Here is a 57,671-nt window from a genome sequence, read left to right as displayed (position 1 = left end):
TCGCCACCGAGGCGCAGGCCGAGGAGTGCTGGGACCTGCCTGAGGTGATCGAGGACAGCGCCGCCTTCATCGATCTCGACGCGATGGTGACCCTGCCTACGAACCGCCGCACCGTTTTCATGTTCGGCTGATCCCGCCTTCCGGACCGGCATATCCGACGCGCCCGCCTGCCAAGGTCGGGCGCGTTGTGCATTGTCGGCTGCTCTTTTTGGCGGGTCTGGGCGAGACTATGGCCGTTGAGTCCAAGTTTTCTGACAGCTGCGCGCGCATTCTGGGCAAAGTAGGGCCGGTGAGGTCCGTTTTTGTCAAAGGGGCCCGGAGCGGCTCGGTCAGGGAGACTGCAATGTCCGAACAACTACTCGAAACCCGATCCTTCGATTATGTGCCCGACGCCGAACGGCATGGCAATGTCCGCTCGCAGGTGCAGCTCTGGTTCATGATCAACGCGCAAATCCTGACGATCTACACGGGAGCGGTCGGCGTGGCCCAAGGGCTGTCTCTGGGCTGGGCGCTGATCGCGATCCTGACCGGATCGCTGGTCGGCACGCTGTTCCAGGCCTTCCACGGGGCGCAGGGCCCGGTGATGGGTCTGCCGCAGATGATCCAGTCGCGTGTGCAGTTCGGCTCGCGTGGCGTTTTGCTTCCGATCCTTGCTGCCACTCTCTCGCCTTTCGGCTTTGCGGTCTTCCTGATCCAGACCTCGTCCTTCGCGGTCAGTGATGTCACGGGGATCGGTTCGCTGACGCTGCTGCAGGTCTTGATCGCGGTGATCGCGGGCGCGATCGCGATTGTCGGCTTCCGGCTGGTGATGAAGGTCGAGAAATTCGCCTCGTGGCTGACGCTTGCCAATTTCGCCTTGCTGACGCTTGCCGTCTTCACCGTGCTGCCTATCGGCGAGCTGTTCGACAAGGGCGGGTTCATCACCCATGCCTTCTTCCTGCAATTCGGCGTCTCGGCGATCTACCAGCTGGCCATCGCACCGCTGGTGTCGGATTACACCCGCTATCTTCCCGCGAGGACCAGCGGTGTCAAAGTGTCGGCCTCGGTCTTCTTCGGGACCACGCTTTCCGCAGTCTGGCTCGAGAGCATCGGTGCCATCGTTACGACCGCCTATCCGGATCTTGATACCATCGCTGCCGTGCGCCAGCTGGGTGACGGTTTCGGCTTCGGGCTCGGGGGCTTTACCATGGTGGTCGCAGCGCTCAGCTGCCTGATCACGATCTCCATCACTGCCTATAGCGGCACGCTTGCACTGATCTCGGGGCTCGAGGCCTTCCGCCCGCTGCGTCCGACCGCAAAGCTGCGCACCGTGTCGATCACCCTCGGTATGATCCTTGCGCTGATCTGCTCGCTCGCCATGTCGCAGGATATGCTCAACACATTTGGCGCCTATCTCGCGATCCTTGGCTATGTGCTGATCCCGTGGACGGCCGTGAACCTGACCGACTACTACCTTGTGCGCAACGGTCGCTATTCGATTACCGATATCATGCGCCCCGATGGCGGAATGTATGGTGCGTGGGGTGGTATCGGCATTGCCAGCTATCTGATCGGGTTCGTGGCGATGATCCCCTTCTTCAGCTCGGCTCTCTATACCGGCCCGCTGGCCGCGAGCATGAGCGGTGTCGATGTCTCCTTCATCGTCGGTCTGCTGGTCTCCTCGGTAGTCTATGCTCTCCTGGCTCGCCGGATCGATCTTGCCGCCGAGATGCAGCTGGTTCGCAACGCCCCGCTCAATACCTTCGACCACGCCTGAGTGGCGGGTCCTGACCGTGCGCCTGTGGAGCGCACGGCCTGCCAGTCGCCAAGGCGGACGCTTGCATAATACGTCTGCCTTGGCACTCTTGGCCAATACAGCCAGCTTATTCGGCATTTTCAGCACAGACAGTTCGGGCATTTGGCGTCAGGGTAGCAGTATCGAAAGAGCCGCGCTCAGGCGGCCGTTACCAGAACAAGGGAGCCGAAGATGTCCGATCATTCCCACGGGACGCAACCACCCTCTGACAAGGCGTTGCGTGTGCGCGCGATGGAGCAGCTGCTCCTCGAGAAGGGGCTCATCAAGGAAGGTGCCGTGGATGCGATCATTGATATCTTCGAGCATCAGCTAGGCCCCAAGAACGGCGCCAAGGTCGTGGCCCGCGCATGGACCGATCCCGCCTATAAACAGCGTCTGATGGAGAACGCCTCCGACGCCATCCTCGAATTCGGCTTTGCGGGTTTTCAGGGCGAATATATGGTCGTGTGCGAGAATACGCCCGGCGTCCACAATGTCGTCGTTTGCACCTTGTGCTCGTGCTACCCGTGGCCGGTGCTCGGCCTGCCGCCGAACTGGTATAAGGCCGCGCCTTACCGCTCGCGCGTTGTGATCGAGCCGCGTGCCGTGCTGGAAGAGTTCGACCTGCATATCCCTGATGAGACCGAAGTCCGCGTCTGGGACAGCAATAACGAACTGCGCTATCTGGTTCTGCCCGAGCGTCCCGCCGGCACCGAAGGCTGGTCGGAAGAACAATTGGCCAAGCTGGTGACCCGCAACTCGATGATCGGAACCGGTGTGGCGATGACCCCCGCAGAGCTGGCCAAATCCGAAAATACCGAGGAGGCCGTGCTATGAACTCGATCCACGATCTGGGCGGGATGCACGGCATGGGACCGATCGTGCTGGATGTCAACGAACCCAAATTCGCCGAAGACTGGGAGGCGCGCACTTGTGGCTTCCACCTGCTGACACTGATGACCGGAATCGCCGTAGCCGATGAAGCGCGCCATTCGATGGAGCGTATCCCCGCGCTGCACTGGCTGGCCTCGCCCTATTACGAGCACTGGCTCGACGGGACCGCGACCTATTTTCTTGAGAAGGGCATCGCTACTTCCGAGGAACTGGCCACCGGCAAAGCTCAGGCGCCGCTTCCCGAATGGGCGGCGAAACTGAAGGCGTTGACGCCCGAAGAAACCGCCAAGATGTTCACCACCAACCACCCTGTGACCGGCGAGGCCGAAACAGAGCCGAAATTTGCGGTGGGCGACAAGGCGATGACGCTGAACATCAACCCCAAAACCCATACCCGCCTGCCGCGCTATACCCGTGGTAAACCCTGCACCATCGTAGCCTACCGAGGCGCCTGCTTTTATGCGGATGCGCGCTCTGTCGGGGATTATGGCGCGGTCGATCACACCTATACGGTGCGGTTCGAGGGCGCTGATCTCTGGGGGCGCGACGCGGGCGCCAAAGACGCGGTCTATATCGATCTCTACGAACAGTATCTGGAGGCCATGTGATGGAAATCGTAAGTATTATCCAAGCGCTTGATCCTTGCCGCACCGACCTGAAATCGTTGGGGGCGCAGGATCTTGGCGCACCCGGTTTCGGTGAGCCATGGCATGCGCAGGTCTTCGGCCTCTCGATGGCACTGGCGCAGGCGGGCGTGTTCAGCTGGGCCACATGGGTCGAGACCTTCTCGACCGAGATCCGTGCCAATCCCCAGACGGGCACCGAGACCTCGGAAGATGCCTATTACCGGCAGTGGTCGGCAGCGCTTGTCACGCTTCTGCGCAAAACCGGTGTCATGACCGACGAGGAACTGGCCGAGACATCGGAACATTGGCGCCGGTCCTATATTGCCACCGAACATGGCAAACCCATCGTCTTCCGCCGCGATCTGCCGGATCTGCCCGATATCGATGGTCATCACCACCATCACCACCACCATCCCGAACCGGTGCCGGTCGCGATCAGCGAAAAGGCCTGATTTTTCCTGAATAGCAGGGAGTGTCCTGCATCGTCACCGCGAAAGATCGCCGTGACATTCTCGAACCTCTGCCGGTTCGGGCAGGGCTTTTGTGTGCCCGCCCGACCGGCCAGCAATGAAAGCCTTCCATGCATTACCAGTCGATCACGGCACTGGCCGAAGACATCAAGACCCGCAAGATCTCGCCCGTCGAGGTAACGGAGCACATGCTGTCGCGGATCGAGACGCTTGATCCGAAACTCGGCGCCTATGTGACCGTGACGGCAGAACGCGCGATGGATCAGGCGCGTCAGGCCGAGGCCGAGATCATGGCGGGCAAATATCGCGGGCCGCTGCATGGCGTGCCGATGAACTACAAGGACATCCTCTATACCGATTTCGCCAAGACGACCGGCGGCACTCGTATCCACAAGGATTTCCAGCCCGATTTCACCGCGACCGTGATCCGCCGTCTGGAAGCGGCGGGCTCGATCACGCTGGGCAAGGTCAAAACCACCGAGCAGGCCTATGCCAACCACCACCCTGATGTGACGCCGCCGCTGAACCCGTGGTCGGCGGGCCACTGGGCGGGCTCGTCCTCTTCGGGCACGGGCGTTTCGGTGGCGGCAGGCATGACCTTTGCCTCATTGGGGTCCGACACCGGCGGCTCGATCCGTTTCCCTTCGGCAGTGAATGGTGTGACTGGGCTCAAGCCCACTTGGGGCCGGACCTCGCGTTATGGCGCCTTCGAGCTTGCGGCCTCGCTTGACCATATCGGACCTCTGGCACGTTCTGCAGCGGATGCGGGGATTGTTCTTCAGGCGATGGCGGGTGCCGATATCAATGATCCGACCACATTGACTGCCCCCGTGCCGGACTATGCTGCCGAAGCGGGCCAGTCGATTGCCGGTCTGCGCATCGGGATCGACCGTGCCTATATTTCCGAAGGGGTCGATCCGGCGAATGTGGCCGCCGTCGAGGCGGCGGCAGAAGTGCTGCAATCGCTGGGCGCGGTGCTGGTGGATGTCAGCGTCAAACACTGGAAAGAGGCCGCGATCTCGTGGCTACCGCTCTGCGCGCCCGAGACCGCCGCCGCCCATGACGATTTCTACCCGCGTCTAAAATCCGACTATGGATCGACGCTGGCTGCGTTGATCGACATGGCCGAAAGCTACAGCACGCGTGATGTGGCGCGCGCCCATCAGGACCGTCTTATCTTCTCGGGCCATCTGGAGGCCATGTTCCGTCAGGTTGATCTGCTGCTTATTCCGGCCACCATCTGGCGGGTGCCGGCACTGGCCAACTGGGCCGATTATGCCGAGGGCGACAATTCGGAATTTATCCGCTTTACAGGGCCTTACGATATGTCCGGCTCGCCATCCATCACCATGCCGGGAGGGTTCGACCAAGATGGTCTGCCGCTCGCGGTGCAGCTTGTCGCGCCGAATCTGGGCGAGGGGGCTCTCGTGCGCGCAGGCAGCGCCTTCCAGAAGCTCACCGACTGGCATCAGAAAATCCCGCCGCTTTCCGCGTGATCCGCGGAGCGCAGCACCAACAGGAGAGAGGGCAGGTTCCATAAAGAGCTCCGCCCGAATGAAAGAGGGAAACATGAAGCTTACCAAAACTGTACAACTCGGGATCGCGGCGTTGGCACTGTCGGCGGGCGCGGCCTTTGCGGAAGCTGACCAGCATCCCCTGAAGGTTGGCACGATCGACGAATTCAAGGATATCTCGCAGTTCTGTGGCACCAAGCCCCTGCGCGTGGCTTATTCGACCGGCTCTTCGGGTGATCCGTGGCGCAAGATTTCCAAGGCGGAATTCGAGCTCGAGGCGGCGAAATGTCCCAATATCAAAGAAGCCCGCTATGTCGATGCACGCGGCTCCGTCGAGCAGCAGATCTCCGATATCACCGGTCTGGCGGCGCAGGGCTTTGACGTGATCGTGGTGCGCCCCGATGGAGGGCAGGCACTGCTGCGGGCGATGAGCCAGGCCATGAAGCGCGGTGCGAAGGTCGTTCCCTTCTATGGCGGCACCTCCTGGCCGGGCACCCCGGGGAAGGATTATGTCGGCATGGTCACGGCCGACCAGAATATCGAAGGCGAGATGGCGGCCAAATGGATCGTCAAGCAGCTCAATGGTGAAGGCAATGTCATCATGCTTGGCGGCGCGCCGGGGGCGGACTCGACCCAGAACACCTTTGACGGCGCGATGAGCGTTTTCAAGGACCATCCGGGTATCAAGATGTTGGAAGATGCGCCCGTCACCACCAATTGGGACCGTGCGCAATACCAGCAGGTCATGACCTCGCTTCTGGCGAAATACCCCAAGATTGACGCCGTGATCTCCGATTACGGGATCGGCTCGATGGGCGCTATCCGTGCCTACGAGATCGCCGGCAAGAAAATCCCGCTCTGGGCGACCCGTGACGGGAACGAGCTGGCCTGCTACTGGAAAGAGCATCACGCCGACAATCCGGACTTCCAGCTCTTCACCACCTCGGCAGGCACCTGGCTGACCCGTCTTGCCCTGCGCAAGGGTGTGGCTGCGGCCAACGATATCGAGAATGACGAGCCGACGATCATCATCGATCCGGTGATCGACGAGACGACCTCGGATGACCCGAAAAAGGCGCCGGTCTGTGATCCCGACTTGCCCATGGGCGCCCATGTCTCCTCCTTCACCATGACGAAAGAGCAGATGCAGGACGTCTTTAAGTAAGCGAAGACAGAAGGACCCTTCCGATGACCAACTATTTTCAACGTAACGAGTTCAGGGCCATTGCGGCCCTGATCCTGCTGCTCATCGTCGGAGGGGTTGCAGCGCCGTCGACCGTGACGCTGACGGCTCTTGCGGGACTGATGCCCTTTGCGGGGATCACCGCAGTGACGGCAGTCGGCCAGCACCTCGTGATCCAGCAGCGCGGCCTAGATATCTCGGTCGCGGGGCTGTTCTCGCTATCGGCCGTGCTGGTGACGGCACTCGATCCGGCAGGAACCAGCGGTATGACCGCGACCGGGCTCGTGCTGCTGGCTCTTGCGGTGGGTGCGGGGATCGGCCTGATCAACGGTCTGACCGTGACCCGCCTCGGCGTGCCGCCTCTGGTGGTAACCATTGCGATGAATTCCATACTGCTTGGCCTTGTGTTGCAGTTCTCCGGCGGCGCGCCGCAGGTGGTTCCGGTGCCGATCGCCGATATCGCGGTCGGGCGGGTTCTCGGCCTGCCCAATGCTTTCCTTGCGGGACTGTTACTTGTGGTGCTGGTAGCCTTTGTGCTGACACGGACCACGCTCGGGCGCCGCTTCAAGGTGGTGGGGCTCAACCCGCGCACCGCCGCCGCCCTCGGTTTCCGTGTCGAGCTGTTCCAGCTGGGCGCCTATGTGGCCGCTGGCGTGCTCTTCGCCGCAGCCGGTGTGATCTTCGCAGGTCTTTCCAACGTGCCGTCCCTGATGGGCGGGGATGCCTATATGCTGGCCTCGGTGGCCGCCTATGTCGTGGGGGGCAATTCGCTGACCGGCGAGCGATCCTCGGTTCTGGCCACGGGGATCGGCGCCTTCTTCCTGACCTATCTGGGTCAGCTCGTCGTGTCGCTGGGGCTTGATACCTCCGTGCAGTATCTCATTCAGGCGCTCATCGTGCTCTTGGGGGTCTGCCTGCCGACCATCGCCCAACGCCTGAAGACCGCGTGAGGTCGTAACATGAAAGATACCCAAATGACCGACATCATGGAGACGCCCGCAGCCGAACCCGTGCTCGTTCTGGATGCCATCAGCAAATCCTTCGGCCCCGTGAAGGCGCTCAAGGGGGTCAGCCTCAAGGCATGGCCCGGCGAGGTCCATGCGATCGTGGGCGAGAATGGCGCGGGAAAATCCACGTTGATCAATTGCGCAGCGGGCGTGCTTGCGCCCAATACCGGCACAGTGACCATTGCAGGCCGTCTGGCCAAGGCCCAGCCCGCCTTCGTGCGAGAGATGGGTCTGTCGGTGGCCTTCCAGCATCCGGCGCTCGCCCCCGATCTGACCGTGCTGGAAAACCTCCGCCTTGCGCGCAAGGATCTGAGCATGGAGGCGGCGCAGGCGCTTCTGGATCGCGTCTCGACCAAGGCTTTGGCGATGGATCTGAAATCGCGCGCGGGCGAGCTGTCTCTGGCGCAGGAACATGTGCTCGAGATCGCGCGTGCGCTTGCGAGCCGCCCCAAGGTTTTCATCTTTGACGAACCGACCGAGCCGTTCCAGGATCCCGAGGTGCGTCATCTCTTCAGGCTCATTGCCGAGCTGAAGGCCGAGGGCACCGCGATCATCTATATCTCGCACCGTCTCAAGGAGGTGATGTCCATCGCCGACCGGCTCTCGGTGCTGCGCGATGGCGATCTGATCGAGACGCGGGTGGCGTCGAAATTCACCCCGCAGGAGATCGTCGATCTGATCGTGGGTCGCCCGCTGGGGCAGGTCTTCCCCGCCAAGGGCAAGATCGGCACGGGACCGAAGCCGCTGGTGGTGGCCGATCTTTCGGGGCACGGCTTCAGCAATGTCTCGCTGGAAATGCGTCCGGGCGAGATCGTGGGTCTGGCCGGTGTCGAAGGGCAGGGGCAACGGGAGTTCCTGCGCGCCCTTGCCGGCGTGAGCCCCGCCACTTCGGGCGATATCCGGGTGGATATGGTCGAACCCAAAGCGGGGGTCGCCAATTTCCGTCGTGCCGGCATCGCCTTTGTGCCCGACGACCGCCATGCCGAAGGTCTGGTCCTGTCGCTGTCGATCAAGGAAAACGAGGGGCTTGGCCAGCTCGAGCGGATCTCTTCGAACGGGGTTCTGTCGGAGACGCGCGAAAAGGCGCTGGCTGGGAAAATCCACGCCGATTTGCGGGTGAAGGCCCCCACAGTCGAGACGCCGGTCTCGGCACTGTCGGGCGGCAACCAGCAGAAGGTTCTGATGGGTCGCGAGATGGCGATGGGCCCCAAGCTGATGCTGGTCGACGAACCGACCAAGGGCGTCGATGTGGGGTCGCGCTCGGATATCTATGGCAAGCTGCGCGAGATGGCCAATCAGGGCGTGGCCGTGATCGTCTGCTCTGCCGACGGGGTCGAGATCGAGGGTCTGTGTGACCGCGTTCTGGTCTTCTCGCGTGGGCGGGTCGTGGCCGAACTGTCGGGCGCGGATGTCAATGATGCCAAGATCACCGAGGCCAATCTCAACGCCACCGGTATCCGCGAGGCTGCCGATGATGTGAGCCGCAAGACCAGAAGCCGCTGGCTCTCCTCGGACCAGCTTCCGGCCGGCATTCTGGTGCTGCTCTCGGTTCTGGTAATGGGCATTACCCAGTGGCAGAGCCCCTATTTCCTTTCGGCCTTCTCGTTGCAATCCATCGCCACGCTGACCGCGATCCTCGCGCTTGCGGGCTTTGCGCAGATGTTCGTGATGATGAAGGGGGGCATCGACCTCTCGGTGGGGCCGGTCGCGGGGCTGGCCGTGGTGCTGGCCTCCTTCCTTGTGACCGACACGCCACCTCTGGGCACTTTTGGCGGGATCCTTGCCATTCTGGCGCTCTGCACCCTGATCGGGCTGGCGCATGGTCTGCTGGTGGAAAAGCTGAAGCTTCCGGCCATCGTTATCACGCTTGCGACCTATACCGGCCTTCAGGGTCTGTCGCTGATCCTGCGGCCCTCACCTGCGGGGATGATCGGGGGGGACTTCATGGATGGGGCACAGGCGCTTGTCGGGCCGCTGCCCGCAGTCTTCGTCGTGATCGTTCTGGCGGCGGTTGCTGCCGAATACCTGCTCTTCCGGCGTCCGGCAGGTCGCGCCTTGCGGGCGGTCGGCTCTAATCCGAAATCCGCCGAAATGATCGGTCTCAAGCGCGCGCGCATCGTCATTCTGGCCTTCGTCACCAGCGGTTTCCTTGCGGGGCTCGCGGGCGTGCTGCTGTCGGCGCAGGTGGGGATCGGTTCACCGACCACGGGTATCAGCTACACGATGATGAGCATTACCGCCGTGGTGCTGGGCGGGGCGCAGATCACCGGCGGGCGCGGATCCTTCCTCTCGACGATGGCGGGCGCGTTCTTCATCCAGACCATCGTTGCGGCGCTGCCCTTCCTCAATCTCGGCGCGGTGTGGCAATATGTGCTCATCGGGGGCGCGACCTTCATCGCGGCGGCCCTGTTCAGCACGGCGAGAAAGCCTGCCAGAGCGCATTGAGCCGCGTTGACGGAACTGGAAAAGCCCGGCAGATCTGCCGGGCTTTTTCTATGGGCGCATAAAAGAAGGGCCGGACGCGCCGACCCTTCCACAATTCATGAAAGACGTGCCGTTTAATGCAGATCCTTGAGAAGGGATTTTGGCGTAAGGCCGAATTCACTCTTGAACGCACGGGAAAAGTGGGAAAAGTCGCTGAAGCCGCATTTCAGGGCGACCTCCGAGACCCGCAGCTCGTGACCCGAGCAGAGCATCTCGTGGGCGCGCTTGAGGCGCTGTGACCAGAGCCAGCGGATAGGGGTGGTATTTTCTGTCGCGAAGATCCGGTTGAGCGTGCGGCGCGAGACACCGAGGACATCGACCAGCCTGTCGCTATCGATGTCACAGTCCTCGAGATTGGCAAGGATCCAGCCCTTTGCTTTGTCCAGCAGGCCGATATGGCGGCTGTTTTCCATCTGCGAGATGCCGTGTTCGCATTCGAAGGCGGCCGTCAGGAGGTCGATCAGTGAATTGGCCACACGCTGTGTGGCCGGGCTGTCGGCGGGAAGATCGAGATCCTGGATCTCCAGCATGATATGCGTCAGCATCTTGCCCAGAGGCGTGTTCCCCGACAATGCGCGCGCGGTCATCGCTTCTGCGTGTGGCATGCGGTTGAGAAGCAGCGAGCGCGGCACCCTGATCCAGTTGCCGCCATAGGTTTCTGCCATGTCGATCTGGAAGGGGCTGTTGGCGTCATACATGATGAAATCGCCGGTCTTCTGGACCGCGTCACGTCCCGACTGAGCAACATGGGCCTGTCCGCGTGTCAGACGCGAGACGAAGAAACTGTCGAGCGGCATCTTTCGCATACAGTTCACGGTGCGTTTGCTGGTCATGCCGCTGGTTTCCAGCTCGCTTACGCCAAGCGAGCCGAGGGGACGCATGCGGATCTTCGCCTCGAAATCTTTTGCATTGCCGCGTGCGCTGTTCTCGGCAGGGCAGAAATGGGCGTGGATCACATCGTTCCAGAAGGCGAAGCGGTCTTTTGCTGGCAGCGCCTGCGCGTTGATGAAGGTCGATGATTTGACATTGGTAGTCAGAGGAATCATTGGCACACTCCGTACATGAATCCGTCATGGGCGATGGCCGCGCTTGCGATCAACAGGCGAGAGAGAAAGCTGATACCACGTTCTGCCGATTGTCTAATTTGCGGGCGAAAACAGGCGGCGCTGGCCATATGGCAGGCAGAATCATAATATTCGCCCTCCGCTCGCCCCGATTTCGGGCGCGTTCTGCCTCTGGAGCGGGCGTCAGGCTTTGGCCGGTTCAGTCAAATTTATTGGCGCAGTCGGCACTGCCGAGATCGTCGCGCGCGGCTAGACTGGTTGGCATTGCCCAAGAAGGATCAGCACTGTCATGGCCCCCAAACTGCCCACTCAGGCGCAGATGCGTGACCTCGCCGCAAACTGCGGTCTCTCGCTTTCCGACGAGGAACTGGAGGATTACCGTAAGGCGATCGGCGACCGGATCACGTCTTACGAGCGGCTCGATGGGATGGCTGACGATATCCCTCAATCCTCATATCCGAGGCTGCAGGGATATCGCCCGCAGGCCGGGGAGAACCCGCATAATGCCTGGTATTGGAAGACCTCGATCAAGGGGGCGCCAAGCGGTAAGCTGAAGGGCAAGACGGTCTCGCTCAAGGACAATATCATGCTGGCCGGTGTGCCCATGATGAACGGGTTCTCGGTGCTTGATGGCTATGTGCCCGAGTTCGACGCGACCGTGGTGACGCGCATTCTTGATGCGGGCGGCGAGATCGCGGGCAAGGCGCATTGTGAATTGCTGTGCATGACGGGCAGTTCTTTCACCAATTCGACCGGCGCCGTGCATAACCCGTGGCGGCAGGGCTATTCGGCGGGCGGCTCGTCCTCCGGTTCCGCGGTGACGGTGGCCACCGGCGAGGTGGACATGTCTGTTGGTTGCGATCAGGGCGGCTCCATCCGTATGCCCTCGTCCTTCTGCGGCATCTACGGCATGAAACCCACCCATGGCCTGGTGCCCTATACCGGCATCATGCCGATCGAGATCCAGATCGACCATGCCGGTCCGATGACCCGCACGGTCGAGGATAACGCGCTGCTGCTGGAGGTTCTGGCAGGCGATGATGGGTTTGACCCGCGCATCAAGACTCCGATCGTGAAAGACTATACCAAGGCGCTGACCGGCGAGGCCAGAGGGCTGAAGATCGGCATTTTGAAAGAGGGCTTCGAGGACCGTCACGCCGACCCGGCGGTCAACGAGAAGGTGCGCGCCGCGGCAAAGCGGTTCGAGGCGCTGGGTGTGGAGGTGGTCGAGATCTCGGTCCCGATGCACCATGATGCGGGCCATATCTTCCAGGCGATCTGCACTGAAGGCACCTATGCCACCATGTTCGAGGGCGACGGTTTTGGCGCTTCGCGAAGCGATCTTTATGCGACCTCGTTGATGGACCGCTATCGCAGCTGGCGGATGCGGGCGGACGAGCTGTCCTCACATGCCAAGATCGGGCTGTTGGCGGGGCGGTATTTCAAGGACCAGACCGGCACGCGTTATTATGGCAAGGGCATGAACCTCTCGCGCCGTCTGCGCGCAGCCTATGATGCGGCGCTCGCCAAGGTCGATTTGCTCCTGATGCCGACGACCGCTGTGACCGCGAAACCTTTCCCGACCCGGGACATGTCCTTTGACGAGGTCATCACCCGCGGGCTGGAAATGGTCGGGATTACCTGCGCCTTCGACATCACGCATCATCCCGCGATGTCCGTGCCTTGTGGTCTGGCCGATGGTCTGCCGGTGGGCATGATGTTGGTCGGGCGGCATTTCGACGAGGATGTGATCTACCGCGCGGCCCATGCGTTCGAGCAGTCAGGCGACTGGAAGACATTCTGAGGGTTCAGGCTTCCCCGTCAGGTCGGGTCTCCATGCCCGCCTGCGACTTGCGGCGCGGTCTTATGATCGCGCCGTTTTTTATTCTGCCTTACTCGGTCAGGCAGGCGGTGCGCACGGCAAGCGCCGTCTTGTTGCGTGCACCGTGTTTGTGCATCGCGTTGGAGATATGCGTGCGCACGGTGGCAAATCCGATCTGCAGGTGTGCGGCGATTTCGCGGTCGGTCAGACCCTGTCCCAACAACTGGCAGATCTCGGTTTCGCGGGGGCTGAGCGCAGGCGGGGGCTCTGCCGGAAGGCGTTCCAATGCTGCCTTGAAATGAGGCGCGAGCCCCGCCAGCAGCATCGTTTCGCGGGAGGCGAAATTCTCGCGGGTGCTCCGCCGCCAGAACCGCAGGTCGCCGAGGTCGTGCCCATCCGCGCCAAAGGCGAAGAGATTGAGCCCCCATTCGAGTTTGTCGCGCTTGAGAAAGTCTTGATAGAAGGCCGTGCGCCGAAGCTCCGTGCGGTCGATGACCTCATCCAGGATGACCGGTCTCGCGGTTTGTCGCATCCGGAAGGTGATCGGGTCATCATATTGGAAAGTCGAAAGATAAAGGGCCTCTATCTCGGGGTCCCCACCCTCGTAGACCAGCTTTCCGAAGCGGGCCTCCGTGTCATCCCAGCTACAGCTCGAGACGGTATCGGCCCGCATCACGACGCGGAGATCGCCCAGAATATTCCGCCGGACCTCTTCACGCGAACGCGCCTGTGCAAGTGTTGCGATCACCGCCGCATAGCTGTTGATTTCGGTGCTGGTAAGGTCTGAAACGCCCATAGTTCCGGTCAGTCCTCCGGCCACTTTTCCGTCTCTCCAAGATTAGTGTGAGGGGGGGCGAAAAATGAAGAGTCGTCCTTTCTGGCTTGAGTGTTTCCGGCTTTCTCTTGGTCGAATGCCGGATTTTTAGGCGGGTGTCGCATGTTTATACAAAGAGGGGGAATTTCTGCTCTTTTCTGCCTCCGCAAAAATGGGGAGGAGGCGGGTTTCCCTCTCAACTTCCGCTCGCCGGGACGGCCCAATCGGGGGAGTTATCGCCTTACCGGAGCTCTCGCCATGACCGAAAAATCCCGCTTCCAGCTCAGCCGCCGTCGTCTGCTCGGGCAGGCCGCAGGGGCCGCCCTTGCCACGCCGTTTCTTGCAAGGATGTCGTTTGCTGCCTCCGACACGATCCGTATCGGCAATATCCTCGATATGACCGGCCCGATCGGGCCGGGTGGTCAGGCCGTGGCGCCGGGGATGGAGCTGGCCGTCAAGCATCTTAACGATAAGGGCGGCGTTCTGGGGCGCCAGATCGAGCTGGTGAATTACGACACCCAGTCGAATATGCAGCTCTATACCCAATACGCCCAGCAGCTGGCGCTGAAGGATAAGGTGGATGTGGTCTTTGGCGGGCTTACCTCGGCCTCGCGCGAGGCGATCCGTCCGATCTTCGACCGCTTCAAGACGCTCTATTTCTACAACGTCCTCTATGAAGGCGGCGTCTGCGACCGCAACACGTTCTGCACCGGCACCACGCCCGCCCAGACCGTCTTGCCGCTGGTCGAGGATACGGCAAAACGTTTCGGCAAGAAGGTCTATATTATCGCTGCCGATTACAATTACGGCCATATCACCGCCAAATGGATGCAGAACGGCGTGCTGGACAATGGCGGCGAGGTCGTGGGCACCGATTTCTTCCCGCTGGATGTTACCAACTTCTCTTCCGCCATCGCGCGTATCCAGGCCGCCAATCCCGATTATGTGCTGGCCGCACTTGTGGGGGCCAACCATCTGGGCTTCTACCGCCAGTGGGAAGCTGCAGGGCTTCTGGCGAAAATCCCGTTGGCCTCCTCGAATTTCGGGGTCAATTCGGAGATCATCACGCTCGAACCCCAGACCACCAATGGCATCGTAGCCGCAGGCGGCTATTTCGACAGTATCGATACGCCCGAGAGCAATGCCTTCCTCGAGGAGGTGACCCCGATGCTGCCGCCCAGCACGGCCTGCACCGAGATCACCGTCTCGAGCTATGAGGCGATGATGCTCTACGCACAGGCGCTGGAAAAGGCAGGCACGACGGACCGGATGAAGGTGATCGAGGCGCTGGAAAGCGGGCTGGAGTTTGTCGGGCCGTCGGGCAAGGTCACACTCGATCCGAAGACCCACCATACCGTGCGCAGCGCATTCATTGCCGAGGCGAAGGACGGCAAATGGGACATCCAGAAGCGTCTCAGCGATGTGGCGCCGGCTGACACCGCCGCTGTCTGCGACCTGATCGCTAATCCGAAGACGAACAAGCAATTCGTCGTCGATACCAAGATGTAAAGGCCAAGTTATGGAACTTACAGGGCTTCTTGCCTATAATATTCTGGTGGGGATCGGCACGCTTGTGCTGATCACCATCGGCCTCGGGGTGATCTTCGGCATGATGAAGATCATCAATCTCGCGCATGGCGAATTCATGATGATCGGCGCCTATACGGTGGTTCTGGCCACCGGCGCGGGTGTGAATATCTGGATCTCCATGTTCCTCCTTGCGCCGCTTGTTTCCGGTCTGTTGGGGCTGATCACCGAGCGTCTCTTGATGCGCCATCTCTATGGCCGGATGATCGATACAATGCTGGCCACATGGGGGCTGAGCCTTCTGATCATTGGCGCCATCACCGTGATTTTTGGCAACCAGACGCGCGGGATCTCCTCGCCGGTAGGAAATATGTCGATCGGTCGCTTCGATGTTGGGCTGCATGGCATGGTCATCGTGCTGACGGCCATCGGGGCGCTGGCCGCCGTGGCTTGCGTGCTGAAATTCACCAAGCTCGGGCTGATCGTGCGGGCGACAATGCAGAACTCGGCCATGGCCTCGGCTTTGGGGGTTGCACCCAAGCGCGTCTATATGGGCACATTCGCCACCGGCACGGCGCTTGCGGGTCTCGCAGGCGGCGTGCTGGCACCGATCTCGGGCGTGGCGCCGACGATGGGCGCGGCCTATATCGCCAAGGCCTTCATCACCGTGCTGGGGGGCGGGCCTGCCATTGTCACCGGCACGGGCCTTGCCTCGACCCTCTTCTCGCCCATCAACGAGATCGTCTCCTTCAAGGCGACCCCGATCATTGGCGAGGTGGCCATGCTGGTGGCGGCAATCATCATCGTGCGCCTGCTGCCGCAGGGCATCACCGGACGTTTCTTCAGGAGAAGCCTATGACCAGCAAACGCACAGGCTTTTACGCCGCCGTGGTGGCGGGGATCGTGGCGCTGGTCGCCGTGCCGCAGACCATGGATATGTTCACCGTGATGCAGCTGACGGGCTTTGTGGCGATGGCGGTCTTCGCGCTTAGTCAGGGCTTTGTCTGGGGCTTTGCGGGGATCATGAGCTTTGGCCAAGCGGCTTTTCTGGGCCTTGGCGCCTATAGCTATGCCGTGGCCGCAATCAATTTCGGCGAAAGCACGCCCGCGATGGCCGTGGGTATTCTGGTGCCGGTGATCTTTGCAGGGCTTCTGGGCTATTTCATGTTCTATGGCCGGATCAGCGATGCCTATGTCGGCGTGATCACCATGACCACCTCGATCATCCTGTTCAACCTGATCAACTCCACCTCTGGCGATGCCTACCGTGTGGGCGAGGCGGCGCTTGGCGGGTTCAACGGGATCCCCTCGGTGCCGACCCTCAATATTCCGGGCGATCCGGAGGCCGTTCTGGACCCCAACCAGCTGTGGTATGTGACGATGGGCTGCCTGATCCTGTGCTATATCGCGCTCCATGCCGTGCTGCGCTCGCGCTTTGGCGCGGTGACGGTGGCTATCCGCGAGAATGAGACACGGGTGACGCTGCTGGGATATGACGCACGTTTCTACAAGCTGGTCGCCTTCATGTTCTCGGCGGCGGTCGCAGGGCTTGCGGGCTGTCTCTACACCAATTGGGGCGCCTATATCTCGCCCACGATCTTCGCTCTCGCGATCTCGGCACAGGCGATCATCTTCGTGCTGGTCGGTGGTCTTGGCACTCTGATCGGGCCGATCCTCGGGGCTTTTGTCCTGCAATGGCTGATGAGCTCTGTTGGCCAGCAAAGCGTGCTGGACGCCAATCTGGTGATGGGCGCGGTGCTGATCGTCTTCGTGCTTCTGGTGCCTAAAGGTGTGGTGCCGCTGATCCGCGACACTCTCTGGCCGATGCTGCAGCACCGTTTCGGCGCGCGCTCGTCCCTTGAAAAGGAGGCCCATGAATGACTGTGCCCTTGATCGAAACCAAAGGCCTCACGATGCGCTTCGGCGGTGTGGTCGCTGTCAATAACGTCGATTTCACCCTGCGCGAGATGGAGCTGCGCTGCCTCATCGGGCCGAACGGGGCTGGCAAGAGCACCTTCTTCAAGATGCTCACCGGCCAGCTCACGCCCAGTTTGGGCACGCTTCTCCACCGCGGGGACAGTATCGCGGGTCTCTCGCCGCATCAGATTGCGCGGCGCGGGGTGGGGGTGAAGACCCAGACGCCCAATGTCTTCGACGGGCTCTCGGTGATCGAGAATATCATGGTCTCGGCCACCCGCCTGCATACCCGCAAGATGGCCCGCGAAATCGTGGACGAGGTGGTTGCGCGGGTTGAACTGGGGGCGATTGCCAACCGGCAGGTCGGTATCCTGTCGCATGGCCAGCGCCAATGGGTCGAGATCGCGACCGTTCTGGCGCAGAAACCCGATCTGGTGCTGCTCGATGAACCCGTGGCGGGCATGAGCGACGAGGAGGTTGACCGCACCGCCCAGATCATCCGCGAGATCAATCGCGAGCGCGCGGTTGTGGTGGTCGAACATGACATGGTCTTCATCCGCAAGATCGCCAAGACGGTGACCGTCTTCAATCAGGGTGCGGTGCTGGTGGAGGGCGATGTGGATGCGGTGCTCTCCGACCAGCGCGTGCGCGATGTCTATCTTGGAAAGGCTGCGGCATGAGCTTGCTAAGTGTTTCGGGTGTCGAGACCCGCTATGGCCGTGTGCCCGCGCTTTTCGGTGTGGATCTCACGGTCGGGGAGGGCGAATTTGTCTCGGTGCTGGGCCATAACGGCATGGGAAAATCGACCCTGCTGAAGACGATCATGGGCTTCCTGCCCACCTCCGAAGGCAGGATCGAGTTCGAGGGCACGCCGCTCAAGGGCAGCCCGACCGAGGCGCGGGCGCGCGCAGGTATCGGCTATGTGCCGCAGGGCCGCCAGATTTTCCCGACGCTGAGCGTGATGGAAAACCTGCGCATGGGGTGCCTTCTGTCCAAATCGCCCGAAGACCAGAAGATCGAAGAGATCCTTCAGGCCTTCCCGCGTTTGACGCGGCTTCTGGGGCGTGCGGGTGGCGCACTTTCGGGGGGCGAGCAGCAGTTGCTGGCGCTCGCGCGGTGTCTATGTGGTGACCCCAGACTGATCTTGCTCGACGAGCCGACGGAGGGCATCCAGCCCTCGATCATCGAGGAAATGATCGAAACGCTCCACGGGCTGAAAGCCTCGCACGCGATCACGCTTCTTCTGGTGGAGCAGAACCTGAATTTTATCACCCAACTCTCCGAGCGCGTGATGATCCTCAAGCGCGGGCGGATCACCGGCGAGGTGCCGCAATCGGCCATCGGTGATACGCGCGCAATGGAAGATGTGGCCGCCCAGTTGATGTAAGCGGTTGAAGGAAAGAATGATGACGACAGAAAACCGGATGACGCTGGCACAGGCGCGCGCGATCATCGCGACCGAAGGGATGGGGGCACTGGCTGCCCGTCTGGGCGCGCTGGCCGCGTCCAACCCGCTCCATGCTGTGATCGCGCAGGATTATTCCGCGCCCGAGACAGGCTCGGGTCCGCTGGCGGGCATTCCGATCGGCGTGAAGGATAATATCGACGCGGTTCCCTTTGCCACGACCGGCGGCTCGCCCGCTATGGCGGGGTATTTCCCTGCGGAGGATGCCGGTATTGTCGCGCGGATCCGCGCTGCCGGCGCATGGGTGCCGGCCAAGCTGAACCTGCATGAGTTCGCCTTCGGGATCACCTCGGACAATGGTGCCTATGGCGCGGTCCTCAACCCCTATGACGACAATCGCACCGCGGGCGGGTCGTCGGGCGGGTCCGGCGCGGCAGTGGCGGCCGGTATCGTGCCTGCGGCTATCGGCACCGATACCGGTGCAAGCGTCCGGATTCCCGCCTCTTTCTGCGGGGTGGTGGGGCTGCGCCCATCGACGGGGCGCTATTCGACGCAAGGCGTGCTACCGATCTCGTGGTCGCGCGACACCCCCGGCTTTCTGGCCAATTGCGTGGCGGATGTGGCCGAACTGGATGCGGTTGCCGCGCCCACCGGCCTGCCCGAACCGGTGCTGCCCGACCGTCCCTTGCGGCTGGGTCTGGCGCAGGACGCGCGACCGGGGCTTTGCGACAAGGTCGAGGAGAGGTTTGACGCGGTGCTGGCCGATTTGGCCCAAAAGGGCATTGTCGAGGTCATCGACCTTCCCGCGCTAGGCTACCGCGAGGCGCAGGAGGCCTATGACGTGCCTACGGCCTCGGTGGAATCCTACGAATTCTGGAGCCGTTTCTGCCCTGATGTGCTGGGGCTGAGCTACGCTACGTTCACCTCCCGGATCGGCAGCCCTGATGTGCAAGCGATTTTTGCGGCGACCCCCGATCTGGCGGCCGAGAACGCGCTGGCCCATGAAACCTATCTGCGCATCATCCGTCCGCAGATGCAGGCCCGCCACGGCGCGCTTTTCGCGGCCCACGGGATCGATGCGCTGATCGCGCCGACCTGTCCGGTGCAGCCTGCCAAACGCGCGGATTACCTGACCATCACCGTTGGTGGCGAGACCCGTCCGATCCTTCCGGTGCTGGCGCAGAACGTATCCTATGCAACCTATATAGGCTGTCCATCGCTGAGCCTCCCGGCAGGGTTGGACAGGGATGGTCTGCCAGTAGGACTGTTGCTGGATGGCCTCGTCGGGGCGGATCGCGCGCTCTTGGAGATGGCGGCGCGCATCGAGGCCGCGCTTGCCTGAGATCTTGGTGCGTCCTGGCGGTATGAGTGAAGGAAAAAAGCTTGACTGTGCAGGCCAAACCTCTGGTCTGTGCGGGCCAATCCATCGTGACGGTCTTGTTTCTCGAGTGGTGCCTATGACATCGGGGGCTGTTGATCCCCGTCAATTCGTAGCTACAGGAGCCTTCCATGCACGCCATGCGTTTTCACAGTTTCGGTCCTGATACCAAAATCTTCTGTGACGAGATCGGGACGCCCGTTCCCGTAGGCGCGCAGGTTCTGGTGCGGCAGGAGGGGTCGAGCCTGAATTATATCGACCTGATGATCCGCGCGGGTGGTTACCCCCGGCTGGATGCCGATGCGTTGCCTTATTGCGGTGGGCGTGACGTGGCGGGCCGGGTCGAGGCTCTGGGCCCAGAGGCCGATCCTGCATTGCTGGGGGCCTTCGTTATCGGGCTGCCCGAGATCGACCGTGGCAGCTTTGCCGATTACATCGTGATGAACCCCTCCGAACTCTGCGTTGTCCCCGATGCCACTCTGACGCAGGTCGGCGCAGCCGGACTGGGGGCGCTGCCGCTGGTGGCACTGACCGCCTGGCAGGGGCTGCATGATCACGGCTGCATCGCGCAGGGCCAGCGTGTCCTGATCACCGGCGGTTCGGGTGGCGTGGGGCATCTTGCCATCCAGATCGCCAAGGCTGCGGGCGCCGAGGTCTGGGCACTGGCGTCGGATGCCAATCAGGCGATGCTGAGCCAGATGGGTGCCGACCATGCGCTCAGCTATCAGGATCCGGAATGGGATGAGGGTCTGCCGGCCTTCGATATGGTTCTCGATCTCGCGGGTGGCGCGACGCTGGCCCGCAGCCTCGCGACCCTGCGTGAGGGCGGTCGGCTGGTATCGGCAGTGGCCCCGCCCGATGAGGTGGCCGCGAAGGCCCGTGGGCTTGCCTATGCACAGTTCTTTATCGCGCAAGCCAGTGGCGCGCAGCTTGCCCCGATCGTCGAACTTGTCGGCGCAGGCCAGCTTCGTGTCCATATCTCCGAAACCTATCCTCTGGCAGAGCTTGAAGCCGCACAGACACGGTTCAAAGCCGGTGGCTTGCGCGGCAAGCTGGCCATCTCCTTCGACTGATCCTCCAGCGGGCCCGATCTGGGCCCGTTTCTCCAGTCTCCCTTTTTGCGCGAAAGCCTATCTTCATGACTTCCCCCGTCACAGACCAACCCCGCTCGACCCTGCTGGCGCGGATCTCCTGTGCCATCGCGATTTTTGCCGCCCTTCTGGGCAGCACGGCCCCGAGCCCGCTTTACCCGCATTATCTTGAAATGCTGGGACTGGGTAAAATGATGGGCACAGCCATCTTTGCGATCTATGCAGGCGGCACTCTGGCTGCGCTGTTTCTGGGCGGATCACTGGCGCAGAAGACCCGTGACCTGCGGCGGCTGATCCTGCCCGGGCTGGTGATCACCGCTTTGGGGGCTGTCATGTTTGCCAGCGCCCACTCGCTGGGGATGCTGCTTGCGGGCCGGTTCCTGAACGGGTTCGGCACGGGGATGATCACCGGCATGGCCTCGGCCTCACTCTTCAGCCTCACCCCGGCTGAGAAGCGCGGCTCCGCGGCAGTGCTGGCAACGTTGGCCTTTACCGGCGGGGCGACGGTCGGCCCGCTGCTGAGCTCGTCTGCCATCGCCATTGATCTGGCACCGACGATCAGCCCTTTCGTGGTGATCGTCGTGCTCTGTCTGGTGGCGGGGGCGGGGCTGATGGCGTGCCATTGGCCCCTCAAGGCGCCTGTCGAGAAAACCAGCACCAAGCCGCAGCCGTCCCGAGGTCAGGTCAACAGGCCGCTCTTCGTGCTGGCCTGTATGGGGGTCGGGACGGCATGGATGGTCGGCTCGGTGCTCATGGCTCTGGGTGCGGATCTGGGGCAGTCGGTCTATATCCTGCCCTCGGCGGCGATTGCCGGTCTGATCCCTGCGGTCTTTCAGCTGTTTGCCGGTATCGGACAGGCGGTCTGGGGTCGGGTCTCGTCCGAGAAAGCCATCCTGTTCGGCATGCTGGGGATTGCCCTCGCGCAGGGTGCGCTGCTCATGGGAGAGCCCACCGGCTCGGGCTATCTGATGCTGGCACTCATGCCGGTCTCGGGCTTTTTCTACGGGGCGGCCTTCGTGGGGGCGCTCGGCATGGCCAATCTTTCGGCCCCGCCCGAGCTGCGCGGGCTCTATATCTCGCGCTTCTATGTGGCGGGATATATCGCGAATGCCATCCCCACGGTGGTGGTGGGCTATCTGAGCGATGCGCTCGGTCTTGCGACAGCCTTCGTTCTTTTCTCGGTCTGTCTGGTTGCGGTCGCGGCAGCGACGCTGGGGATGTTGCAATACTGCCGGCGCCGCCGGAGCGATATGGTTTTGTCGTAATTCCGCCAGAGGGCGGTCTATCAACGGACATTCCATGCAAGCGGCCCCTCGGGGCCGTTTTTGTCTGTCCTGTGGTGGGGCAGGGCGCATGAAAAAACGGGTGGAGCCAGCATGTGGTGCACTCCGCCCGTCAGGGGATGTTCCTAAGGGCTGCGGCCTGTGCCGCCATGCCTTATTTGCGCAGTTTTGCCAGCAGGCGGGGACCGGCAAGCGCCAGAACGATCACAGTGGCCTGCACCAGATATTGCGCGGGCGTGCCTGCGCCCATGGCCAGCACCATCTGGCCGAGCTGGGTCATGAAGACCGCGGCAATCGCACTGGCGACCACGCTGCCTTTCCCGCCGGTGAAGGGCGTGCCGCCGACCACCACCGCCGCGATCGAGGGGAGCAGATAATCGTTGCCTGCCGTGATCGTGGCCGAGTTGATGAAGCCGGTGAACAGCATGCCGCCCAGCCCGAAGAAGATGGCGCCCACAACATAGGTGCCCATGAGATAGGGGCGCGCGGGGAAGCCCGCAGCTGTCGCCGCCGCAGGGCTTGCGCCCACCGCCGTGAAGCGGCGGCCCATCGGCAGATAGCGGATCGCGGCGGCCATCAGCGCCACCACAACAAGTGCAACGATCAGGATCACCGGCACACCGGCCAGTTTCATATGCACGAAGCCTGCCAGCGGTGCGGGGGCCGAGATGGAGTTTCCGTTCGAGACATGACGCGCGACGCCTGCATAGATCGCGCCCGTAGCCAGCGTCGCCACGATGGGCGTAATCCGGAAGACCGAGACCGCGATCCCGTTCACCAGCCCCATGAGGGCACAGAGCACGACGGTGGCCAAAACCGCCAATGTCAAAGAGCCGGTCTGCAGATAGACCCGCGACACGAGTAGCCCGCCCACGGTCATGATTGCGCCCGAGGACAGATCCATACCGCGTTGCTGGATTATGATGGTCTGGCCTGCCGCCACCACCGCCAGCATGGCGGCAAAGGGCAACATCCCCATCAGCGCGGGCCAGCGCATCGTGCCGGGCGCCAGGACGAAACTTGCCGCAAAGACCAGCACGAGGGGCAGCCAGACCCATGCGAATTCCGAGACATGCAGGCGGGGCTTTGCGCCCGCGCCTTTCGTGTCGATCACCTCTGAATTGCTCATGCCGATACCGCCTTGGATCTGGAATAGGAGTAGAAGGCCACAGCCGCGATGATCAGCCCGCCCAGCAGGTAGTTCTGCCATGCGCTATCAAGCTGCAGGAAGGTTGCGGCCGAATTCACCAGCGAGATGAAGCCCGCGCCGAGAAGGGCGCCGAGGAACAACCCGCGCCCGCCCATCAGGCTGGTGCCGCCGATGACGACCGCTGCGATGGAGGTCAGCGTGTAACCGAGGCCCGCGCGCGGATCGCCGATGGCCACCTGTTCGATCATCATGATCGCGGCCAGTGCGGTGAGGACCGAGCAGCCCACATAAGCGGCAAACTGCATCACGAGCGGCGTGACACCGGCGACACGGGCGGCCTCGGCATTGGAACCGAAGGCGCGCCAGCGGATGCCCTTGCCGCTGCGCAGCAGGAAGATATCGAGCACGATGGCGGCGATCACGGCGATGATGAAGGTCGCGGGTATGGCACCCATACGATAGCCGATTGTGTCGAGCACGTCGAAATCGGTCATGCCCGCAGGCACCGGACGCAGCAGAAGCGAAACGGCCTGCACCGCCATGTAGGTGGCCAGTGTCGCCACCATTGGGTGCAGCTTCAGCGGGCCGACGAGCAGGAAATTTACCGCCCCCACCATCGCGGCGACAGCGATGATTGCGGCATAGCCCAGCGATGGCATCAGCCACGGATCCCCCGACAGGAAGAACGAGCCCACCACGGCACAAAGCCCCATCAGCGGCCCCACAGAGAGGTCGATCCCGCCGGTCAGCATCAGGAGCTGCTGACCATAGGCCACCATCGCCAGGGTCGCGGTCATCACCATCAGGTTCACCAGCGAGCGTTCCGACAGGAAGAACGGGTTCACCCAGCCCGCTACGGAGCCCAAGATCAGCATTGCGGCCACCAGCATCCAGAAGGGCGCCCAGTCGGAACTGCCCAGCTTGGCCAGTTTGCCGCCGAGGGCTGCCGTATGGGCGCGGGCATTGGTGGCCGTCATCATGGCCTGAGCGATGGCCTCGTCATTGACCTCGTCGCCGGTCAGTTCGGCCACGATCTCGCCACGCGAGAAGACATAGATCCGGTCGCATAGCCCCACCAGCTCGGCACGGTCCGACGAGCAGACGATCTGGCTCATGCCCTCGTCGGCGGCGGCCCGCATGACCTGATAGATCTCGGCGCGTGCGCCCACATCCACACCCTGTGTCGGCTCGTCAAGGAGCAGCACCTTGGGGTCGCCCGCCAGCACCGAGGTGAGCACGACCTTCTGCGCGTTCCCGCCCGAGAGCGAGGAGATCGGCGCCTCGATGCCTGCCATCTTCACCTCGAGACGGGCAAGTTCGGTGCGGGCGCGGCGCTTTTCGGCACCGGCATTGATCAGCCCGCCACGGGTATCCTTCTCGATGGAGCGCAGCGAGAAATTCTCGCGCACCGACAGGCCCGGCAGCAGACCCTCGCGGTGACGGTCGCCCGGCACGAAACGGATGCCTGCCTTGCGGCTGTCACGCGGCGATCTGATCGAGACGAAGCGCTCGGCCACATTCACGCGGCCTTCGATGGGTTTCTGGCCCGCCAGCGCGCGCATCAGCTCGCGTTGGCCATGGCCGTCAATGCCCGCAAGTCCCACGATCTCGCCGCGATCAACGCGCATGACCACATCACGGAAACCCGGCCCGGAGACGCCATGCAGCTCGAAGATCCGCTCCGAATGGACGTCCTTCGCCCGTTTGGGCGGGAAGGGACGCTCGACGCGGCGGCCGACGATCATGGTGATGATCTCGTCTTCCGAGAGATTGGTCGCATCCCGCGTGCCGACCGCACGTCCGTTGCGCAGAACCGAGATCCGCTCTGCGATCTGGCGCACCTCGCGGATACGGTGCGAGATATAGACCACCGCACAGCCCGAGGCCGCCAGTTCCCGCACCACCTCGAACAGACGCACGACATCGCGGCCTGTCAGGTGTTCGGTCGGCTCGTCCAGCACCAGTAGGCGTGGCTGCGAGGCAATCGCCTTCACGATCTCGACGATAAAGCGTTTTTCCGGCAGCAGGCTCTCGATCCGCGCATCGGGGTCGATGCCGGTATCGTCATGCCAGCTGGCCAGCTTGCTGCGCACGAACTCGCGCAGCGCACCCACCGAGGGGCGCAGATGTTTGGGCAGACCGATATGGATATTCTCGGCCACCGTCAGATCGGGCATCAGCGAGGGTTCCTGACGCACGATCGCCAGACCTCTCTCGCGGGTCTCGCCCGGATCGGCACTCAGCGCCTCGCCAAAGAAGCGCACCGTGCCCTCTTCCGGCTCAAGCGCGCCCGACGCCACCGCCATCAGCGTGGATTTGCCGGCCCCGTTCTCGCCCACAAGGGCGTGGATCTCGCCCGGACGGACGGAAAGAGACACATCGTCAAGCGCGGTGACAGGACCGAAACGCTTGGTGATGCCCTCCAGTCGGAGGGCATCGGTTCCAGAAGAAGACACGGTCATGGCTTACTCGTATCCGAAGACTTTTTTCAGCTGGTCTTCCGATAGAAGCGAGCTGAGATCGGCATCCGGCGGCAGCTCCTTGTTGCAGCCAAGCGAGACATTCTTGAAGCTGTCATTGGAGACATAGGGCACCAGCACAGTGCCTTCGGGATCCTCGGTCCCTTCGAATTCCGCCAGCGCGCGACGGAAGGCGAAGCGGATGATGGTGGTGGTGCCATCAAGCGCGTAGAAATCCCAGCCTTTGCCTGCGGCCTTATCATCCTCGAACTTGCAGTTCAGCTCGTTGCCCGAGGCGATGGTCAGGATCGCAGGAACCTTCTCTCCCGCCTGTTGGTAGGCATTGACCACCGCCAGCGCCGCCGGACCATGGTCGGTCACGATGGCATCGATCTTGGGGTAGGTGGCGATCAGTCCTGCCGTCGCCCGTTGGGCATCGGCCATGTTCCAGTTGGTGGTGACATAGCTGTCCTGCAGCAGTTTGACGCCCGGATATTTTTTGATGCCTTCCTTCAGCCCGTTGAAGAAATTGGTCGAGGAGGCGGCACCGGGCGAGCCACCCAGCATGACGATATTCGCATCGCCGAGATTCTGGCCAATCCATTCCGCCCAGAGGCTGCCCGCCACGGTTTGGTCCTGATAGACATTGGCGGTGTAGTCGCGCCCTTGCGTGCCGGAGAGTTTGGAGAAATAGGGCACCATGGTCACGCCTGCACGGGTGGCGGCGCGGAAGGCGGGCATGGAGGCGTCGCCAAAGTCTGCGAAGGGAATGATGATGTCATAGCCCTGGGCGACAAAGCTGTTGATGTCGCTGTTGAATTTCTGCGAATCTCCGCCTGCATCCGCATAGGCGACCTCGGTGATATTGGAACATTTCGAGGCTTCGTCACGCAGCTCTTCTTCGGTCGTGCGACGCCATGTGTCGCCGCCGATGCCGTCGATCAGGGCCACGCGGGCGGGTTTGGTGCCGCACATGCTGGTGATATCGGCGCCCTTGCCCATCTGCGTGGGTTCCTCGGCATGGGCGGCCGTGGCCAGAGTGGCGGCGATCGTGCAGGCGGCAAGCCAGCTGGCGGTCGTTCTGAGGGTGGAAATGGTCATCGGGGATGCTCTCCGTGTTGGATCGTCTTTTGGTTTTAGTTGCCTGCCTTGCGGGCAGGTTTGGCCCGCGCTTTGCGCGGGATTTCAGGCAGGGGCTCAGAGCGCCTGCATGTAGGGTTCGTAGAGGTCCAGATAGACGGCGCCACGCCCGTCGGCATCGGCTCCCCACAGCTCCTCTGCGTCAAAGCGCACCGAGTAGATCCATTGCGGGTCCTCGCCTGCGCTATGGGCGCGCTGGTCGGCATAGACAAAGGCCTCGCGGGTGGCGGTGATGGTGCCGATCCGGCCGCGCGCATAGGCGGGCAGGCGGGTATGGCCCTTAGGGTGGTTGTTGACCGAGCGGATCTTCTCGCCGATCCCGAATTTGCGAGGCGCGCGGGCTTCGCCGGTGGTGTCGATATAGCCCCGCACGATCTTGCCTAAATCCTCGTTGGGCGGCAGCTCTTTGTTTCGCGCCCATTCGGGCAGCGGCTCGGTCGCCTTACCGGTGCGCAGCTCCTCGCGGGTGGCGATGCCCTTGGCCACAAGAATATCCTCGTAGCTTTCCATCCAGTGCAGGTAATAGGGCGAGGTCAGATAGTGGATGGGTTCGATTTTTTCCATCGCATGGCGCGAGGTATCGGCATTGAACAACCCCGCCACCTGCAACATCAGATTGAGGCCGAAGGCTCCGCGTTCCCAATCGTGGACGAATTTCGGTTCGTTGCCATCGTCAGGGATAACGGGCCCGTAGCCCTGCATGCCGCCGAAATCATGGACGCTGTTCATGAGGCTTCTCCGTCCAGATCCTGCGGAAGACCGGTGCCGATCATGGAATTGCGGGTGACCAACTTCTCGAGCTGTTCGGCGCTCCAGCCTTCGGTGCCTGCGGGGCGCATGGGCAGCACGAAATAGCGCAGCTCGGCATTGCTGTCCCAGACGCGCAGCTCGACATCTTTGGGGATGTCGGTCTTGAATTCGGCCAGGACGGCGCGCGGTTCGATCACGATCCGCGAGCGGTAGGCCGCGGTCTTATACCACATGGGCGGCAGGCCCAAGAGCGGCCACGGGTAGCATGAACAGAGGGTGCAGACGATAACGTTATGGATCTCGGGCGTGTTCTCGCACAGCACGATATGTGATCCCTCCATCCCCGAAAAACCGTATTCCTGAAGCGCATTGTTCGTGTCGGTTCGCAACCGCGCCAGATAGTCGGGGTCGGTCCATGCGCGCGCCACGATCTTGGCGCCGTTCCTCGGACCCAGCTCATGCTCGAAAATCTCGACAAGAGCATCGACCGCGCCTTCGCGTAGCAGACCTTTTTCGATCATTAGCTGTTCGACGGCGCGGGCGCGCAGGGCAAGCGCATCGGGGGGCATTGTTCCGTGAGTGTGGTCGGACATAAAAACTTCCTGCAATTGGGAGGGCAGGCCCGCGCGGGGCGGGCGTCCATATATCCAAGGCTAGAATGCTTCCGACGGGCCTGCTTTGCCCATCGGGTCAATCGAGTTGATCCGATGGGCCGTTTCCTTGGTTCAGAAGGTCTTCCAGTCGCCCGACTGCTCGAACGCATGGGCAGCGCGGTAGATGGTTTCCTCGTCGAAATGCTTGCCCACCAGCATCATGCCCACCGGCAGACCATCGATCATGCCGCAGGGCACAGACATTGCCGGATGGTGGGTGATGTCGAAGGGATGGGTGATCGCCACCGGCTCGGCGGCACGGCGCACGATCTCGGCGAGGCTCGCATCCGGTCCGGGCAGCTTTTGCGCAGTGGTGGCGGTCGTGGGCATTAGCAGCAGATCGACCTGTGCCAGCTGCGCGTCATAGGCCGCGCGCAGACGGCGGGTGATATTGCGCGCCTTGCCATAGAAGCGGGTGCCATAGCGGTGCGTCATATAATGGCCTGCCATCAGCGCGATCTTTGCGGTGGGCGAGAGGTCATCGGCGGTGCGGCGCCAGCCACGGTAATGGTCCATCATGGAGACCGCATAGAGATCGCGGCGCGAGGCCCCGTAGCCGTCTCCCTCGAACATGGTGGCATAGGCGCCTTGGGTCACGATCGGTTCGAAGATCGAGGGGGCCTGCATATGCATCGGCACCGACACCTCGACAACCTCGGCTCCCAGTGCCTCGAAGCGCTTGGCCGCCTCGCGGACCTTGGCGTTCACAGTCTCATCGGCATAGATGCTCTGGAAGCCTTCGGTCATGATGCCGATCTTCAGGCCGCGGATATTTCCCGTCAGTGCCTTGGTGTATTCCTTCACCTCGGGCGCTTTGATGCGCGGATCATAGCCGTCATCGCCCGCGATCACTTCCAGAAGGAGCGCGTTATCCTCGACAGTGCGGGTCATCGGGCCTGCATGGTCGATCTCGATCTCGATCGGCATGATACCGGTATAGGGCACCAGACCGTGGGTGGGTTTCATGCCGTAGATGCCGCAGAAGGACGAGGGCATACGGATCGAGCCGCCCTGATCGCAACCGATCGACATGTCGACCTCGCCGGTGGCAACGGTCACGGCAGAGCCAGAGGACGAACCGCCCGCCGAATAGCCATGTTTATAGGGGTTATGGACATGGCCCGTGGCATTCGTGAAGGAGCTGCCCGTCATGCACAGCAACTCGCAATGCGCCTTGCCCGCGATCTCGCCGCCCGCATCGAGCATCCGCGTCACGATGGGCGCGTCGAATTCGGGGATATAGCCTTCCAGATGCGGCGTGCCGTTCATCATCGGCACACCGGCCAGCATGATGTTATCCTTGAGCGAGATCTTCTTGCCTTTCAGCTTGCCATTGGCCGCGCCCTTGATGGCGGTTTTCCAATACCAGGCGTTATGGGGGTTTTCCTCAACGGTCGGACGATGGCCCATGGTGCGGGCATAAGTCACCTCGGGGATCTCGTCGGGCATCTGCGCGATAACGGTATAGGCCTGAAGGCGCTGGGTGATCTGCTCGTGATACTCGGTCAGTTCGCTTTCCGAGAAGGACAGGCCAAGCGCAGCCGCCGTCTGTTTCAGTTCGTCTTTTGTCGGCGTATGCACAGCCATGGGTCAAATCCCTGTTCTGGTTCTCTCCCCTCTAGCTGTAATGGGATGTTGCGCCCCTATCTTTGTTTTGCGGGCCAATTTATTTTGCCGGTCCGGCCAGTTGGAATTTTGCGCCGCCTGCAGCTTAGCTCGCACGCGCAGCCATCATTGCCTTGGCCGTGATGCCGAACTCGGCTTTGAAGGCACGCGAGAAATGCGAGATATCGCTGAATCCGCACGCCAGAGCGATCTCTGTAATCCGTGCACCATCGGCCTCGCAGATCATCATGCGGGCGCGTTCGAGACGTTGCGACCAGAGCCAGCGGGTGGGCGTGGTATCTTCATGGGCAAAAAGACGCGCCAGGGTCCGGCGCGACACACCGAGGTCCTTCACCATCGCATCTATATTCAGGTCGTTATTTTCCAGATTGACGAGAATATGGGATTTGGCCCGGTCGAGGAGCCCCTGATGACGGGCGGAATAATCGGCCCCCAACCCTGTCTGTGTCTCGAAAGCCGCAGTGACCAGATCCACGAGCGATGTTGCAACGCGCCGTGCAGCCGGCGTCTCGCCACAGAGATCAAGCCCGAAAGATTCCTCGATCATCTGACCGACCAGCCGCCCGATCGGGGCCGAGGCGGAGATGGTGCGTGCGGTCAGCACCTCGGCCGATGCAAGCCGGTTGGTCAGCAGATGGCGCGGCAGGCGCAGCCAGTACCCGGCATAATCGCCGTTCCAAGCATAGGTGAAAGGTTGGGCGGAATCATAGAGGAGAAATTCTCCCGGACCCTGCACCGCCTCGCGCCCCCCCTGTTTCAGCACGCTCTTGCCGACGGTCACATAGGAGAGGAAGAAACAGTCCGACGGATCGCGCCGCAGCGAGGCGCGATCGCGCAACGAGTTTTGCGGCGAGGCCTCTACATGGCTCAGTCCGACCGAACCCAGATCGCGCCGTGTCATCCGCGCATGAAAACTGCTGGCATTGAACCAGTCGGGCAGATCGGTCGCTGCGGGGGAGAAGTGCTGGCACACGACATCGCGCCAGAATGGCAGCCTGTCCTTTGGCGGTAGCCCCTCTGTATCGATGCGAGAGATCCCCTTCCGTTCAGACGCGACAGACAACATGGCTTTCCCCTTTGCCTTTAATCTGGGCGAAACTGACCGGATTCGTCCAAAACAGCACCTGTTTGCGTGGTTGGCAGAGGGCAAAACACCAAAAATGCCTGCATTTGGGGCAGCTTTGCCTGCAGGGGGCAGGTTCTTGTGCATTTGTTAAACATGGAAACCCCGCCCACGCCTAAGCGCCAGGAGGCAGGGCTGTCTTTCTGGGTCATACGAATTGACGCCTGCGGACAGGTCACTCGGAGCGGCGCTGGCTAAGCTTGATCTGCGGTTTGGTGACAAGACCGGCTCTCCCATGCGCCGCTCCCTGCCGCCCAAACAAAAATAAGATATTTCTGACAGGAGATGGTGATGATGAAACAACGCGTGTTGGGTCTGTTGACGACAGGCCTTCTTGGCGCAGGGCTGTTTGGCAGCGCCCATGCCGAAGAGCCGCCGATCAATATCGGGTTCGCCATCGCGCAATCGGGCCGGATGGCGGTGACCGATGCCGATGCCTATCGCTTTGCGCAGATGTGGATCAAACAGCAAAACGAGAAGGGCGGGCTTCTGGGCCGCCAGATTGTTTACGAGACTGCTGACAACAAGACCGATCTGGGCGAGGCCGTGAAGGCGGGCCAGAAGGTTCTGGCCTCCGATCCCGATCTTGTGCTGGTCAGCTGTGATTACGACTTCGGCGCGCCCTCGGCGGTCCAGGTGCAAAAGGCAGGCAAGATCTCGGCCTTCATGTGTGCGGCAGATCCCAAGGCGGGCGTGCTGGGGGTCGGGCCCTTGTCCTTCACCGGCGGCACGGCGGCCCAGCTGGGAGGTGCGGTGATTGCGGATTGGGCGATCAAGGAAAAGGGGCTGAAAACGGCCTTCGTTCTGGAAGACGTGGCTGGCGAAGCACAAAAGTCTGCCTGCGCGGGCTTCAAATGGATGTATGAGAAGGATGGTGGCAAGATTGTAGGCTCCGAGCAGTTCCGCTTCGACGATGCCTCGATTTCGGCGCAGGTCTCGGAAATCAGCAAGAAGATCGCCTCCGACGGGGTACAGACGGTGATGCTTTGCTCGCATCTGGGCGCAGGCGGCGCGGTGCGCCAGATCCGCTCGGCAGGGATCGATCTTCCGCTTCTGGGGCCGGCACTGTTCGACGGTGTCGCATGGACATCCGCTGTGCCCGGTTTGACGAACTTCTTCATTCCGACACAGGTGGTTATCGAAGGCGATCCGCGCCCCGAGGCGCAGGCGATGACGGATGCGTTCGTGGCCGAATACGGCGAAAAGCCCGCCTCCATGTGGTCCTATCCGATCTATGCGTGGCTACAGCTTTGGGCGAAAGCCGTAGAGACCGCTGGCACAACCGATCCGCAGAAGGTGGTCGATGTGATGAACGGCTTCAAGGACGAGCCGACGGCGCTTGGTCCGCGCACCTTCACGCCGCAACTGCATATCCAGACCTCCGAGCCGATGCAGATCACCGAATTCACCGACGGGCGTCAGAAATTCGTCGAGGAATGGAAGATCGAGGACGCGATCCCGAATTCGGTACTCTATCGCGTTGGTGGCTGATCCACCCTGCCACGGCATCGGCCCGTCTGGGGCCGGTGCCAATGTTTCTCTGCAAGGAGCGGTCTCTTGAACGCATCACCCCATCCACCCGCAGCCGATGCGCTGTCGATCTCGTCCGTGACTGTGCGCTTTCAGGGGCTTGCCGCGATCAGTGATTGCACATTGTCGCTTGCCCCGCGCGAGATCGTGGGGCTGGTCGGCCCCAATGGCGCGGGCAAGACCACGCTTGTGAACGTGCTGACGGGCTTCCAGAAACCTACCGAAGGCAGCCTGCATATCGAGGGCCGCGACGCGCTTGGCTGGTCGCCCGCGAAGGTGCGCGGGGCAGGGGTTGCGCGGACCTTCCAGGCGGGGCGGCTCTTCGGGAACCTGAGCGTGCTGGAAAATGCGCAGGTCTCGGCAATTGCCTCGGGCCTCGGCAAACGCGCCGCGCGTGTGCGTGCCGAAGCGATCCTCGAGGAGGTCGGGCTCTCGCAGGCCCATGACCAGCAGGCGGCAAGTCTTCCCTATACCGACCAGCGCCGCCTCGATATCGCCCGCGCCCTGTGCTCGCAGCCCAAATTCATGCTGCTCGACGAACCTGCGGCGGGTATGTCCGATAGCGAATGCGAGGATCTGATGGCCATCATCCGGTCGCTGCCCGAACGCTATGGTTGCGGGGTGCTGCTCATCGAACACAACATGCATGTGGTGATGTCGCTCAGCGACCGGCTGCATGTGCTTGATGGCGGGCGCACGATCATCACCGGCCTGCCCGAAGAGGTCAGCCGCCATGAGGCCTTCCTGAAAGCCTATCTTGGCGAGGAGATCGCGGCATGATCGAGCGGACGGTGTTTCTGGAGGTCAGCGACCTCCATGTGAGTTACGGCCAGATCGCAGCTTTGCGCGGGGTGTCTTTGAAGGTGATGACCGGCGAGACGGTCTGTGTGGTGGGCCCTAATGGCGCGGGAAAATCCACCCTGATGGCGGCGATCGCGGGCGGCGTGAAGGCCACGCGCGGCGCCGTGACGCTGGCGGGCCAGCCGATCCTTGGCAATAAGCCCGAGGAGATCGCGGGGCGGGGGATGTCGCTGGTGCCCGAGGGGCGGCAGATCTTTTCCTCGCTGACCGTGGCAGAGAACCTCAAGCTGGGCGGGATGCTGCAGGGCGATGCTTCCAAGGCGCGCTGGATGATGGGCGAGATGATGGATCTGTTCCCGATCCTGCGTGAGCGTGCCAGTTATCCGGCAGGGCGGCTTTCGGGCGGCGAGCAGCAGATGCTGGCCATTGCCCGCGCGATCATGACCAATCCCGAGATCATCATGATCGACGAGCCATCGCTGGGGCTTGCGCCCAAGATCGTGGATCAGGTCTATGAGATCCTCGCCGAGATCAAGGCGCGGCGCGGCGTGACGCTTCTGATCAACGAACAGAGCTCGGCCCGCGTGCTCAAACATGCCGACCGCATCTATGTGCTGCGCGGCGGGCAGGTGCAGCTTTGTGATGATACCGCCAATCTGCAGGACGGCGTTGCCATCAAACAGGCCTATTTCGGCTTTGACAGGGAAGGGGTCTGACATGGTACAGGTCTTGCAAACCGCGCTGGATGCGCTGAGCCTCGGCTCGATCTTCGCGCTGGCGGCGCTCGGGGTCGGGCTGTTATTCGGCATCCTGCGGCTGGCCAATATCGCGCATGGCGATTTCATCACGTTGGGGGCCTATTCGCTGATCGTGCCCTTCACCTCGGTCGCGGCCTCGGCCCAGTTGTTCATCGGCGCCTGGCCGTGGTTTTTCGTGATCCCGACGGTGGGTGCGATTGTGGTGCTGGTGGCACTGGTGACCGAGCGGTTCGTCTTCCGCCCCCTGCGCAATGCCTCGGCGCCCACTCTGATGATGGCCTCTTTCACCGTCAGCTATGTGCTGCAGAATGCGATGATGCTGGCCTATGGAAGCCAGGCGCGAGGGGTGGATCTGTGGTATGGTCTGACCCAACCCATCTATCTGGGAGCGCTGCGGGTGCCGGTGATCCAGTTGATTACCATCGGGGTGACGGCTTTCCTGATGATCTCGCTGAGCCTTTTCCTGAAATATTCGCGCTTCGGTATTCAGGTGCGCGCTGCGGCAGAGGATTTCCGCATGGCGCAATATCTGGGTGTCAAAGCCAACCGCGTTATCGGCGGGGCCTTCGCCATCAGCGGCATGCTGGCGGCCACGGTCGCGCTGCTCTATCTGCCGCAATCGGGCACGGTGAATTACGCATGGGGCTCGCCTCTTGCACTTTATGCCTTTGTTGCGGTGGTCGTGGGCGGCATGGGTTCGCTTGTGGGCGCGGTCGTGGGCGGCTTCCTTCTGGGCATCGCCACCACGTTGTTGCAGGTCTACCTGCCCTTCGATCTCAAGCCCTTCCGTGACGCCTTCGCCTTCGGCTTTGTTATCCTGACGCTGGTCGTGCGGCCCAACGGCCTCTTCCCCAATAAAAACGTGCATAAAAGGGTCTGATCCATGGCGCAAACCGATATGAAATCCTTCCTGCGCAGCCAGTGGACCCCCATCGTGTTGATCGGTGCTCTGGCGATTGTCACAGCCATCGTCTCGCTGGTGGCGGGGCTGGCGGTGCAGACCTTCTGGACCGAGATCCTGATCCGCATCATCCTTGTCACGGGGTTCTATATCTTCATCGGCAATTCCGGCATCTTCGCCTTCGGCCATGCGGCCTTCGCCTGTATCGGGGGCTATGTGGCGGCGTGGCTGTCAATGGATATGATGTTCAAGCAGATCATGCTGTCAGGCCTGCCGGTCTGGGTCCAGAACACCCAGCTGATGCCCTGGATCGCGGCGCTGGCAGGCTTTGTGGTCTCGGGAGTGATCGCGGGCATCATCGGCGCGGTGATCGTGCGGCTCTCGGATATCGCGGCGTCCATCGCCACCTTCGCCTTCCTGCTGGTCGTCAACCGGATCTTTTCCAACTGGGATAGTGTAACGGGCGGCGTGGCACCGCTGACCAATATTCCGCAATTGGGCGGCATCTGGATGAATTTCCTCTTCATGGCGGGGGCCCTGCTGATCGCTTGGGTGTTCCAGAACTCGCGCATCGGGCTGATGCTGCGCGCCTCGCGCGATGACGAGGTGGCGGCGCTGGCCTCGGGCATCTCGGTCTACCGTATGCGTCTGACCGCCTTCGCGATCTCGGGTGCGGTGATGGGGTGTGGCGGGGCGATCTACAGCTTCTTCCTCGGCATCCTGACGGTGGATGTGTTCTATATGAGCCTGACCTTCCTGCTGCTGGTCATGCTGGTGGTCGGTGGCGCGGGCAGCCTGACCGGTGTGGTCGTCGGGGTGGTTCTGGTCTCCTGCGTCTCCGAAGTTTTGCGCATGGCGGAAGAGGGGGTCGCCTTGGGCGGCCATCAGATCGCGCTGCCGCTCGGGATGCAGCAGATCGTGCTGGGGATCTTCATGATCTTCGTGCTGATCAACCGTGCCGATGGTCTGACCGGCGGGCGCGAGCTGAAATGGCCGGGGCGGGCGCGCAAATCGGGCGCGGCCGCGCTCGAGCGGACCGAACAGCCGTCCTGAGGCAGTGACTTACCGTAAAGCCCCCGATGCGGATGTATCGGGGGCTTTATGCTGCGCGCGTGGCGCATGCAGCCGGTGGATCTGGCGCAACCGGTCGCGGCAGTGCCACCGCTGCCCCCTAGTCTGGGGCAGAACAAAACGGAGGGCAGAGCGATGTCGGTGATGGATGTAAAGGACAGGCAGCGTCAGGCGCAGAGCCTGCTGGCCGCGGCGGATGATGCTTTGGGGCGGCAGGCTTATGCGCAGGCGCTTGGCCTTTACCGGCAGGTTTTCGGGCTGGGGTTCGAATCCTATCCGATCCATGTGAATGCCGCGCAATGTCTCAAGCGGATGGGCGATCTGGATCTGGCCTTCCAGCATTTCGACCGCGGGTTCCGCATCCGTCGTCGCCCCGATCTCTGGGCGGGTGGCGTCCCCGAAGCCGCCCCGATGACACAAGAGGGCTTCGGCCCCGTTGCCGGTGCGGCGCTGGCCGGGCAGCTTGAATACCTCTCGGACCTTGGCCGGATTGACTGGTTTACTTCCGGAATTGCTGAGGACCTGCGCAGTTGTCGTCTGACAGCCCAGACCGCGAAACTGATGGCTGGGGCAAGCTATCTGCCGCCCGTGACCTTGCCGGAAGAGGTGTTGAACCCCGCGCCCCGGATCCGGCGGGTCGCCCTTTCCGGCGGGGCGGGCGATTGCTTCTATATCCTTGATGATGTGCTCTCGGATGCGGGGCGTCAGGCCGTGCTGGAATATTTGCTGCAGGCCACCATCTGGTTCGATGCCCGCGAAAGCCGTGGCTATCTGGGCGCGCATCTGCATGACGGTTTTGCCAATGCGTTGGTGCTGCGGCTGGCGCAGGAAATGCAGGCGACCATTACGCGGCTGGCGGCCCCTGTGAGCGTCGCGCAGCTTTGGGCCTTCCGCTATCTGCGCAAGTCGCAAGGTATTGATATCCATGCCGATCAGGGGGATTGGAACCTCAATATCTGGCCGGTGGACCATGCCCATTTGCAGGCCGAGGAGGGGGCGGGCGGGATGACGCTTTATGATCTCAAGATCGGGGCCGATATTCCCTTTGCCGAGTATAACGCCCGTCCCGAGCTGAACCGCCAGCGCATCGCGCAGGCGGGCGCGCAAGCCCATCCCGTGCCCTATCGCGGAAATCGTGCGGTGCTTTTCCCGTCGAAATATCTCCATCAGACCAATGCGGCCCACTTTGCCGACACCCATGAGGGGCGCCGGATCAATATTACCATGATGGCCGATCTGGCCCGTCCGTCCGCCTGACCGTCGCAGTCGGTTTCTCTGTCGCGCCCAGTCGCGCGCAGGGCCTCGGCGGTCCTTAGGATCATCTTATACCAACCACTTACGGGGCCCGCGCCCAAGCGCGATGGCCATGACCTGGAGGCACTATGTATAGAATTTCAGTCGACACCGGAGGCACGTTTACCGATGTCGTGGTTACCGACGAGCAGGGCCGCCTGACGGTCGGCAAATCGCTGACGACCCCCGAGCGAAGCTTCACCGGCCTGTCGAACTCGATCACTAACGCCGCCGATCAACTGGGCATTACGCTGAGCGATCTCTTGGCCCAGACCCGAGTGCTGGTCTACGGGACCACCCGCGCGACCAATGCGATTGTCGAGCGCAAGACCGCGAAGACCGCCCTTCTGGTCACCGAAGGCTTCCCCGATGTGCTGGTCTTCCGCAAGGGCGGCAAGCTGAATGCGCTCGAGATCAATGCCAAGGTCGAGCCGCCCTATATCCCGCGCGCGCTGACCTTCGAGATCCCCGAGCGGATGAATGCCGAAGGCGGTGTCGAGACGGCGCTCGACGAGGCGGCGGCCCGCGCCACGCTGGAGAAACTGGGCCGGATCGGGATCGAGGCGGTGGCCGTGGCCTTCCTGTGGTCGATCTCGAACCCCGCGCATGAGCAGCGTCTGGGCGAGCTGATCGAAGAGATCCTGCCCGGTGTGCCCTATACGCTGTCTTCCGCGCTCAACCCCACGATCCGCGAATATCCGCGCAGTTCGGCCACGGCGATCGATGCCTCGCTCAAACCGCTGATGCAGCGCCACCTGCGTGACCTCAAGGCCGATCTGGCCGAGGCGGGCTTTGGCGGCGAGCTGCTGATTTCGGCTTCGTCCGGCGGCGTGCTACATATCGATGATGTGGTGCAGAAACCGATCTATATGGCCAAATCCGGCCCCGCGATGGCGCCGCTGGCGGGCATTGCTTATACCAAATCCGAGGCGATGGATGATGATGTGATCATCGTCGATACCGGAGGCACCACTTTCGATGTGTCGCTGATCCGCGATGGCGCGATCAAATACTCGCGCGAGACGTGGCTCGGCACGCCGATGGCCTCGACCATGCTCGGGATGGCGACCGTGGATATCCGCTCGGTCGGTGCGGGCGGCGGCTCGATCGCCTGGGTCGATGCGGGCGGCATGCTGCGGGTAGGTCCGCAATCGGCGGGCTCGGTTCCGGGGCCTGCCTGCTATGGCAAGGGCGGCACATTGCCTACCGTGACCGATGCGGCCGTTGTGCTCGGCTATATCGACCCCGACCGCTTCCTTGGCGGGCGCATGAAGCTCGACAAACCTGCGGCCGAGGCCGCGATGCAGAAGGTCGCAACCCAGCTTGGCAAGTCGATCTGGGATACGGCTGCGGCCATTTTACAGATCTCGTCGGAGATCATGATCAAGGCTATCGAGGATATCACCACCAATGATGGCGTGAGCCCCGGTGACAGCACGATCGTGGCCGGTGGCGGCGCGGCGGGGCTGAACCTTCTGTCCATCGCGCGTTCGATGAAGGTGAAAAATGTCATCATCCCGAAAACCGCAGGCGCCATCTCGGCGGCAGGCGGGCAATTCTCGGATATCGCGACCGATTTCTCGACCTCCTGCTATGCCGCCTCGAACGCGTTCGATAGTGCAGGCGTCAAGGAGGCGCTGAACGATCTGCTGGCTAAAAGCAGCGAATTCGAGACCGCGCTACGGGCCAAAGGTGTGGATACCTTCCGTCACCAGCTGTTTGTCGAGGCGCGCTATGCCCGCCAGCAATGGGAGCTGGAGGTGGAGCTGCCTGTGGATTGGGCGCAGGGCTGTGACGATATCGATCTGCTCGAGACCAAATTCGCCGAGCAATACGAACGCCTTTACCATGTGAACCGCAAGGGCACCGTGATGGAGGCCATCAACTGGCGTTTGCGTGTGGCGGCTGTTCTGCCCTCGCCGCAGGTCACATGGCCCGCCCCCGAAGGGCAGGTTCTGGACAGCCGCGAGAACGAGGCCTTCTTCCGCGAGGGCGGCCATACCAAAACACCGGTGATCAATGGCACGACCATCCCGCTGGGCTACAAGATCGCGGGTCCGATGATCATCGAAGAGCCCACTACCACCATCGTGGTCGAGCCGGGCATGACCGGTCACCTTTCGGCCCAAGGCAATTATGTATTCGAATTCGGAGGTTCCCATGGCTAAGGACTTTGTCGAACAGGATTTCGATCCGGTAGATCTGGCGATCATGGGCAACCGCCTCGATGCGATCGTGCGGGAGATGACCTCGACGGTGATCCTCACCGCGAATTCCTCGGTGATCGGGATGGCACGGGATTTCTCTTGCTCTATCCTGTCGGCGGATCACGACATCATCGGGGTGGCCGAGGCGCTGCCGGTCCATGCGTTCGGCTCGAACCTGCAGGGTCAGGCGATGGCCGATTACCATCCCGACTTCAGGGAGGGCGACGCCTTCCTCAATAACGACCCCTATAACGGCAATACCCATGCCGCCGACCACACGATCCTCGTGCCGGTCTTCTGGGAGGGCGAGCATCTTTTCACCACGGTGGTGAAATGCCATCAGGCCGATTGCGGCAACTCGGTGCCCACCACCTATTTCGCAGCGGCGACCGATGTCTATAACGAGGGCGCGCTGGTCTTCCCGATGGTGCAGCTGCAGCGCGATTACGAGGATAATGCCGATATTGTGCGCATGTGCAAAGCGCGGATCCGCGTGCCGGACCAATGGTATGGCGATCTGAAATCCGCCATTGCGGCCGCCCGCACCGGTGAGAAATCGCTGCATAAATTCGCCGAGAAATTCGGTAAGGACCGCGTGAAGGCCTTCGTGAAGGCATGGCTCGACTATTCCGAGCGTCGGGCGGCGGCGGCAATTGCCAACCTGCCGAAAGCGACGCTGGAGCGGCGCGGGCGGCTGGATGCGCTGGGGGGCTTCCTGCCCGATGGGGTGGAGGTTTTCGTCAAGATCACTATCGACCCCGAGGCGCAGAAGGCCATTGTCGATCTGCGCGACAATATCGATTGCGTCGATGCGGGGGTAAACCTGTGTCAGGCGACCGCCACGGGTATGGCGATCACGGGCATCGTCAATTGTCTCGAGCATGACCTGCCGCTCAATTCCGGCACGTTCCGCCGGATCGAGGTTCTGTTGCGTGAGAATTGCGTGGTGGGCATCCCGAAATTCCCGCATTCGGCCTCGACGGCCACAACGCTTCTTGCCGACGTGATCTGTAACACGGCGCAAAGCTCGATTGCCGAGCTGGGCGACGGGTTCGGCCTGTCGGAGAGCAATATGTTCCTCGGCGTCTCGACGGGGGTAATCTCGGGCAAGGACGAGCGCGACGGCAATGCCGATTACGTCAACCAGCTGTTCCTGATGGGCGGCGGTGGTCCGGCCTCCAGCTCGGCCGACGGGCTCGACACCTTCACGGTGATCGCGGGCGCGGGGCTGTGCTATCGCGACAGTATCGAGATTTCGGAACAGCGCCTGCCATTGATCGTGAAGTCGATGAAGCTTTTGCCGGGCACGGCAGGGGCAGGGCGCCAGCGCGGGGGCGTTGCCACCCGCACCGAGTTCGGTCCGCGCGGCAACGAGATGGTCGTGATGCAGGTGACCAATGGTGTGGCCACCGGCCCGCGCGGAGTGCAGGGCGGGCATGACGCCTATCCGGGTGCCAATATCAAGATCCATGCCGATGGGCGCGAGGAAGTCCTTCCGGGCTATCTGCACACCGTGTTGAAACCGGGCGAGACGATCGTCGGTCTCGATAGCGGCGGCGGCGGTTACGGTGCGCCCGAAACCCGCGATCCAGCGCTTGTGCTGGCCGATGTGGCCGAGGGCTACGAGACGGTGGAGCGTGCGCGTGATGTGTATCGTGTGGCCGTGCTGGTGGATGCCGAGGGCTTCGCCACGGGGATCGACACCGAGGCCACCGCAAAGCTGCGCGCGGCCTGACCCAACAGGGGCGGCGCAGGCCGCCCCTTCTTTATGCAAGGACAAATGATGAAGCTGGCCATTCTTGATGATTACCAGTCGGTTGCTTTGACGATGGCCGATTGGTCCACAATCCGCGCCCAGGCCGAAATCACTATATTCACCGATCATCTGGAGGATCGCGCGGCCCTCATCGAACGGCTCCGGCCCTTCGATATCATCTGTGTGATGCGCGAGCGCACGGTGTTTGATGCGGAACTTCTGGCAGCACTACCGAAGCTGCGGTTCATCGCATCGAATTCGGCGGCCAATGCCGCGATCGATGCGGAGGCGGCTGCAGCGCGCGGCATTACCCTGACCCATACCGACTATCTGCTATATGGCACGACCGAACTGACCTGGGGCCTGATCCTTGCCGCCACACGTCGTCTGCCGCAGGAAATCAACAACCTGCGTGCAGGCCGCTGGCAGGAACATATCGGGCAGGATATCCATGGCCGCCGGTTGGGTATCGTGGGTCTGGGGAATTTCGGCAAGGCGGTGGCCAAGGTCGGGCAGGCCTTCGGGATGGAGGTCATCGCGTGGAGCCAGAACCTCGATCCGGCCCATGCTGCGGAATTCGGGGTTCAGGCCGTTGACAAGGAAACCCTTTTTGCCACGTCGGATATCATCTCCGTCCATATGAAGCTTAGCGCGCGGAGCCATCACATGATCGGGGCGGGCGAGCTTGCGCTGATGAAGGAGACGGCATGGCTGATCAACGCCTCGCGCGGTCCTCTGGTGGATGAGGCAGCCCTGATCGCGGCCTTGAAGGCGGAGCGGATCGGTGGGGCGGGGCTCGATACGTTCGATCATGAGCCGCTTGCGATCGATCATCCGTTCCGGACCCTGCCGAATGTGGTTGCCACTCCGCATATCGGTTTTGTGACCGAAGATACCTACCGGCTATTCTACGGCCAGATGGTTCAAAAGATTGAACTTTGGCTGCGCGAGACTTGCCCTGTCTAGGGTCTGTTTCGCGAATCCGTGGCCATTGCGGTGCCGCTGATTGTTCAAAGGGTGCCTTATTTTCGGGCACAATCCCAGTAACTGCTATTTCTTCGGCGCTCGCCCTGTTTCCGGCCCCTTGGAGGGCCGGATTTACATAAAGACATCCTCTCAAGCGCCCGTTTCTTTGGCACGATGCGGATGGGAAGGCCGCATGTTCGAGGCTCTTCGAGCGGTTTTCCGACCGCGGGCCGCGCTTCACAGGAAAGGTGGATATGAGCTTTATTTTCCAGACCGATGATTGCTTGACCGGCGACAAGTTCGACTACTGGCAGAACATGATCAGCCAGCATCATGTGGCGGTCGTTTCACCTTTCGAGGGCGCGGATGGGTTCCGTGGCTGGATGAAGATCAACGATTGGGGCGGGCTGCAATTCTCGGATACGAAATTCTCGCCGATCGCCTATAGCCACGGCGTCAACGAGATGCGCCATTCCGCACATGATGATTTCTTCTGCGTGCTGGCTCTGGATAGCGGTGGATCTTTTGTCAACAACACCAGCGCTTTCGAATTCAAGGCCAACGATATCGTGGTCTATGACACCGACCAGATCTATTCGATCCGCTTTCCGAAAGATGCGCGGACGATCACCTTGCGCATTCCGCGCCCGCTGATGACCAGCAGGATCAAGGATGCGGACCGGCAATTCGCCATCCATCTGGACGGGCAGAACCCCCTTGCGCGGCTGGCGGCGGGGCTGATGCTGAATGTCAACGACCTGACGGATCTACCGGATGCGCAGAAATGCCGCGAGGCGGAGGGGCCGATCCTGGATATTCTCTCGCTTGCGGTGAGGGATCTGCACGAGGACCAGAGCCGCCCGACTGCAGGGCAGGCCGCGATGCTGAGCCGGATCAAGCGCGAGCTGATGGGCCAGCTGGACGACAGCGATCTATCGGTTGTCGGTATTGCCATGGCCAATGGCATCTCGCCGCGCACTCTGAACCGGCTTTTTGCATCCGAGGGCACAACGGTCATGCGCTGGGTCTGGTCGCAGCGCCTTGCGGCGAGCTACCGTGCGATGTCGGACGGGTCGGTCCGGCAGGTCACCGAAGCGGCCTTCCGCTTCGGCTTCAAGGACAGTTCGCATTTCGCGCGCGCCTTCAAGAAGGAATTCAATATTACGCCCAGCCAGTTGCTCACCCGTTGCTAAGGTCGCGTTTGCGCGGGCGTCGGGCGCTGAAAAACCCTCCGATGCGCGCGGCTGAGGGGTGGCCCGCAAGGCTGATGGTCCCGCATGTATGACCGTCCCTCTGGGAGGGATGGCTCTGTTCAGGCGGAGGCGGGCGCACCGCTCGGTTGGCGTTTTGTCAGGACAAGCACGAGGGGCAGGGCAAAGACGATGGCGCTTGCCAGCGGAATGACCGGATAGTCGAAGCCCATCCGCAGCACAGCCGCCCCTACCAGAGCACCAAGCCCGTTGCCGAGGTTGAACGCGCCGATATTAACCGATGAGGCAAGGCTGGGAGCATCCGCGGCGGCCGTCATCACGCGCATCTGCATTGTGGGCACCAGCGCGAAACACAGGCCGCCCCAGATGAAGAGAAGGACAAGCACGGTAATCAGATGTTGGCTCAGCAGGCTCAGCGCTGCCAGAAGGGCGATCAGGGCGACCAGTACCGAGATCAGGGTGACCCTGAGCGAGCGATCGGCCGCGATGCCGCCAAGATGGTTGCCGACCGTCATGCCGAGCCCCACGATGACAAGCGCCAGCGTGATCAGGCCTGCCGACGCTCCCAGCGTATTCTGCAGCATGGGGGCGACATAGGTGAAGACAGTGAACTGTCGGGTGGAGGTCAGCACCGTAAGCCCGAGGGCGGCCAGAACGGGGCGGCGCATCATGACGGCCAGCTCCGCTTTGGGGCTACCGCCTCTCGGAGCGGGCAGATGCGGGAGCGCCTTCAGGAGCGCCAACGCTGTCAGCACGCCAAGGCCGGAAATCAACACGAACGGCAGGCGCCAGCTGGTAGCCTCGCCCAGCCACGTCATCGCGGGCACACCTGCCACATTGGCGACTGTCAGCCCCATAAAGACCGCTGCGACCGCACCCGCCTGACGGTCGGGAGCCACGAGGCTTGCCGCAACCAGCGAACCGACGCCGAAGAACGTGCCCTGACATAGGGCGGTGATCACCCTCGCGCCGAGAATGATGCTGTAATCGGGGGCTGCGGCGGCCAGAAGGTTTCCGACCGCCAACACCAGCGCCAGCAGGATCAGCAGCCGGTTCCGCGCCATGCCCGCCGCCGCCAATGTGACTGCGGGGGCAAAGACCATAACGCCGAACGCATAAGCCGTCACAATGAGGCCGGCGGAGGGAATGTCGACATTCAGGTCATCGGCGATGGTGGGGAGGAGCCCCATCGGCGAGAATTCGGTCAGCCCGATGGCAAAAGACCCGAGAGTTAGCGCTGCGAGCGCCGGATTGAACCGCATGGCCCGTCTCCTGGTTTTGGAAAGAACAGCCCGCAGACTGGACGGGAACGGAGACGGGGGGTAGGTTGCCTGATCGCAACTCTTTTTTGCCCGGGAGGCAAAGATGGCACCTTTACCGGACCGCCTTCGCGAGATGGAGGTTTTCATCACGGTGCTTGATGAAGGCAGCTTCTCCGCCGCGGCGCAGGTGCTCGCGCTGACGGCCTCGGGCGCGTCCCGCACGATCGACCGGCTCGAGGCGCGGCTGGCGGTGAGATTGCTCATCCGCTCGACCCGCGCCCTCCGGCTGACATCCGAGGGCGAGGCTTTCGCGTATTCGGCGCGGCGCATCCTGAGCGCGGTGGATCAGGCCGAAGAGCAACTGGGCGCGGGGCAGGGCCCCTCGGGGCTGTTACGCGTCTCGGCGGCGGTCTCACACGGGCGCCTCAAGATCGTCCCGCTCCTTGGCGAATTCTCGCGGATCTATCCTGCGATCCGGCTCGATATGACGCTGACCGATCTGCTCGAGGACCCTGCGACGGGACGGACAGATGTGGCGATCCGCTTCGGGAAGCTGTCCGACAGTTTGCTGATCGCGCGCAAGCTGGCGGACGAGCCGATGATTACCGTCGCGGCCCCCGCTTATATCGCGACGCGTGGCACTCCGCGCCATCCGGATGACCTGCGCCAGCATGACTGTCTTCTGTTCAGCTTCGATCCGGGGCGTGCGCGGTGGGCTTTCGATACACCAGAAGGGCCTCGGATCATACAGGTCGGCGGCAAGTTCCGCGTCAATAGCGGCGAGGCTCTGGGGATGCTGGCGGTCTCGGGCCTGGGTGTGGCGCGGGTGGCGCGCTTTGCGGTCGAGGAGGATCTGGCCGAGGGGCGGTTATGCGAAATCCTGCAGGACTATCCGGTGCCCGAAACCCATCACGTGCACGCGCTGTTTCTCGGTGGTCCGACACTACCTGCGCGGGTGCGGGTCTTTGTGGACTTCCTCGTCGACAGGTTGCGGGCAGGTTAGGGCTTTTGGCATGCGCGCGGCACCGGCGGGCAACAGGGCGCGCCCGTGCGCCGTGGGATGCCGGTCCGAAATCCCGACCATCGAGTGGGGCGGGAGGTCTGTCGGGGCAGCGGTGCGCATTGACAATCGCCGGCCTGCACCCGAAGTTTCGGTATGCAATTGCATGCGACAATCTGTTCCATTGAATGACCTGCGCGCTGGCTGCATCTCTGCCTCTCCGGTTTGATTCGTCCATGAACCATCTTTGCTGGTTAGTTTTTCAGACCAGTTTAATAATCGGCCTCGCGTTAGCGGTCACATCCGCGAGTGCGACACCCTGCCGCAGTGCTAGTTTGGGTTGAGAGCTACCCCCTGAGCGCATGGCTGCCCTGCAGCATTGATGCGTTTTGCATCGCTCTTTGCCCCTATGTCGCGTGGTAATTACTAAATAAAATGTAGATATCACATAGCTTTAAGGTCAAGTCCTTGCGTTCCCTCACATTTTTGTTCGCTCGCTCCCTTTTGCGTGATGCTGCAACGCGGCGGTTGCATCCTTCCGCTAAATTCCTAGGTTCGCCGCTATAGATCCGCGAAGGGGGCGGTCATCATGGATTTCAAAAACAAAACCGCAGACCGTTCGGTCGACGTACTCCTTGTTGGCGGCGGTATCATGAGCGCGACGCTTGGCGTTTTGCTGCATGAGCTGGAGCCCGAATGGACAATTGAACTGACCGAGCGTCTTGATGAGGTCGCATCCGAAAGCTCCAACGGCTGGAACAATGCAGGCACGGGCCATTCGGCGCTATGCGAGCTGAATTACACGCCGGAGGCAGAGGACGGGTCGATCAATATCGACAAGGCGCTCTCGATCAACGAGCAGTTCCAGATTTCGCGCCAGTTCTGGGCTCACCAGGTCCGTCAGGGCGTGCTAAGCAATCCGCGCTCCTTCATCAACCGCACCCCCCATATGAGTTTTGTCTGGGGCGAGAAGAATGTCAGCTTCCTGCGCAAGCGCTACGAGGCGCTGATCCGCAGCCCGCTTTTCGCGGGAATGAAATTCTCGACCGATCATGCCGAGATCGCCAAATGGTCGCCGTTGATGACCGAGGGCCTCGATCCCGACGAGCAGGTCGCCGCGACCTGGGCCCCGCAGGGCACCGATGTGGATTACGGCGAGATCACCCGCCAGTATATCCGCTTCCTCGCCAGCAGCCCGCGCTTCCAGCTCAAGACCGGCCGGACCGTAACCGGTGTTCACCGTCGCCCCGATGGTGGCTGGCGTGTGGTCTGCACCAACTCGCGCGGTGGTGACAAACAGATCGTGGATGCGAAATTCGTGTTTCTCGGGGCAGGGGGCGGTGCGCTGCCGCTCTTGCAGATGTCGGGCATTCCCGAAGCGCGCCAATATGCGGGCTTCCCCGTGGGCGGCTCGTTCCTCGTCTGCGAGAACCCCGAGGTCGTGAACAGGCATAATGTTAAGGTCTATGGTAAAGCCTCGACCGGCGCTCCGCCGATGTCGGTGCCCCATCTCGACCGCCGCGTGATCGACGGCAAGGACATGCTGCTGTTCGGCCCCTTCGCGACCTTCTCGACGAAATTCCTGAAGGAAGGGTCGTTCTGGGATCTGCCCTCGACCATCACCCGCCGCAATCTCGTGCCGATGATGCAGGTCGGTGTGCATAACTTCAATCTGGTGGAATATCTGGCTGGTCAGCTGATGCTGTCGGACAAGGACCGGATGAAGGCGCTGCGGGCCTATTTCCCGCAGGCGCGTGACGAGGACTGGCGCCTGTGGCAGGCCGGTCAGCGGGTGCAGATCATCAAGAAAGACCCCGAGAATGGCGGCCAGCTGAAGCTGGGCACCGAAATCGTGGCCTGCGAGGACCGCTCGATCGCGGCGCTTCTGGGCGCCTCGCCGGGGGCCTCGACCGCCGCGCCGATCATGCTCAAACTGCTCGATCAGGTCTTCCCCGAGCGGGTTGCGAGCGAGACTTGGCAGGCCAAGCTGCGCGAGATCGTTCCGAGCTACGGGCAGTCCCTGCAGGAAAACCCGGATCTGATTGCCAGCGAATGGGCGGAAACGGGCAAGGTGCTGGAGCTGCTCGATGCGCCTGTCGAAGATATCCGTAGCTTCATCGACCAGTTCCTGCTCTCGCCCGAGGCAACGCTGAAAACCGAAGCCGCGTAAAATCCGGCGTGTATGACGTGAGGACAGGGCCCGTTTTCGGGCCCTGTTTTGCATGGACGTGCAGAAGACACAGACACATGCCTAATTCCTAGTGCCTAATTCCTGGCATCGCAGGGCCCCTGTCTGTGCGGATTGCCGCAAATCGGCATTTCCCGCTTTTGTCCAGGGAATGACGCATTAGGCTGGGGGAAGGAATCTTCACCCAAGCAGCCGTCTGCGCGGAATTTCAGTCGATATGCGGCGCGCTGCCTATCCTCCGCCTGTTGCCTGCCTCACCGCGACTACCCGAAAAGAGACCCGATATGTCCGTCCAGAGCCTTTCCCTGCCGTTCATCTGTCGCAAGACTCCCGCCCAAAGCACGCAGGGCATGGTGGTGACCAACCATCCGCTGGGCTCCGTGGCGGGCCACGAGATGTTGGCCTCGGGCGGGAATGCGGTGGATGCTGCAATGGCGGCCCTTCTGGCGCTGACCGTGGTCGAACCGATGATGGTGGGGATTGCGGGGGGCGGGGTGGCCCATCTCTATACGCCCGAGGACGGCCACCAGATCTATGATTGCCTCTCGCAGGCGCCTGCGGCGGCCACGCCCGACATGTATGAGCCGGTCTCCGATAGCCTGCCCGATTACATGCAGACAAAGGATCGGCGTAATATGATCGGGCCTTCCTCGGTTGCCAGTCCCGGCAATCTCCTGGGCTGGTGCAGAATGCATGACGCCCATGGTGCGCTGCCCTTCGAGGATGTGATCGCGCCCGCGATCCGTTATGCCGCGCGCGGGTTTGCCGCTACCAGCTATCTGGCCTCCAATATCGCCCGTCATGCCGGGGATCTGGCACTCGATCCGGTGATCTCGGCGATTTTCCTGCCGGACGGACGGCCCGCCACAATGGGGCAGAAGATCGTGCAGGCGGACTATGCCGAGAGCCTCAGGCTGATTGCCAAAGAGGGGGCCGGTGCGCTGCATGGGGGATCTCTGGGGCAGGCGCTGATCGACCGGATCGGTGATCAGGGCCGCCTGTCGATGGAAGATCTCACCGGCTATGACGTGCGCGAACGGACCGCGATCAAAGGCAGCTATCGTGGCTTTGAGATCGTCGGACCGCCGCCGCCTGCCTCGTCGGGGGTGCATGTGGCGCAGATGCTCAACATGCTCGAAACCGTTGATATGGCGGGGATGGGGTTCGATAATCCCGAACGCCTGCATCTTCTGGCCGAGACGATCCGCATCGCCTTCGAGGATCGCCGCGCGGCCTCGGGTGACCCTGATTTCGTGGATATTCCGGTCGAGAAGCTGATCTCCAAAGCCTATGCGCAGGACTGTCTGGCGCGTATGCGCGCGACAGGCGGGGCAGAGACCCATCTGCCGACCTATGAGAGCCAGAACACCACCCATATCACCGTGGCCGATCGCGACGGGCGGATCGTCTGCGCGACCCATACGATCAACGGGCTCTTCGGGGCGCGTTTCATGGTGCCCGGAACCGGCATCATCCCCAATAACTACATGCTGAATTTCGATCCCCATCCGGGCAAGGCCCTGTCGATTGCGCCGTGCAAACGGGTGCCCACCTCGATGGCACCGATGATCGTGGCGAAAGACGGCAAGCCCGCCTTTGCGCTGGGGCTGCCGGGGGCGGTCAGGATTTTCCCTTCGGCCATGCAATCCATCGTCAACATGATCGATTTCGCGATGAGCCCGCAACAAGCGGTCGAGGCGCCGCGGATCTGGACGGAGGGCGCGCATGTCGAGCTGGAGCCCGATTACGCCCATCACAAGCCCGCCCTCGAGGCGATGGGCCATGAGGTGCAGATCGTGCCTCATATCGGCGGCGGGATGAATATGGTGGCCTTTGGCGCGGCGATGATGACGGGGGCGGCCTGTTGGCGCGCCGATGGCACGGTCTCGGCTTTGGGGGGCGGGTTGGCAGGCGAAGGTATCGCCTTCCATATCTGACCTTCGCTCTCCTTGGCCATGTCACAGGCAACGGAGGTGCCCGGGCTCCGTTGCATCCATCCGGATCCGCGCGCCTGAGCCCGATGATCGCGTTGCGATGGGACATGCGCGGCTGTCCCTGCCACGGCGTTCAGTATGCGCGGGGCGGCGACTGGCCCGGCGCCGGGCCATGAGAACGAGAGCAAGACGCGATGCGGAAAAGCATTCCCATCGGTCTGGGTATTCTCGAGGCAACGCGGCGGGAGGGCGATTGCCGAGAGCGCACGGGCAGGCCCGCGCCGCGCCGTGCGTCTTCGAACGCGTGTCGAGGCTGGGATCCGGCGGCCGCAATCGGTGCTTTCTGTTACAGAGACGCGATCCGTCCGAACGGGCGGCTGCATCAGGGCGTTGCAGGCCCATGCGGGCGGGCCTTTAGATCTGTTTCGAGAAAGCGGATCAGGGTCTTCAAGGGCACTGAGGGTTCGATATCAGCGGGCCAGGCCAGATAGTAGCGGCTTGCACGATCCTGAAAGGTCGCGCCCATACGGATCAGGCTACCCTGCGCGATCTCGGGTTCGGCAAGGAAGTCGGGCAGGAGGGCCAGTCCCATGCCTGATCTGGCCGCATGGGCCAGTGACAGGAATTGGTCGAAGAGTGGTCCGCGCAGATGTCCGGGCGGGATATCGTGATCTGCAAACCAGCTCTCCCACGCTCCCGGACGGCTGGCCAGATGCAGAAGCGGCCTCTCCAGAAGATCCCGAGGCTGCGCGGGGGGCGACATTGTTGTTCCGCCCACCGGGACCAGCCGGTTTTCGGCCAAAGGCAGCCTCGCCAGACCATCGGCATCGGCAAGCCCGAAGAGGATGGCTGCATCGAAGGGTTCGGTTGCGAAATTGACAGGATGGTTGCGCGTGGACTGGTTGATATGGAGCGCGGGATGTATCGCGGCAAACCGCGCGAGGCGCGGGGCCAGCCAGTGCAACCCGAATGTCAGTGGCACGGCCAGAGACAGGCTGTCCTGATCGCCTGCGGCCCGCAGGCTGAGGCTGGCCTGTGCCAGCGTGTCAAGACAGTCACGGACAGCGCGGGCATAGCTCTGTCCGGCGGAGGTCAGGCCTAGCCTTTTGCCTTCGCGCAGGAACAGTTTCACGCCCAGCTGCTCTTCCAGCACCCGCAACTGGCGGCTCACGGCCGAATGGGTCAGGTCCAGATCCTGCGCCGCCGCCACCGCCGTGCCCAGCCGGTCCACGGCTTCGAGGGCGCGCAGGCTGCTCATGGTCGGCAGAAACCGTCTGGGGATCGACATGTGACAAAAGCTCCAAGTGATGTGCCATCAAATCACTTTTCCAAGGGAGAGGGCTAGGGCAATATTTCCACAATACCTCATTGATACCCCTATCCCGCTTCTCGGGTGGATATCCGATGTTGGATTTTTACGCAAAGCCCGGGCCTGTGCTCCATTGGCCGCCTTTTCCTCATCCCTGTCTTCCCTGCTGCGAGGCTCCACATGCACACGTCCAGCAATCTCTGGCACCTGACCTGCGCCGAACAGATCTCCCCCGACCGTCTTCTGGCGGATGCGGAGGTCGATCTGGCGGTGATCGGAGGCGGATTTACCGGCTGCTCGGCCGCGCTGGAGGCCGCCCGCGCGGGGGCCTCGGTGATCGTGCTCGAGGCCGAGACCCTTGCCCATGGTGGCTCGGGGCGCAATGTCGGGCTGGTCAATGCCGGGCTCTGGCTGCCGCCCGAGGAGGTGGTGGCGCAGCTGGGCGAGGCCATGGGCCGGCGCTTGATCGAGGCGCTCGGGCGCGGCCCCGAAACGGTTTTCTCCCGCATCAGGGAATTCGGCATCGAGTGCGAGGCGGCGCAGAACGGCACCCTGCATCTGGCCCATGCTCCAGGCGGGGTCAGGGATCTGAAGAACCGCTTCCGGCAGGGCACCGGTTTCGGCGCGCCGCTGCGTCTGCTCGACCGCGAGGAAACCGCGCGGCGGACGGGAAGTTCCGCCTTTCATGCCGCGCTTCTCGATCCGCGTGCGGGCACATTGCAGCCGCGCGCCTATTGTCTGGGTTTGGCCCGTGCGGCAATCGCCGCGGGCGCGCGGATCTGCCAGCGGACACCGGTGACGGGGGTCGAGCGGGCGGGCGGGCGGTGGCATGTGCAGGCCGGAGGGCATCGGGTGAGCGCCGCCCGTCTTCTGGTGGCGACAAATGCCTATCACCAGCTGGCTGAAGGGGCCTATGCGCCGGAATATGTCGTGGTGAGTTATTGCCAGTTCGCCACTGCGCCGCTGTCCCCCGATCAGCGCCAGCGGATCCTTGCGGGGCGCGAGGGATGCTGGGATACAGCTATGGTGATGTCCTCGATCCGCACCGACGCGCAGGGGCGGCTGATTATCGGTGGCATGGGCAATACCGAAGGTCCGGCGGCCATGATCCACGAAAGCTGGGCGCGGCGCAAATTGCGTCATCTCTATCCGGAGCTGGCCGATCTTCCTTTCGAGCATCAATGGCGCGGGCGCATCGCGATGACCCGCGACCATATCCCGAAAGTGGTCGCGTTCGGTCCCGATGCCTATGCGGTGTTCGGCTATTCGGGGCGCGGGATCTGTCCGGGCACCGTGATCGGCACAGCCGCCGCGCAGGCGCTGCTGGGGGCGGGGGAGGCGGCGCTGCCCCTGCCGGTCCACCAAGCCTATTCCGAGCGGTTCAAATCCGTCGCGGGCGCCTATGTCGAATTCGGCGCAGCCCTGACCCATGCGCTTCGGCCGGGCCTTCTGGGGGCGTGATCGGCGGATACTCTGGCGCCGGACGAGGTGTCCGGCGCCAGGGCGCGTCTCATTCGAAGGAAAGGAACCCCTCCACCTCTCTCAACGCCGGAGCACGGGCGAGAGCAGCCAGATCGGGACCATGCGGCGCAAGAGCCGGTAGGCCTGCGATGACCGCCTCCAGCTCGGCGGCAACCGCAAGCACCCCCAGATCATCATGCCGCTTGCCGACGATCTGCAGACCGAAGGGCATGCCATTGGCATCAAACCCGCAGGGAATGGTGATCGAGGGGTGGCCTGCAAGGGTCGAGGCGTAGGCCATCGCGAGCCAGTGATAATAGCTCTTGGTGGGCTGGCCGTCGATCTCCTTGGGGTAAAGCTCGTGCCAGTCGCGCGGGCTGATGGTGACGGCGGGGGTCAGCAGATAGTCGTGATGCTCGAAGAAGATCTGCCAGCGGCGGTAGAAATTGCCCTGCGCCGTCAGCGCCTGCGCGACATCCTCTGCCGAATAGCGGCGGCCTTCGGCCACATTGTCATGGACATTGGGCCCGCACAGTTCGGGCGTCGCATCCACATGCGCGCCGAGCCCGAGAAACTGGAGCGCCCTGAGCACCGAGAAGATGCGGTCGGCGTCATGGCAGTCAGGATGGGCATGACGGGTCTCGCCGAAGGCGGGGCCGATCTGCGCCATGGCTTTGGCGAACTGCGCGCGCACGATCCCCTCGACGGGCGCGAAGCCGTAATCCTCGCTGATGGCGATCTTCAGCGATGACAGGTCGCGCCGGGGCAGGGTGGCAAAATCGAGCGGGTTCCACAGAGTCTGGCCGTTGTGTAGGATGGTATAGGGATCGCGTCCGTCGGGACGTGCCATCACCGCCAGCATCAGCCCGACATCGGCCACCGACCGCGCCATCGGACCTGCGGTGGGCAGTGGGATCAATGCCGTTGCCCGCGCCGGTCCGGGCACCACACCGGGGCTGGGGCGGTAGCCTACCACGCCGCAGAAGGCGGCCGGATTGCGCAGGCTGCCGCCGGTATCCGAGCCTGTGGCCAGCGGCGCATAGCCACAGGCCAGCGCCACCGCGGAGCCGCCCGACGAGCCCGCACAGGAGCGCGTGACGTCATAGGGGTTGGCGGTCACTCCGTAGACGCGGTTGCGGGTATTGCCGCCCGCGCTCCATTCGGGGTTGTTGAGCTTGCCCAAGGGGCTGGCCCCCGCCGCCCGCATCGCGGCAACGATCGGATCATCCTTGACCGCGATATTGTCGGCGTAGATCTCCGAGCCGAAGGTGGTCGGCAGACCTTTGACATCGATCATGTCCTTCACGCCGAAGGGCAAGCCGTGCAGAAGACCCAGAGGCGCGCCTTCCATCACCGCGGTCTCGGCGCGGCGGGCATCGTCCAGAAGCCCTTCGAAATTGCGCGCGACCACGGCATTGACGGCATGATCGAGCGTCTCGATCCGTGCGATACAGGCCTCGGCCAGTTCCACGGGAGACAGTTGCTTGCGCGCGATCAGACGACGGGCTTCGCTCGCGCCCAGATCGGCGGGGTCGGTTGCAACGATGCGGGGATGGGTGGTCATGATCTATCCTGTAAATGCTTGGAAATTGCGCGTCCGCGAACGATGAAATCCTGATACTGGTCTTCGGGCACGAAGGCGCCGCCGGTGGTCCAGACCAGATGGACGATATTTCGGGCGGCTTCCGGGGTGAGATGTCTGGCAAGGAAGGCGCGACCTTCCTCGGTGGTCTCCAGCATGGCAGGACCAGCAAAGCCCGAGGCGGCAGAGGGCTCGAGCCGGAAGCCATGATCGGCCATGCGGGCCAGATCGCATAGCAGGCGGTCATCATCTACCGTGATCACACCGGCCAGCCGTGTGTGCATGGCATGGGCGACAAGCCCCGACATGGTGGCCACGGCCATGCCATCGGCCTCGGTGCGGTTGCTCAGACCGACCTCATAGACATCGGTCGCGCGCGCGAGTCCCGCGCGCATCTGCACCAGCGCCGAGGGGGCCTGCACCGGCTCCATGAAGAAGGCATGGACATCAGGGCCGAAAACGGCGCGGGCCCCATAGGCGATCCCGCCCGGTGCGCCACCGATCCCGCAGGGCAGGTAGAGGACCAGAGGGCGGTCCGGCCCGATCTCTATCCCCGCCTTTGCCAGCTGTCTCTGCAATTCCCGCGCCGCCGCGCTATAGCCACGAAACAAGAGTTCGGAGGCCTCGTCATCGACGAAATGGGTCAGCGGATCATTGGCGGCAATATTGCGCGCCGCCGCGACGGCGGCGCTGTAATCGCTGTCATGCTGCACCACCTCGACACCCAGATCGCGCAGGCGCTGCACCTTCCACGCTTTGGCATCATGTGACATGTGCACGGTGGTCTGATAGCCCAGAGCCCGCGCGGCGATCCCCACACTGAGCCCCAGATTGCCGGTGGAGCCCACGGCGATCCGCCGCTGCGCAAAGAACGCCCGAGCCTCCGGCTTTGCCAGCGTGGCGATGTCCCCATCCGGTGAGAGGAGCCCCGCGGCGCGGGCCTGCGTGCGGGCCGTCATCAGCACTTCGAAGAGGCCTCCACGGGCCTTGACCGAGCCCGCCACCGGCAGATCATGATCGCATTTGATCCAGAGCGCGTCTCCCAGTCCGGCAGCGGCGCCGCTGCGCAAGTCCGAGCGGATCGTGCCGGAGGTCTCGGGCCAGAGGGCGGCGATCAGGGGCGCAAGCTCTGCCCAATCGGCCACCGCCCGCGCAAGCCCCGCGCGGGCCTCGTCATCTCCGTCCGGCTGATAGGACGGGTTGCACCATAAAAGCGGCTGCGCCTCTTTCAACCGTGTCTCGAACTCGTCCATCCTGTCCCTGCCTGCCACCTGTCTTCGGGGAGGAGGATAAACATGCAGTTTCGGATTACCAGAGCATGCTCAGGATAAAACGTCACCGCGGGTGCTGTTGCCCTGAAACGGGCAGCAGCCTTTAACGCGAGGCCTTCAGCGAGAGGCCCTCAACGCGAGGAATGCAGGCTGTCGCGCAAGGATTTGAGTTGGGTCTCGATCTGTTCGACGGCCTCGTCGATCACATCGAAACACTGCATGGCGTTTTCGGGGCTGCGATGGGCGATCGAACTGGCGGATTTGACTTTCTGAAGCGCATTGCCCAGATCATGGAACGCCTGATCCATGTCGTTTGATGATAGTTCCATTCTACCTCCCCAAGGTAGTCCGGCAGGCAGCGCCCGTCGTAATACTCTGTAAAAATAAAAATAAGCCAAGCAGTGACCTTAGCCATGCCTACAAGACGGCCTAACACAGATCATGAAACTAAACCTGATGTCAACTCGTGTCAGGCGCGGACAGGCTCGGGGAGGTTCTGGTAGAGATAGCCCATATCGAACTGGGCGAGGGCGGCCAGCCCTTCGGCGTCAAGAATGGTGATCTTCTTGCGCGAGATATCGGCCAGACCCTGTTCGCGCAGTTTGCGCACCACGCGATTCATATGCACGGGGGTGGTGCCGCAGGTTTCGGCCAGCTCGGTCTGGGTCAGCGGGAAGGCGAAGCTGTTATGCTCGATCGCGGCCACCGCTTTGAGGCGGGCATGCACCTCGGTGATCAGATGCGCAAGGCAGCCATCGGCCGAAAGGCTCTGCAGCTTGGCGATCCATTCGCGGTGGATCGCGGCGTCCAGATGCGAGGCGAACCACAGGTGGCGCGCCAGTTTCGGCTCGCGTGTCATTACCACATCCAGATTGACATGGGAGACATAGCCCACGCGGGCGGTGCCGAAGGTCATCAGGTCGTGGTCGATCTTTTTCAGCGCATAGCTGTGCAGATCGACGAAATCTCCGGGCACATGGATGGAGATGATCTGGCGTTTACCGTCACGCTCGTTGACACGAGCGACGAAACCTTCGATCAGGAATGTGCTGCGCTGGGTCACCGACCCGCGCGTCAGGATTTTCTCGCCATGCCCCAGCTGGCACACATCCTGCACCAGATCCTCCATCACGGATTTCTCGTTACGGCTCATGCTGTCACGCACGCGGCCTTTGAGAAAGCGCCATGTATTCGGATAGGTTTCACTCGACATATAGATCACATCGCCCGATCAGGAATAAGCTTACTCGAAAACCAACCAGACGCTTGGAATGTTCCCGCTAAACGGGATCAGGAAACGGCAGGCGGTCTGGATATCGTCCAACTTAACAAATGATAATATGACGCGGTCTCAAGCCTGTCCGGGCATTCCTGACAAAAAAAGGCGACGACTTACGGGCGAATATTGATTTCAGATCATGTAAGCTGACTTAACCGCGCGGCTTCGGGCCTGTTTGGCGAGAGCGGGTGCGATGCCTGCCAAAGGGGCCGCCCGTCGGCTGCGCCTCGCGCATGGCAGATTGTTTCTCCGGTTCTGCCGGACCGGTCTACGCGGCGGAACGTATGGCCCGCATATTGGCCCGCCGTCGCTTTCTTCGCGGATTGGGTAAATATTGGGCATGTCGCTGCATTCTTGCTCTTATTTTCTGACGTTCCGGTGCAATCCTTTGGTATCTTGCGGCTCTGGCCTGCGGGCGTTGACGCGGAGAAATGCCTGCTGCTAGCAATCTACAGGAGTTGGCCGCTAGGGTTCCGGCAGAGATGCGTCTGGTCCGAGAGCAGCCACCGGCGGGGAGACATCCCGTTCGGCACACGGCGGGATAAAAGCCCGGGAGACCTCGTCCAGCCAAGGGATTGGCGGAACGTGGTTTCGTACGTCCCTTATGCAACATGATGAATGTAAAGGAACGAGCCATGATTACTCGCCGTGGACTAATGCTGTCTTCCGCCACCACCCTGATTGCCACCCTGATGGCCACCGCCCCTCTGCAGGCGCAGACCAAACCCTCCTTCAAG

Annotated in this window: 48 protein-coding genes and 1 riboswitch (2 of these 49 only partly in view); of the genes, 33 read left to right on the top strand and 15 right to left on the bottom strand. The window is 62.4% G+C overall.

Annotated elements, in window-relative coordinates; all coding sequences use genetic code 11:
* From WDB91_RS15960 to WDB91_RS15920, 9 genes are all read left to right on the top strand, one after another.
* On the top strand, window positions 1–131 hold the 3' end of the coding sequence (locus tag WDB91_RS15960) for an EthD domain-containing protein (protein ID WP_339114620.1). It extends 214 nt beyond the left edge of the window; 131 of the gene's 345 nt are visible here — the last part of the coding sequence; its start codon lies off the left edge, out of view; its stop codon occupies window positions 129–131.
* Window positions 132–343: 212 nt separating this feature from the next.
* Window positions 344–1,756, top strand: coding sequence for a cytosine permease (locus tag WDB91_RS15955; RefSeq protein ID WP_339114619.1), 1,413 nt, complete (start codon window positions 344–346; stop codon window positions 1,754–1,756).
* Between the two features lie 210 nt (window positions 1,757–1,966).
* The gene (gene nthA / locus WDB91_RS15950; RefSeq protein WP_339114618.1) at window positions 1,967–2,611 is read left to right on the top strand and encodes a nitrile hydratase subunit alpha; all 645 of its coding nucleotides are present in this window, start codon (window positions 1,967–1,969) and stop codon (window positions 2,609–2,611) included.
* A complete protein-coding gene (gene nthB, locus WDB91_RS15945; RefSeq protein ID WP_339114617.1) occupies window positions 2,608–3,276 on the top strand; it encodes a nitrile hydratase subunit beta in 669 nt (222 codons plus the stop codon). Before nthA (WDB91_RS15950) ends, nthB (WDB91_RS15945) begins: the two co-directional genes overlap by 4 nt.
* Window positions 3,276–3,746, top strand: a complete 471-nt coding sequence (locus WDB91_RS15940) for a nitrile hydratase accessory protein (RefSeq protein ID WP_339114616.1) — start codon at window positions 3,276–3,278, stop codon at window positions 3,744–3,746. Before nthB (WDB91_RS15945) ends, WDB91_RS15940 begins: the two co-directional genes overlap by 1 nt.
* 128 nt (window positions 3,747–3,874) lie before the next feature.
* Window positions 3,875–5,260 (top strand): amidase, encoded by a 1,386-nt coding sequence (locus WDB91_RS15935; protein WP_339114615.1) that lies wholly within the window; start codon window positions 3,875–3,877, stop codon window positions 5,258–5,260.
* A gap of 73 nt (window positions 5,261–5,333) precedes the next feature.
* Window positions 5,334–6,443 (top strand): substrate-binding domain-containing protein, encoded by a 1,110-nt coding sequence (locus tag WDB91_RS15930; RefSeq protein ID WP_339114614.1) that lies wholly within the window; start codon window positions 5,334–5,336, stop codon window positions 6,441–6,443.
* Between the two features lie 23 nt (window positions 6,444–6,466).
* Window positions 6,467–7,411: an ABC transporter permease gene (locus WDB91_RS15925; protein ID WP_339114613.1), complete on the top strand. Its 945-nt coding sequence runs from the start codon at window positions 6,467–6,469 to the stop codon at window positions 7,409–7,411.
* A gap of 9 nt (window positions 7,412–7,420) precedes the next feature.
* Complete coding sequence (locus tag WDB91_RS15920; RefSeq protein WP_339114612.1) at window positions 7,421–9,913, top strand: ATP-binding cassette domain-containing protein; 2,493 nt, start codon at window positions 7,421–7,423, stop codon at window positions 9,911–9,913.
* A gap of 113 nt (window positions 9,914–10,026) precedes the next feature.
* Here WDB91_RS15920 and WDB91_RS15915 read toward each other — a convergent pair whose 3' ends face one another.
* Entirely contained in the window at window positions 10,027–10,998 is a 972-nt protein-coding gene (locus tag WDB91_RS15915) for a helix-turn-helix domain-containing protein (RefSeq protein WP_339114611.1), read from the bottom strand.
* 307 nt (window positions 10,999–11,305) lie between these two features.
* On the opposite strand from WDB91_RS15915, the gene WDB91_RS15910 reads away from it, so the two are divergent.
* Window positions 11,306–12,820 carry an amidase gene (locus WDB91_RS15910; protein ID WP_339114610.1) on the top strand — a complete coding sequence of 505 codons (1,515 nt, stop codon included), beginning with the start codon at window positions 11,306–11,308 and terminating at the stop codon, window positions 12,818–12,820.
* An 88-nt stretch (window positions 12,821–12,908) separates the two neighbouring features.
* On the opposite strand, the gene WDB91_RS15905 is transcribed toward WDB91_RS15910, so the two are convergent.
* Window positions 12,909–13,634 carry a LuxR C-terminal-related transcriptional regulator gene (locus WDB91_RS15905; protein WP_339114609.1) on the bottom strand — a complete coding sequence of 242 codons (726 nt, stop codon included), beginning with the start codon at window positions 13,632–13,634 and terminating at the stop codon, window positions 12,909–12,911.
* A gap of 276 nt (window positions 13,635–13,910) precedes the next feature.
* Between WDB91_RS15905 and WDB91_RS15900 the strand changes: the two genes are divergently transcribed.
* The 8 genes from WDB91_RS15900 (at window position 13,911) to WDB91_RS15865 (ending at window position 22,235) form a co-directional block, all read left to right on the top strand.
* Window positions 13,911–15,161, top strand: a complete 1,251-nt coding sequence (locus tag WDB91_RS15900; protein ID WP_339114608.1) for an ABC transporter substrate-binding protein — start codon at window positions 13,911–13,913, stop codon at window positions 15,159–15,161.
* A gap of 10 nt (window positions 15,162–15,171) precedes the next feature.
* On the top strand, window positions 15,172–16,038 hold the full coding sequence (locus WDB91_RS15895) for a branched-chain amino acid ABC transporter permease (protein WP_339114607.1): 867 nt from the start codon (window positions 15,172–15,174) through the stop codon (window positions 16,036–16,038).
* Entirely contained in the window at window positions 16,035–17,060 is a 1,026-nt protein-coding gene (locus WDB91_RS15890) for an urea ABC transporter (RefSeq protein WP_339114606.1), read from the top strand. Before WDB91_RS15895 ends, WDB91_RS15890 begins: the two co-directional genes overlap by 4 nt.
* Window positions 17,057–17,776: an ATP-binding cassette domain-containing protein gene (locus WDB91_RS15885; RefSeq protein WP_339114605.1), complete on the top strand. Its 720-nt coding sequence runs from the start codon at window positions 17,057–17,059 to the stop codon at window positions 17,774–17,776. Before WDB91_RS15890 ends, WDB91_RS15885 begins: the two co-directional genes overlap by 4 nt.
* The gene (locus WDB91_RS15880) at window positions 17,773–18,483 is read left to right on the top strand and encodes an ABC transporter ATP-binding protein (protein WP_339114604.1); all 711 of its coding nucleotides are present in this window, start codon (window positions 17,773–17,775) and stop codon (window positions 18,481–18,483) included. Before WDB91_RS15885 ends, WDB91_RS15880 begins: the two co-directional genes overlap by 4 nt.
* 16 nt (window positions 18,484–18,499) lie before the next feature.
* The gene (locus tag WDB91_RS15875) at window positions 18,500–19,843 is read left to right on the top strand and encodes an amidase family protein (protein WP_339114603.1); all 1,344 of its coding nucleotides are present in this window, start codon (window positions 18,500–18,502) and stop codon (window positions 19,841–19,843) included.
* A gap of 167 nt (window positions 19,844–20,010) precedes the next feature.
* Complete coding sequence (locus WDB91_RS15870; protein WP_339114602.1) at window positions 20,011–20,952, top strand: NADP-dependent oxidoreductase; 942 nt, start codon at window positions 20,011–20,013, stop codon at window positions 20,950–20,952.
* A 65-nt stretch (window positions 20,953–21,017) separates the two neighbouring features.
* Entirely contained in the window at window positions 21,018–22,235 is a 1,218-nt protein-coding gene (locus WDB91_RS15865) for an MFS transporter (RefSeq protein ID WP_339114601.1), read from the top strand.
* A gap of 172 nt (window positions 22,236–22,407) precedes the next feature.
* On the opposite strand, the gene WDB91_RS15860 is transcribed toward WDB91_RS15865, so the two are convergent.
* The 7 genes from WDB91_RS15860 to WDB91_RS15830 all read right to left on the bottom strand — a co-directional run bounded on the left by WDB91_RS15860 (window position 22,408) and on the right by WDB91_RS15830 (window position 31,097).
* A complete protein-coding gene (locus WDB91_RS15860) occupies window positions 22,408–23,382 on the bottom strand; it encodes an ABC transporter permease (RefSeq protein ID WP_339114600.1) in 975 nt (324 codons plus the stop codon).
* Window positions 23,379–25,865 (bottom strand): ATP-binding cassette domain-containing protein, encoded by a 2,487-nt coding sequence (locus tag WDB91_RS15855; protein WP_339114599.1) that lies wholly within the window; start codon window positions 25,863–25,865, stop codon window positions 23,379–23,381. The genes WDB91_RS15860 and WDB91_RS15855 overlap by 4 nt, the downstream gene beginning before the upstream one ends.
* Window positions 25,866–25,868: 3 nt before the next feature.
* Window positions 25,869–26,963: a substrate-binding domain-containing protein gene (locus tag WDB91_RS15850; RefSeq protein ID WP_339114598.1), complete on the bottom strand. Its 1,095-nt coding sequence runs from the start codon at window positions 26,961–26,963 to the stop codon at window positions 25,869–25,871.
* Between the two features lie 96 nt (window positions 26,964–27,059).
* Window positions 27,060–27,731, bottom strand: coding sequence for a nitrile hydratase subunit beta (nthB, locus tag WDB91_RS15845; RefSeq protein ID WP_339114597.1), 672 nt, complete (start codon window positions 27,729–27,731; stop codon window positions 27,060–27,062).
* Entirely contained in the window at window positions 27,728–28,345 is a 618-nt protein-coding gene (gene nthA / locus WDB91_RS15840) for a nitrile hydratase subunit alpha (RefSeq protein WP_339114596.1), read from the bottom strand. Before nthA (WDB91_RS15840) ends, nthB (WDB91_RS15845) begins: the two co-directional genes overlap by 4 nt.
* A 132-nt stretch (window positions 28,346–28,477) precedes the next feature.
* The gene (locus tag WDB91_RS15835) at window positions 28,478–29,992 is read right to left on the bottom strand and encodes an amidase (RefSeq protein WP_339114595.1); all 1,515 of its coding nucleotides are present in this window, start codon (window positions 29,990–29,992) and stop codon (window positions 28,478–28,480) included.
* Between the two features lie 124 nt (window positions 29,993–30,116).
* Complete coding sequence (locus tag WDB91_RS15830; RefSeq protein WP_339114594.1) at window positions 30,117–31,097, bottom strand: helix-turn-helix domain-containing protein; 981 nt, start codon at window positions 31,095–31,097, stop codon at window positions 30,117–30,119.
* Window positions 31,098–31,445: 348 nt separating this feature from the next.
* Between WDB91_RS15830 and WDB91_RS15825 the strand changes: the two genes are divergently transcribed.
* From WDB91_RS15825 to WDB91_RS15780, 10 genes are all read left to right on the top strand, one after another.
* Window positions 31,446–32,645 (top strand): ABC transporter substrate-binding protein, encoded by a 1,200-nt coding sequence (locus WDB91_RS15825; protein ID WP_339114593.1) that lies wholly within the window; start codon window positions 31,446–31,448, stop codon window positions 32,643–32,645.
* Window positions 32,646–32,711: 66 nt separating this feature from the next.
* The gene (locus tag WDB91_RS15820) at window positions 32,712–33,464 is read left to right on the top strand and encodes an ABC transporter ATP-binding protein (RefSeq protein ID WP_339114592.1); all 753 of its coding nucleotides are present in this window, start codon (window positions 32,712–32,714) and stop codon (window positions 33,462–33,464) included.
* Entirely contained in the window at window positions 33,461–34,201 is a 741-nt protein-coding gene (locus tag WDB91_RS15815) for an ABC transporter ATP-binding protein (protein WP_339114591.1), read from the top strand. Before WDB91_RS15820 ends, WDB91_RS15815 begins: the two co-directional genes overlap by 4 nt.
* Before the next feature lies 1 nt (window position 34,202).
* Window positions 34,203–35,123 (top strand): branched-chain amino acid ABC transporter permease, encoded by a 921-nt coding sequence (locus WDB91_RS15810; RefSeq protein WP_339114590.1) that lies wholly within the window; start codon window positions 34,203–34,205, stop codon window positions 35,121–35,123.
* Between the two features lie 3 nt (window positions 35,124–35,126).
* Entirely contained in the window at window positions 35,127–36,197 is a 1,071-nt protein-coding gene (locus WDB91_RS15805; protein WP_339114589.1) for a branched-chain amino acid ABC transporter permease, read from the top strand.
* Window positions 36,198–36,350: 153 nt separating this feature from the next.
* A complete protein-coding gene (locus WDB91_RS15800; RefSeq protein WP_339114588.1) occupies window positions 36,351–37,472 on the top strand; it encodes a hypothetical protein in 1,122 nt (373 codons plus the stop codon).
* Window positions 37,473–37,597: 125 nt separating this feature from the next.
* Window positions 37,598–39,676, top strand: a complete 2,079-nt coding sequence (locus tag WDB91_RS15795) for a hydantoinase/oxoprolinase family protein (RefSeq protein ID WP_339114587.1) — start codon at window positions 37,598–37,600, stop codon at window positions 39,674–39,676.
* On the top strand, window positions 39,669–41,450 hold the full coding sequence (locus WDB91_RS15790) for a hydantoinase B/oxoprolinase family protein (protein WP_339114586.1): 1,782 nt from the start codon (window positions 39,669–39,671) through the stop codon (window positions 41,448–41,450). Before WDB91_RS15795 ends, WDB91_RS15790 begins: the two co-directional genes overlap by 8 nt.
* A 45-nt stretch (window positions 41,451–41,495) precedes the next feature.
* Window positions 41,496–42,437, top strand: coding sequence for a D-2-hydroxyacid dehydrogenase family protein (locus tag WDB91_RS15785; RefSeq protein WP_339114585.1), 942 nt, complete (start codon window positions 41,496–41,498; stop codon window positions 42,435–42,437).
* A gap of 254 nt (window positions 42,438–42,691) precedes the next feature.
* Complete coding sequence (locus WDB91_RS15780) at window positions 42,692–43,630, top strand: helix-turn-helix domain-containing protein (RefSeq protein ID WP_339114584.1); 939 nt, start codon at window positions 42,692–42,694, stop codon at window positions 43,628–43,630.
* Between the two features lie 119 nt (window positions 43,631–43,749).
* On the opposite strand, the gene WDB91_RS15775 is transcribed toward WDB91_RS15780, so the two are convergent.
* Complete coding sequence (locus WDB91_RS15775; protein ID WP_339114583.1) at window positions 43,750–44,910, bottom strand: MFS transporter; 1,161 nt, start codon at window positions 44,908–44,910, stop codon at window positions 43,750–43,752.
* A 103-nt stretch (window positions 44,911–45,013) separates the two neighbouring features.
* Here WDB91_RS15775 and WDB91_RS15770 point away from each other — a divergent pair, with 103 nt between their 5' ends.
* From WDB91_RS15770 to ggt, 3 genes are all read left to right on the top strand, one after another.
* Complete coding sequence (locus tag WDB91_RS15770; protein WP_339114582.1) at window positions 45,014–45,913, top strand: LysR family transcriptional regulator; 900 nt, start codon at window positions 45,014–45,016, stop codon at window positions 45,911–45,913.
* Window positions 45,914–46,499: 586 nt separating this feature from the next.
* Window positions 46,500–48,080, top strand: coding sequence for a malate dehydrogenase (quinone) (mqo, locus tag WDB91_RS15765; protein ID WP_339114581.1), 1,581 nt, complete (start codon window positions 46,500–46,502; stop codon window positions 48,078–48,080).
* 302 nt (window positions 48,081–48,382) lie between these two features.
* Window positions 48,383–50,035, top strand: a complete 1,653-nt coding sequence (ggt, locus tag WDB91_RS15760) for a gamma-glutamyltransferase (protein WP_339114580.1) — start codon at window positions 48,383–48,385, stop codon at window positions 50,033–50,035.
* Between the two features lie 379 nt (window positions 50,036–50,414).
* Here ggt and WDB91_RS15755 read toward each other — a convergent pair whose 3' ends face one another.
* On the bottom strand, window positions 50,415–51,320 hold the full coding sequence (locus WDB91_RS15755; RefSeq protein WP_339114579.1) for a LysR substrate-binding domain-containing protein: 906 nt from the start codon (window positions 51,318–51,320) through the stop codon (window positions 50,415–50,417).
* Between the two features lie 201 nt (window positions 51,321–51,521).
* Here WDB91_RS15755 and WDB91_RS15750 point away from each other — a divergent pair, with 201 nt between their 5' ends.
* A complete protein-coding gene (locus WDB91_RS15750; protein ID WP_339114578.1) occupies window positions 51,522–52,802 on the top strand; it encodes an FAD-binding oxidoreductase in 1,281 nt (426 codons plus the stop codon).
* Between the two features lie 49 nt (window positions 52,803–52,851).
* Here WDB91_RS15750 and WDB91_RS15745 read toward each other — a convergent pair whose 3' ends face one another.
* The 4 genes from WDB91_RS15745 to WDB91_RS15730 all read right to left on the bottom strand — a co-directional run bounded on the left by WDB91_RS15745 (window position 52,852) and on the right by WDB91_RS15730 (window position 56,868).
* Entirely contained in the window at window positions 52,852–54,366 is a 1,515-nt protein-coding gene (locus WDB91_RS15745) for an amidase family protein (protein ID WP_339114577.1), read from the bottom strand.
* Window positions 54,363–55,637, bottom strand: a complete 1,275-nt coding sequence (locus tag WDB91_RS15740) for a D-serine ammonia-lyase (protein ID WP_339114576.1) — start codon at window positions 55,635–55,637, stop codon at window positions 54,363–54,365. The genes WDB91_RS15745 and WDB91_RS15740 overlap by 4 nt, the downstream gene beginning before the upstream one ends.
* Window positions 55,638–55,786: 149 nt before the next feature.
* Window positions 55,787–55,984, bottom strand: coding sequence for a hypothetical protein (locus WDB91_RS15735; protein WP_339114575.1), 198 nt, complete (start codon window positions 55,982–55,984; stop codon window positions 55,787–55,789).
* 140 nt (window positions 55,985–56,124) lie between these two features.
* Window positions 56,125–56,868, bottom strand: a complete 744-nt coding sequence (locus WDB91_RS15730) for a Crp/Fnr family transcriptional regulator (RefSeq protein ID WP_339114574.1) — start codon at window positions 56,866–56,868, stop codon at window positions 56,125–56,127.
* Window positions 56,869–57,388: 520 nt separating this feature from the next.
* Window positions 57,389–57,492: riboswitch (guanidine-I (ykkC/yxkD leader) on the top strand.
* A gap of 134 nt (window positions 57,493–57,626) precedes the next feature.
* Between WDB91_RS15730 and WDB91_RS15725 the strand changes: the two genes are divergently transcribed.
* Window positions 57,627–57,671: the 5' portion of a putative urea ABC transporter substrate-binding protein gene (locus WDB91_RS15725; protein ID WP_339115110.1), read on the top strand. It continues 972 nt past the right edge of the window; only the first 45 of its 1,017 coding nucleotides appear in the window; it begins with the start codon at window positions 57,627–57,629; the stop codon falls past the right edge of the window.

The sequence above is a fragment of the Thioclava sp. GXIMD2076 genome (genome assembly GCF_037949795.1).
GTDB classification, from domain to species: domain Bacteria; phylum Pseudomonadota; class Alphaproteobacteria; order Rhodobacterales; family Rhodobacteraceae; genus Thioclava; species Thioclava kandeliae.
This window is presented reverse-complemented; position numbering and strand designations above follow the sequence as displayed.

Coding starts and splice junctions, on each gene's coding strand:
- WDB91_RS15925 (WP_339114613.1), top strand. CDS start 6,467: ATGACCAACTATTTTCAACGTAACGAGTTCAGGGCCATTGCGGCCCTG.
- WDB91_RS15905 (WP_339114609.1), bottom strand. CDS start 13,634: ATGGGCGTTTCAGACCTTACCAGCACCGAAATCAACAGCTATGCGGCG.
- WDB91_RS15805 (WP_339114589.1), top strand. CDS start 35,127: ATGGCGCAAACCGATATGAAATCCTTCCTGCGCAGCCAGTGGACCCCC.
- mqo (WP_339114581.1), top strand. CDS start 46,500: ATGGATTTCAAAAACAAAACCGCAGACCGTTCGGTCGACGTACTCCTT.
- WDB91_RS15790 (WP_339114586.1), top strand. CDS start 39,669: ATGGCTAAGGACTTTGTCGAACAGGATTTCGATCCGGTAGATCTGGCG.
- nthB (WP_339114597.1), bottom strand. CDS start 27,731: ATGAACAGCGTCCATGATTTCGGCGGCATGCAGGGCTACGGGCCCGTT.
- WDB91_RS15955 (WP_339114619.1), top strand. CDS start 344: ATGTCCGAACAACTACTCGAAACCCGATCCTTCGATTATGTGCCCGAC.
- ggt (WP_339114580.1), top strand. CDS start 48,383: ATGTCCGTCCAGAGCCTTTCCCTGCCGTTCATCTGTCGCAAGACTCCC.
- WDB91_RS15935 (WP_339114615.1), top strand. CDS start 3,875: ATGCATTACCAGTCGATCACGGCACTGGCCGAAGACATCAAGACCCGC.
- nthA (WP_339114596.1), bottom strand. CDS start 28,345: ATGTCCGACCACACTCACGGAACAATGCCCCCCGATGCGCTTGCCCTG.
- WDB91_RS15900 (WP_339114608.1), top strand. CDS start 13,911: ATGACCGAAAAATCCCGCTTCCAGCTCAGCCGCCGTCGTCTGCTCGGG.
- WDB91_RS15730 (WP_339114574.1), bottom strand. CDS start 56,868: ATGTCGAGTGAAACCTATCCGAATACATGGCGCTTTCTCAAAGGCCGC.
- WDB91_RS15815 (WP_339114591.1), top strand. CDS start 33,461: ATGATCGAGCGGACGGTGTTTCTGGAGGTCAGCGACCTCCATGTGAGT.
- WDB91_RS15890 (WP_339114606.1), top strand. CDS start 16,035: ATGACCAGCAAACGCACAGGCTTTTACGCCGCCGTGGTGGCGGGGATC.
- WDB91_RS15770 (WP_339114582.1), top strand. CDS start 45,014: ATGGCACCTTTACCGGACCGCCTTCGCGAGATGGAGGTTTTCATCACG.
- WDB91_RS15835 (WP_339114595.1), bottom strand. CDS start 29,992: ATGGCTGTGCATACGCCGACAAAAGACGAACTGAAACAGACGGCGGCT.
- WDB91_RS15755 (WP_339114579.1), bottom strand. CDS start 51,320: ATGTCGATCCCCAGACGGTTTCTGCCGACCATGAGCAGCCTGCGCGCC.
- WDB91_RS15855 (WP_339114599.1), bottom strand. CDS start 25,865: ATGACCGTGTCTTCTTCTGGAACCGATGCCCTCCGACTGGAGGGCATC.
- WDB91_RS15920 (WP_339114612.1), top strand. CDS start 7,421: ATGAAAGATACCCAAATGACCGACATCATGGAGACGCCCGCAGCCGAA.
- WDB91_RS15930 (WP_339114614.1), top strand. CDS start 5,334: ATGAAGCTTACCAAAACTGTACAACTCGGGATCGCGGCGTTGGCACTG.
- WDB91_RS15740 (WP_339114576.1), bottom strand. CDS start 55,637: ATGGACGAGTTCGAGACACGGTTGAAAGAGGCGCAGCCGCTTTTATGG.
- nthA (WP_339114618.1), top strand. CDS start 1,967: ATGTCCGATCATTCCCACGGGACGCAACCACCCTCTGACAAGGCGTTG.
- WDB91_RS15850 (WP_339114598.1), bottom strand. CDS start 26,963: ATGACCATTTCCACCCTCAGAACGACCGCCAGCTGGCTTGCCGCCTGC.
- WDB91_RS15940 (WP_339114616.1), top strand. CDS start 3,276: ATGGAAATCGTAAGTATTATCCAAGCGCTTGATCCTTGCCGCACCGAC.
- WDB91_RS15830 (WP_339114594.1), bottom strand. CDS start 31,097: ATGTTGTCTGTCGCGTCTGAACGGAAGGGGATCTCTCGCATCGATACA.
- WDB91_RS15745 (WP_339114577.1), bottom strand. CDS start 54,366: ATGACCACCCATCCCCGCATCGTTGCAACCGACCCCGCCGATCTGGGC.
- WDB91_RS15895 (WP_339114607.1), top strand. CDS start 15,172: ATGGAACTTACAGGGCTTCTTGCCTATAATATTCTGGTGGGGATCGGC.
- WDB91_RS15800 (WP_339114588.1), top strand. CDS start 36,351: ATGTCGGTGATGGATGTAAAGGACAGGCAGCGTCAGGCGCAGAGCCTG.
- WDB91_RS15825 (WP_339114593.1), top strand. CDS start 31,446: ATGATGAAACAACGCGTGTTGGGTCTGTTGACGACAGGCCTTCTTGGC.
- nthB (WP_339114617.1), top strand. CDS start 2,608: ATGAACTCGATCCACGATCTGGGCGGGATGCACGGCATGGGACCGATC.
- WDB91_RS15810 (WP_339114590.1), top strand. CDS start 34,203: ATGGTACAGGTCTTGCAAACCGCGCTGGATGCGCTGAGCCTCGGCTCG.
- WDB91_RS15795 (WP_339114587.1), top strand. CDS start 37,598: ATGTATAGAATTTCAGTCGACACCGGAGGCACGTTTACCGATGTCGTG.
- WDB91_RS15780 (WP_339114584.1), top strand. CDS start 42,692: ATGAGCTTTATTTTCCAGACCGATGATTGCTTGACCGGCGACAAGTTC.
- WDB91_RS15885 (WP_339114605.1), top strand. CDS start 17,057: ATGACTGTGCCCTTGATCGAAACCAAAGGCCTCACGATGCGCTTCGGC.
- WDB91_RS15735 (WP_339114575.1), bottom strand. CDS start 55,984: ATGGAACTATCATCAAACGACATGGATCAGGCGTTCCATGATCTGGGC.
- WDB91_RS15865 (WP_339114601.1), top strand. CDS start 21,018: ATGACTTCCCCCGTCACAGACCAACCCCGCTCGACCCTGCTGGCGCGG.
- WDB91_RS15870 (WP_339114602.1), top strand. CDS start 20,011: ATGCACGCCATGCGTTTTCACAGTTTCGGTCCTGATACCAAAATCTTC.
- WDB91_RS15750 (WP_339114578.1), top strand. CDS start 51,522: ATGCACACGTCCAGCAATCTCTGGCACCTGACCTGCGCCGAACAGATC.
- WDB91_RS15880 (WP_339114604.1), top strand. CDS start 17,773: ATGAGCTTGCTAAGTGTTTCGGGTGTCGAGACCCGCTATGGCCGTGTG.
- WDB91_RS15785 (WP_339114585.1), top strand. CDS start 41,496: ATGATGAAGCTGGCCATTCTTGATGATTACCAGTCGGTTGCTTTGACG.
- WDB91_RS15860 (WP_339114600.1), bottom strand. CDS start 23,382: ATGAGCAATTCAGAGGTGATCGACACGAAAGGCGCGGGCGCAAAGCCC.
- WDB91_RS15915 (WP_339114611.1), bottom strand. CDS start 10,998: ATGATTCCTCTGACTACCAATGTCAAATCATCGACCTTCATCAACGCG.
- WDB91_RS15875 (WP_339114603.1), top strand. CDS start 18,500: ATGATGACGACAGAAAACCGGATGACGCTGGCACAGGCGCGCGCGATC.
- WDB91_RS15910 (WP_339114610.1), top strand. CDS start 11,306: ATGGCCCCCAAACTGCCCACTCAGGCGCAGATGCGTGACCTCGCCGCA.
- WDB91_RS15775 (WP_339114583.1), bottom strand. CDS start 44,910: ATGCGGTTCAATCCGGCGCTCGCAGCGCTAACTCTCGGGTCTTTTGCC.